Raw genomic sequence first — 54824 nt, forward strand, 5'->3', positions numbered from 1 at the left:
ATCGCGGCGCGCTGCTGGTGCAGCGACAGCACCTGGTTGTTCATCACGTTGTTGATGCTGTTGAAATGCTGGGCCATGGCGTCGGCCGAAGTGACGATCTGCTGGCGCAGCGGGGTCGAGGTCGGATCGACGGCGGCCGCATTCAGGGCCGTGAAAAAGCCGTCGATGCCGTTGCTGATGCTGGACTTTTCATCGCCCATCACGCGTTCGAGCTGGGTCAGGTAAGGCTGGGCCTGCGAGCGCAAGCCCTGGTCCGACGCGGCGCGCCACATCTGCTGGCTTTTGTAGGCGTCGCTGAAACGCATCAGGGCGCCCACTTCCACGCCGTTGCCGGCCGACCGCACGCCAGCGCCGGAAGAGAGCGATGTCAGCAGCACGCCCTGGCGCGTATAGCCCGGGGTCTGCAGGTTGGCGATATTCTGGCTGGCTGCACCAAGCGCCGCTTGCGCGGCGATGCTGCCCGACAGGGCATTGCTGATCATGCTCATGGCATTTCTTTCGTGATAAGGGGCGATGTCGCTACCTCAACTACAGGCGACACTTTATGTTGACTTATTAAGTCCGGCTGCAACTTTGTCCGATGTGACATCGATCCTCGGGGCTGGCGCCGCTGCGGCCGGCAGCAGCTGGCGCAAGATGGCGTCGGCGATGCCGAACGCGCGCTGGCCGGCCATCTTGTCGGCCACCAGGTTGTCGGCCAGCTCCTGCATGTCGCTGTTGACGGGGTCCTTGTAGACGCTGTCTTCGCCGGCCATCTCGCGCGTGCCCGAGCGCATCTGGCGCAGCATGTGCGAGATGAAGAAGGCTTCGAACTTGACCGCCGCCTCGGTGGCCTTGGCCGCATAGCGCGGATCGGTGGGCGCCGCCGCGGCGGGCGACTGGTCGTCCAGCGCCGAAGGCAGGGCGCCGCTGCTGTTGTCGATGGAGAAATTCATCAGATCACCACCAGTTCGCCTTCGATGGCGCCGGCCTGGTCCAGCGCCTGCAGGATCGCCATGATATCGTCGGGCGAGGCGCCCAGGCTGTTGACCACGTCGATGATGGCCTGCAGCTTGGCGCCTTCCGGCCATTTGAACATCTTGCCGTTGCCCTGGTCGACCGTCACCTTCGATTGCGGCGTGACGGTGGTCTGGCCGGCACCGAACGGCGCCGGCTGGCTGACCGCCGAACTCTCGGAAATGACCACTTTCAGCGAACCGTGGGTGACGGCCGCCGCTTTCACGCGCAGGCCTTCGGCGATGACCACCGTGCCGGTACGCGAATTGAAGACCACCTTGGGCATGTCGGTGCCGACGTCGACGCTGAGCGCCTGCAGCTTGGCCATGAAGGCCACGCGCTGGGTCGGGTTTTCGGGGGCGATCACTTCCACGCTGGTGGCGTCGCTGGTGGTGGCGACGGCGCCGAAACGGCGGTTGACGGCTTCGACGATATTGGTCGCCGTCTCGAAATGGGGATGGCGCAAATTGAGCGTGACGGTCGGCTTGGTGGAAAAGTCGCTGAGGATCTCGCGTTCGATATTGGCGCCGTTCGGGATGCGTCCCGAGGTCGGCGTATTGACCGTGACCGACGAGCCGCTCTGGCCGCTGGCGCTCAGGCCGCCGACCACCACGTTGCCTTGCGCCAGGGCGTAGGTTTCGTTGTCGGCCGCGCGCAGCTGCGTCAGCAGCAAGGTGCCGCCACGCAGGCTTTTCGCGTCGCCCAGCGAGGACACCGTGACGTCGATCGCCTGGCCGCGGCGGTAGCCGGGCGGAAACACGGCGCTGACCATCACGGTGGCGACGTTCTTGCTTTTCGATTCGGCGCCGTCGGGCAGCTTGACGCCGAACTGCTTGAGCATGTTGACCACCGACTGGCTGGAAAACTTCACCTGGGTGGTGTCGCCGCTGCCGTTCAGGCCGACCACCAGGCCGTAACCGACCAGCGGATTGTCACGCACGCCTTCGATGCTGACCAGGTTGCGCAGTACTTGCGCCGCCGTGGCGGGCAGCGACATGCTGCAAAAGGCGGCCAGCAGCAAGGTGGCGGGCAGGGCGGAACGAAATCTCATGATGTGACCTTAAAACGGCATCCATGGACCGACGAAAAAGCGCGTCAGCCAGCCCGGGGTATTGGCTTCGGCCAGGGTGCCCTGGCCGGAATAGGCGATACGCGCATTGGCGATGCGCAAGGACGATACCTGGTTGTTCGAATCGATGTCGGCCGCGCGCAGGTAGCCGCGCAGGCGCACGAATTCCTCGCCCTGGTTCAGGGTCAGGGTCTTTTCGCCCTGCACCCGCAGCAGCCCGTTCGGCAGCACTTCCTGCACGATCACGGTGATCGCGCCCGACAGCGCATTTTGCTGCGTGCTGGTCGAGTCGCCGGCGAAATTGCGGTCGGCCGACAGGTCGATGCCGGTCTTGGGGAAGGTCTTGCCCAGGATGTTGGCCGCCTGCACGCCCACCGAGGAACCCTTGTTGAAGGAGGTGCCGGCCTTCTTGCTGGCCTGGGTGGTTTCCTGCAGCGCCACGGTGACCACGTCGCCGACGCGGAAGGCGCGGCTGTCGGAGGTCAGCGACATGCCGGCATCGGGGTTGAACACGCCGCCGGCCACGCCGCCGCGGCCACTGCCGCGCTGCGCCACCAGCGGCTCTTCCGAAAACGTCGGCGCCACCGGCGCGGCCGGACGGCTGGCGCAGCCGGCCAGCAGCACAGCCGCCAGCAGCACCGCGATGGCTTGCCTGGTCGCTTGCATCAGCGTGCCGCTTGCGCCAGGTATTGCAGCATATTGTCGGCCGCCGACAGCACCTTGGTGTTCATTTCATAGGTACGCTGGGCCGCGATCATGTCGACCATTTCTTCGACCACCTGCACATTCGAGCCTTCCAGCGCGAATTGCTTGAGCTTGCCCAGGGCGCCTTCGCCGGGATTGCCTTCGGTCGGCGCGCCGCTGGCGGCGGTTTCCTGGAACAGGTTTTCGCCCAGGGCCAGCAGGCCGGTCGGGTTGATGAAGCTGCTCAGGGTCAGCTGGCCCAGCTGGGTGCCGGCCACATTGCCGGGCACCGTCGCCGAGACCATGCCGTTTTCACCGATGGTGATGCCGGTGGCGTTGTTGGGCACGGTGATCTGCGGCACCAGCGGCAAGCCCTGGGCGTTGACCATCACGCCATTTTCATTGATGCCCAGCTGGCCGGCGCGCGTGTAGGCCGCTTCGCCGTTCGGGCGCAGCACCTGCAAAAAGCCGTTGCCGGTGATGGCGACGTCGAATTCGCGGCTGGTGGTTTGCAGGCTGCCGGTGGTAAACACCTTTTGCGTGCCGACCATGTGGGTACCGTTGCCGAGCTGTACGCCCGACGGCGACAGGGTATTGTCGGCACGCTGCGCGCCCGGCTGCTGGTCGACCTGGTAGAACAGGTCTTCGAACACTACGCGGTCGCGCTTGAAACCGACCGTGTTGACGTTGGCCAGGTTGTTGGCGATGGCTTGCAGCTTGGCGTCTTGCGCCTGCACACCGGTCTTGCTGATCCACATTGCTGGATTCATGATTTACTCCTTGAATTTGGTTGGCGTGCGGGCTCAGGCGCCAAGCAGGCGGTTGCCCGATTCAGTCATGGAATCGCTGGCCTTGAATATTTTCATCTGCACTTCAAAACTGCGGTTCAGGCTCATGGTGGCGATCATTTCCTCGACCGCCGACACGTTGCTGCCTTCGATATGGCGGCCGCGCACCTGCACGTTCGGATCGGCCTGCAGGTTGGCGCCGCCACGCGTGACGATCAGCCCGGCTTCGTTCTTGGTCAGCTCGCCCGTTTCGGAGTTGACCAGCTTGAGCTTGTCGACCACCTGCATCTGCGCCGTGCCCGGGACCTGGATCGAAATCGAACCGTCGACGCCGATCGAGACGCTGGTGTGCTCGGGCAGGGTGATCGGGCCACCTTCGCCCAGCACCGGCCGGCCGTTGATGGTTAGCGCGCCCGTTTCATCGAGGTTCATGGCGCCGGCGCGCGTGTAGGCTTCGCCGTTTTGCCATTGCACCGTCAGAAAGCCGTTGCCGGTGATCGCCACGTCGAGATCGCGGCCGGTTTCCTTGACGGTGCCGGTGCGCGTGTTGATGGCGCTCGACTGCGTCTGCGCCATGTGGCGATCGTCGTAGCCGTAGCCGTTTTGCAGCGGCTGCGCGGTCGACACCTCCAGGTTGGCACGAAAGCCGCCCGTTTCGATGTTGGCCAGGTTGTTGGCGTGTACCTGTTGTGCCCGCAGGGCACGGTCGGCGCCGCTCATGGCGGTGTAAATCAGCGCATCCATGGTTGTTTACCTTTGCGTGTCAAAGATTACAACGCTTGCATCAGCGATTGCAGCATGGCGTTCTCGGTCGACAGCACTTTCGAGTTGGCCTGGTAGTTGCGCTGCGAGGTCATCAGGCCCACCAGTTCGGTGGTGATGTCGACGTTCGACTGTTCCAGCGAGCTGGTGGCCAGCTTGCCGGCCATGCCCACGCCAGGACGCTCGTACAGCGGCGCGCCGGAAGCGGTCGAGGCGGTCCAGCTGGTGTTGTCGGCGGCGGTCAGGGCGCCTTCGTCGGCAAAGTTGGCCAGCGCGATGGTGCCGACATTCTTGGTTTCGCCATTGGTATATTTCGCCATGATCGAGCCGTCCGACGCCAGCTCCACGCCGGTGTAGGTGCCCGAGGCGTAGCCGTCCGACTTGTTGGTCGAGGTGGTCGTTTCGCCGGCGTACAGGGTGGTGTCCGAGTAGTTCAGGTTGAACGCCAGCGCGGCCGCGCCGGAGTTGGCGATCGGGTCGCCCATCTTGACCGCGTCGAAAGTCGGTTTCCAGTCGGCGCCCCTCACTGCCGGTGCCACCGGTTCATTGTTCGGCGCGGCGCCGTTGACTTTCGCCAGCTGGCCATCGGTGCCGAACAGCAACGTACTTACCATTTCTTTCGCTGGCGTCGCCAGTGGCTGCTGCATCATAGGCTTGTCGTCGAGCGTGTAGTGCACTTCGACCGTGCTGGCATCGGTCTTGACGAAATACTGGCTCAGCGTGTGCTTGGCGCCCAGCGAATCGTACAGCACCGATACCTTGGCGCTGTTGTAGGTCTGGATGTCGGTCTTGTCGAACTTGGTGCCGTCCTTGATGGTCCACTCGGACGACAGGTTGGCGACGTAGGACAGGTTTTCGGTCGCCTGCGCGGGGATCTGGCCGGTCGGGATTTTCATGTCGCCCATCGGACCTAGCGTGGTGCTGCCTTTGGCGGCAGGCGCGTAGCCCTGCACCATCTTGCCGTTCGAATCGGTCAGGTAGCCGCTGCTCGAGGCGCTGAAAATGCCGACGCGGCTGTAGCTCAGGGTGTTTTGCGCATCGCGGCTGACAAAGTAGCCACGGCCATCGATGGCGGCGTCCAGGGTGCGGCCGGTGTTCAGCACGCCGCCGTTGACGCTCATGCTTTGCGTGGTTGAACCGATTTCGACACCGGTGGCGCGGTCGCCTGCGTACATCGACGAGAAGTTGGCGCGGCTGCTGCGGAAACCGTAGGTGCCGGCGTTGGCGATATTGTTACTCGAGGCGGTCAGTTGCTCGTTGATGGCCTGGATGCCGGACAGTGCGATGTCGAAACTCATGGTGAACTTCCTTTAGTGAAGGACGGGATTATTGGGCAAAAAGCAAATGGGCGCTACGGGCGGATCAGGAGGTCTTGCCGTTGAAGCCGGTGATCGCGCCAGGGCTGACTTCACCGAGGTTGGCGACGTTGAGGATCATGCTGCCGGTGGCCGACAGGCGAACACTGCTCAGCTTGCCGGCGATATCGACCGACGGCTTCTCGCCGCTGCTGGTGGTCACCGCCATCGTATAGGTGCCGGCTGGCAGGCCCAGCTTTTCCGGGTCGATGGTAAACGGCACGTTACCGGCCGATTTGGCGCCCAGTTCGATCGTGTATTCCTTGTCGAACGCATCTTTCAAGGTCAGGGTGGTCTTGCTGCTGTTGGACGACAGGGCGATGCTGCCGCTGACCTTGCCGCTTTCGAGCTGTACCGTGCTGCTGTTGACCATGACTTCCGAGCCCACCTGAGCGCCCAGGGCCAGCACCTGCATGCTCTGCAGTACGCTGGCGTTGGCGCTGGTCAGGGTCGACAGGTTTTGCATCGCTTCGGTCTGCGCCTGCTGCGTCAACTGGTTGACGAACTGGCTGGGGTCGGTTGGCGCCAGTGGGTCCTGGTTGCGGATCTGCGCCACCAGCAGCTTGGTGAACATGTCCTGCGTGGCGTTGTTTTGCGAGGCGACGGCGTTGCTGGTCGTGCCACCGCTGGTGCTGTTTGTAAAGAGGCTCGTTTCCATGGATTACGCTTCACCTAATTTGAGGAGGGATTGTTGCATCGACTTGATGCGGCCCAGGACTTCCACATTGGTTTCAAAGGCGCGCGAGGCCGACATCATGTCGGTCATCTCGGCCACCTGGTTGACATTCGGGTAGAACACCATGCCGTCGGCATTGGCCATCGGGTGGCCCGGTTCGTACACCTTGCGCAACGGTTCGTCGCTTTGCACCACGTCCATCACTTGCACGCGGCCACCGGCGCCGCCATCCATCACCGCCGTAAACACCGGTTTGCGCGCGCGGTAGGTCTCGCCTTCGGAACCGGCCACGGAATCGGCATTGGCCAGGTTGCTGGCGATGGTATTCAAGCGCACGGTCTGCGCCGCCATCGCCGAACCGGCGATCTTGGAAATATCCTGGAAGCTCATGCTTGTCCTCGTTGCTTATTGTCCCGAGATGGCCTTGGCCAGCCCTTTGAGTTTCATGTTGACGAAGGTCAGGCTGGTCTGGAAGTCGGTGGCGTTCTGCGAGAAGGCGGCCTGTTCCACGCCGATCTCGACGGTGTTGCCATCGCGGCTGGGGTGGTAGGGCACGCGGTACAGCGAACTGGCGTCGTCGTCGGTCGACAGCAGGCCGGCCTCGTTGTCTTGCAGTTGCTGCAAGGCGCTGCCGAAATCCATGTCCCTGGCCTGGAAGCCCGGCGTGTTTTCGTTGGCGATATTGGCCGCCAGCACACGCGTGCGGTCGGCACGCAAGGCCAGCACATCGGCGTGCACACCCAGTGCGTCCTTGAAATTAATCCCCATGGTCATCCTTTGTGTTGAATTTGATCGTACTGCTGCGGTTTGGGCTGGAAATCTGGATGCAGGAGTAAAATGCCTGCCTGGTCATGTTGACGCATGGTAAGGTCATGCTGCTTCAAGATTCTTGATTAGGATTAGCAAATAAGGTTAGTAATGATTTATTCGGACCATCATGTCGCGGCACCGCACAAGGCAGGAGCATTTCGCACGCTGCTCCCCGGCCTGTTTTTAATGACCAGCCTCTATAGTAGTGCAGGACGGGCCGAATTGCCAGCCGACAATATATTTTTGCAAGTGCAGCAATTGGCCCAGGAGCAGCTGGCGCAGCAGGCCGCCTCTGCCGGGCTGCTGGAACCGCTGTTCCAGGTGACTGTTGTAAAAACCACGCGTGTCATGCCCGCGTGCCCGGTGCGGGTCGCGCTCGAGGCCCTCGACAGCCGTTCGCCGCAGCGCATGCGCTTTGTCGCCAGCTGCCCGGGAGCGGCGGGCTGGCGCTATGAAATACTGGCGCGCGCCAGCATCAGCGCCAAGGTCGCGGTGACCGGCGTGCCGGTCACCGCCAACACGCCGCTGCAGGCCGGCGACGTGGCCCTGGAGCGGCGCGACGTGACGATGGTGGCCGACAGCATCGCTTCGCTGCCGGCGGTGGTGGGACAGTCGAGCCGGCGCAGCCTGCGCGCCGGCGAGGTGTTGCGGGAAAGCCAGCTGGCGTCGCCGGTGCTGGTGCGGCGCGGCAGTACCGTCAACATCGTTGCGCGAAAGGAACAGGTACAGGTCAGTACGGCGGGAGTGGCGATGGATCCGGGCGCGCAGGGCGAGATCATCCGCGTGCGCAACGCCGCCAGCGGCACCGTGATCCGCGCCGTGGTGACGGAGGCGGGCACGGTGGCGCCGGCGGACTTGCTGGGACGCTGATCAGTCGATCAGTCGGCTGCGGCAGTGCGTTGCAGGCGCGCTGCCAGCTGGCTCAGCTTGGCCGCGTAGTTGGGGTCGGTGGCATAGCCGCCGCGCGCCAGGCCTTGCGCAAACGCGCTGGCGTCGGCGCCCGTATTGAGCGCGGCGCGGTAGCGCGGGTTGTCGAGCAGCACTTGCGCATAATCGCGAAAGGCGCTGGCCTGGTCCGGATAGCTGCGAAAGCGCTCGGTCTTTTTCAGCGCCGTGCCGCTGTCGCCCGCGTATTCGGTGGTCAGGGCGTTGGTCACTTCCCCCTGCCATTTGGCGCCGGCCTTGATGCCGAACAGATTGTGCGTATCGGCCGTGCCCTGGCGCAGCGGACGCTGGCCCCAGCCCGATTCCAGCGCGGCGTGGGCGGCGACGATTTCCGGCGCCACGCCCAGGCGCGCGCCGGTTTCCTCGGTCCACGGCTTGATCGACGATAAAAACTGCTGCTGCACTTCGCCGATCTCGCCCCCTTGGCTGATCGCACCGAGCACATTGGCTGGCGCGCTGTTGGCCGACCAGGCCCTGCCCTCGGGACTGAGCATGCTGGCGTTGCCGCCACCGTGCTCGATAAATGTCGCCACTTCGCCCTGCACCTGCTGGAACACGCTGCTGAAGCTGGCGGTGGAGGCGGTGGCGCGCACATTGCTCTGGATGGCGGTGGTGGCGCTGGTCGGCAAGGTGGCCGCCAAGGGGCGGGCATTGCTTGCAAAAAAATCAGCTTGGCGCATAGATATGTTCCTCGCCATGCAGCACGCGCTGCATGGTCGTGTATTGTTCCGTTAACAGCTGGCTGTTGCGGGTGTTCAAGCGCTTGCATTCAAGCACCATCTGTTCCAGTTCTTCCCAGTTGGCGACGGCTTTGCCACGCGCGTCCGCCTGCAGCAGCGCAAACAGCTGTGTCATGTCGGCCTTGGGGCCGAGCAGGGCGGTGACCAGGCTCATGCGCTGGCGGCGGCGGCCATCGAGCGGCTCGACCGCGGCGACGATCTGTTCGGCCAATACTTTCAATTGCCCGGTCTGGTGGCGCAGGGTGGCCTGGAATTGTTCTTCCAGCAAAGCCAGCAGTTCGGCATAACCGTGGCGGTCATCGGTGATGCCCTGCAGTACCCGCTGCACGGCTTCCTGGCGCGTGAGGCCCTTGCGTGGCGCGGTCATGCGTCGCTGCCGTGAAAGCGCTGGATCAGGCCGGCAATCTTGGACGGGTCGAACGGCAGCTCGCCCCTGGCCAGCGCATCGCGCAACATGGCCACTTTTTCATGGTCGACATCGGGCATGGCGCGCAGCGCCGCCATGGCCGGCTGCAACACGGCCGACTGCAGTTCCGCGCCGGCCGACGAACCGCCGGCGGCCGCCGCGGCGCCGGCATTCTCGGCGATCGCCTCGGCGGGCGCCACGGCGGAGTTGCGCAGCGTGGCGCCGGCGGCTCCCGAGGAGATTTTCATACGTTGTCCCTTGCCTTTAATTTGCATGTTCGGCCTGTTCTTTCTTCGCGGGCAAACCCAGCTTGTCACGCAGGCGTTGCAGCGTGGCCGAATCGGGCGCGCCCACTTCCAGTTCCTGGCCCTGCGACCCCTGGCCCGCCATGCCGAACATGGAGGCGATGCTGTCGGCCTGGCCACGCGTCAATATTAACAGCTCGATGCGGCGGTTGATGCCTGCGCCGGCATTTTTCGTGTCCAGCGGCGCGCGGTCGGCCATGCCGACCACCTGCAACACGCTTTCCGGGTTCATGCTGCCGGCCAGCAGTTGCGCGCGCGCCGACATGGCGCGGTTGGCCGACAGGGTCCAGTTGGAATAGCCATCATAGCCGGTATTGGCGTATTGCATCGAATCGGTATGGCCGACGATCAGCATCTGGTTTTCCATCTGCGCAAAGATCGGCCCCATTTCGCGCAGCAGCTTGCGGAACCGGTCGGTCGGCACGGCGCTGCCGCGCACAAACATGCCTTGCTTGTCGGTGTCGTGCAGCATCACGCGCAAGCCGTGCGGCGTGACCACCGACTGCAGGTTGCTCTTCAGGCCGGCTTCGTCGCTGAGCTTGTCGAGTGCGCGCGACAGCGCCATCAGGTCTTCCGGCGTCTGGTAGCTCATCTTCGGCTTGGCGTCGGCGGACTCCAGCTTGCCGTCTTTCTGCTTGCTGCCTTCCGTGCGGGTGTCGCCCATGCCGTCGCGCGGCATCGGGAAACGGTCGATCAGGCTGCCGCGCGGGCCGCCTTTCTGCTCCGGCATCACGCCTTGCCCTTCGCCTTGCCGGCTGCCCGCCAGCGCGTCCATCATGATTTCCTTCATCGCCTGCTGTTCGCGCGCGGCGATCAGCCACAGCACCAGGAACAGCGACAGCAAGGCCAGGCAGAAGTCGGCGAACGCGACTTTCCAGGCGCCGCCGTGGCCATCGTCATCGTGCTTTTTCCCGGCACGCTTGATGATGGCCTGGTCATGTTTCTCATGCGGCTTTAGCACGGCGGCCTCCCCGGCCTTGGCCTTGCTCAGGTTCTTCGCCGCCACTTTCCAGCGCATTGATCCAGCTTTCCAGCTGGGCAAAGCTCGGCTTGATATTGAGCTGCACCAGGCGCCGGCCCGAGTCGATCGCCAGCAGTGGCGGCTTGCCCGCGACGTGGGTCACCAGCACCACTTTCACGCATTCCATGGTCGAACCTTCTTCGCCGACCAGTTGCTTCATCATGTTGCACATCGGATCGAGCACGCCGTAGCAGAAGAAAATGCCGATAAAGGTACCGACCATGGCGGCGCCCACTTTCGACGAGATTTCCGCCGCATCGGCGCCGTCGGCCACCGAATTCATGGCCATCACGATACCGAGCACGGCTGCCAGGATGCCGAAGCCGGGCATGGCTTCGGCAATCTTGTGCAGGGACTTCGAGGGCTGCAGCAATTCATCGTGGATCGCTTCGAGTTCCTGCTCCAGCACGCCTTCGAGTTCATGCGCGTTGATCTTGCCCATTGCCATCAGACGGAAGTTATCGACGATAAAGGCCAGCAGTTTCGGCTCTTCCAGCACCAGTGGATAGCGCTGGAACAGCGGGCTTTCGCGCGGCGCTTCGACGTGGGCGTCGAGCGCCTTCAGGCCTCCGGCCGCCGTTTGCAGCAATTCATACATCAGCAGCAGCAATTGGCGCTGGAATTCCGAGCCCTGTTTCTTGTGCGTGACGACCTTGCGCATCTGGTGCAGCATTTCACCGAGCACATGCTTGGGATTGCCCAGCACCAGGGCGCCGACGGCGGCGCCGATAATGATGACCAACTCGACCGGATGCCAGATCGCTTGGACGGTACCGCCCATCAGGGCAAAGCCTCCGAATACGCATCCCATCACGATTAAGATACCGATAATTACCATGTCAACTGCCTTTCTGCTTGTGCTGCATCAATTTATGGGTGGAGCTCGATCTTACTTATCCTGCAGCATGGCTTTCATTTTGCCCAGTGCCATCTTGTTCAACTGGCATACGCGCGCGTCGCTCAGGTCCAGCACGGCGGCGATTTCCTTGTAGCTCAGTTCGAACTCGTAATACATCTGCACCACGCGCTGTTCACGCTCGTCGAGCGCGCGCAGGGCCTGCTCCAGGCTGCGCCGCACCATCAATTGCTCTTCCGGGCTCGGTGCGCTGTCGGCCTGGCCCAGGCTTTCCTGCAAAATATCGTCAAAGCTGGCGATCAGCTCGGCGTTTTCGGCCAGCTGGTATTCCTGGTACGCTTGCGGCGTCAGCTTCAGCGCCGCCATGATTTCCGCTTCCTGCGGCTCGCGGCCCAGGCGCCGGGTCAGTGCGCGCACACTGTCGCGCAGGCGGTGGCTTTCCTGGCGCACCGCGCGCGGGCGCCAGTCCTGGCGCCGCAGCTCATCGAGGATGGCGCCGCGGATGCGCAGGCTGGCGTAGCTGCCGAAGGACTGGTCCGGCACGCCGTAGCGGCGCAGCGCTTCGAGCAGGCCCATCAGGCCGATCTGCTCCATGTCGTCGCGGTCGATGGCGCCCGATACCTGCGAATTGAGCTGGCGTACGATGCGCTTGACCAGCGGCGCGTAAGCGACCAGGTGGCGCTGTTCCTCCTCCACGCTGAGCACGGCCGCGGCAGCGCCGGCGGCGGCATATTCGCCGGCGCCGTAGGCTTCCTGGTATTGCTCGGCATAAGCCACGGTATCTCCCATCAGTCGTACTGGCCTGCTGGCGTCGGCTTATTCAATGATCAGCTTGCCTACCATGACTTCACTGAACGGCTTTTCCATCTGCTCGCGTTCATAGCTGACAGTGAAAGCCTTGTTGATCTGCTCGGCGTACTGCTCCACCGTCATGGCTTGCGCCTTGTCCATCGAAAAGCTGGACAGGGTGCTGACGGCGATCGAGCGCATCAGCGGCAAATGGGATTTCGCCAGCTTTTCATTCTCTTCGGTGGTGGCGATCACCAGGTCGGCCGACAGATAATGCGTATCGGTTTCGCCGGGACCGTGGCGCAGCATCACGATGACCTTGTCGAGCGTGAGGAATTTGCGCGCCTTCTTGCCGGTCGCCGGCGGCGGCGCCGGCTTGGCGTCGGCAACCTCGCCGTGACCGGCCACCGGCTTGGCCAGGTACCACATGGCGCCGCCCGCGGCACCGGCGGCCAGCAGGGCCACCAGCACGAAGCCGCCGATCAGTTTTACTTTTGTATTCATCAGTTGTATTCCCGCTCATGCATGGCAAAGGTTGAGCCGTATCGTGTATCGGCAGGCGTGCCGTCGGACAGCGCGCGTCCCGGTTCGGCCTCGTCCTGCTGGCGTCCTGGCTGACGCTGGCCACGGCCATCGCCCTCGGCAAACGCCTGCGCGGCCGGGCTGCGCGGCGCGGCGCTGATAGTCACGGCCACCTCGGTGTACTGGCGCTGCGCCAGGTCGGTACGCATGGTTTCGCCGATGCCTTGCAACTGGCGCAACACTTCCGTGTTCGAGGCGGACAGGTTCACCTGCAGCGTGCCGGCCGTGTGGCGGATCGAAATGTCGATCCGGCCCAGCATCGGCGGATCGAGGCGGATCACCGCATGCTCGCTGTTGCGGCCGATCTGCGTCTGCAGGCGCTCGCCCAGCGCCTCGCGCAGCGGCTCCTGCCATTGCTGGGCAGGGCCGTTGAGCTTGATCGTGTCGGCGCCTGGCGTCGGCAGCGTACTGGCCGCAGCCGGCGCCGTCAGGCCCAGGCCTGCGGCAGGCGTCACTGCGGCTGTGGTGGAGGCAACGTTGCGTTCGGCGTCCAGGCTGCCGGCAACGGGGGCGGCAAACGATGGGCCGACCGTGCCTGCCTTTGCCGGCATGGCGGCAGTGTCGACCGGACCGGGATGCGGACGAAGCGCCGGCCGGACATCGACGGTGGTGTCGGCGGCAATGGTATTGCTGGCAGGGATATTGCTCACAGGCATGGATGGCAACACGGCAGCGGCTGGCGTGCCTGGCGCGGCGGCGGTGGCGGGTTCGAATGCCGCAGCAGTTCCATCGGACCTGGCCGACTGGACACGTGGCACAAGGCCTGGAACAGCCGGTGCCACGGCAGGGGGAGCGGGCAGGATGGCGCTTGCGGCCAGGTCGTCCGTGCCAGTGGCGGGCGCCGCTGGCACGCTGCCAGGCGCAAACGTTGCAATGGCAGCCGGCGTGATGGCCGGAATGAATGTTGCCGCAACAGCAGGCTGCACGGCAGCAACCGGCGCTGGCGCTTCCGCGGCGGCCGGCATGGCTTTGCCGCGCACGGCAGGCGCTGCGGTTTTTGTTTCGCCAGGCGGCACAGGCATGGCCGCCGCCAGTGGCTCGCCCAGCCGGGGCGCTGGCACCAGGGTGCCCAGTTGCGCATTGAATTGCATGGCGACCGGCCGCACCGCCAGCTGCGTGGTGGTGATCGCGGCCATGTCGCGCGGTGCGCCGGCAATCGCGGCGCGCGCGGTTTCCGGTGTCGCCGCCGCCGGGGCGGCGAGAGGCGTTGCCGTGCCGGGCGCCGTGGGCGCCGTGGGTGCCGTTGGCGCCGCTGCCACAGCTGGAGCAGCAGGAATTGATATCGCAACGGTGGCCGGCGTGGCGCTGACTGGCGTGATGGTGACAGGTGTGGCTGCAACCGGCACTGTGCCGGCTTCGGTCGCGATGACAGGGGCGGGTGCCGCCATGTCGTTGCCGCGGCTGCCGTCCATGTCGTGCCGCGGCGGTATCGCTGGTGGTGCCGCCGTCACCTGCGCAGACAGCCATGGCGCGGCCATGGACGGCAACGGGGTTGCTTGCGGCAACGCCGGCACGTCATCGGCTGGCGGTTGTTCGGGCTCGTCCGTCTTCGCGGGTGCCTCGGCGACCGGCCTGGCGGCATGCACGGCGTCGCCGAGGGCGTCCGCAAACAGCGGCATGGCAGGGGCGGGACGAATGCCGGCCAGCACAGGCGGTTGCGCTGTCACGGCCACACTTGCATCAATGGCGGCAGTGCCGCCAGTCGTGGGGGGGCTGCCGACAGTCACCGCTGCCATCGTGCCGAACAAATCGGCTGCGTTAAAACTCGCAGCCTTGAAATTGACTAAAGTATTCATGCTTGATTTCCATCTTGATACATGTCGCTTTCCAGCGCGTAGGCGACCCAGCCTTCCTGCTTGGAATGGATCTCGCCCAAGTGCAGGCCCAGCCTGTGCTTTTCATCGGAGCACAATTGAAACGCGCTTGCATGCGCCGCGCGCAGCGTGCGCAGCGCCACCTGCTCGTTCGCGCTCACGCCGCCCCGTTCGGACAGCAGCGCAAGCTGGCGCGCCAGGCGCTGGTCCAGCACATCGAGCGAGGCCCAATCCCGCTTGCCGGCAGCGGCCTGGATCTCGCGCGCGAACTGCAGCAGCAAGGCGCTGTTATCCATGCTTGGCCTGGACACCCAGCCAACCCTGCTTGATGGTGGTGAGCAAAGTCGTCACTTCGTCGATCAGCGCGGGGTCCAGGTTGATGCCGGCCAGGTAAAGGCGGCCAGTGCAATACTCATACAGACGGCCCAGGTTGGCGACCACCTCGCCACCTTGTTCGAAATCGAGCGAGCTCGACAGTCCGTTGATGATCTCCGTACATTTGTTCAGGCTGACAGCCTTTTGTTCGTAGCGTTTGCCGACGATATGTGCGCGCGCGCGCGCCAGTTCTTCCAGCAAGCCGTCGGTGAGCAGCAAGACCAGTTCGACTGGCGTGGCGCGCGAGGTTTGCGCATCCAGGTTGACGGCGTGGTAATCACTGTAGGCATCGTGGTTCATCATTTTCTTTCACTATAAAATGCTGAGACTGGCAACGGGCGCCAGCCTCTATTTTGTCTTGTCGTTGCCGAACAGGGCATCGAACATGTTGGTGGTTTGGGCCATTCGTTCCTGCAAGATTTGCAGTTCGGTAAATTGCGCCTTGTAGCGGTTGTACATGGTCGTGTAATCGGTTTCGAACTTGGCCTGCCGTTCTGTCAGCGTTTTTTGCAGCTTGGCCACCGAGGTTTCGCGCTGCGCCAGCTGGCCGTTGCTTGATGTCCATATTTCAACAAACTTGTCGAGCTTGCCGGCAATGCCGCTCGGGGCACTTGCCGAATTGTTGCCAATAGCCTTGTCGAGACCGGTCGGATTGGCTTTGACTGCCGCTGCCAGCTTGGTCGTGTCGAGGGCCAGGGTACCGTTGCGCTGCGCCGTGATGCCAAACGTGGCCAGCGCGCCGCTGGCTGTTTCGCGCAGGGTACGCACCAGCTGGTCGCGCAGGACGCGCACGCCGCTGTCGGTGGAAAACGCGCCGGCGGCCTTGCTGGAGGCCGGATCGCCGGGATCGGTCAGCCCATCGAGTACGGCTTTCAGTTTGTTGTAGGCGTCGACAAAGCTTTGCGCATTGGTGGCGGTGGCCGAGGTGTCGAGCGCCACCGTCAGCGTGATCGGCGCGTCGCCATCGGCCTGCGCTTTGGTAAATGTCATCTTCACGCCATCGATATTGCTGAAGGTGTTCGACGACTGCTTGACACGGTTGCTGGTGTCGCTCGGATCGGCAGGCTTGCCGCCAACCCAGATAATGGCGTCCTCGGCCTTGACCAGTTGCTTGGGCGTTGCGGCCAGCGAGTTTTTCAGATCGCCATCGGCCATCGCGCTCGCATCGATCGACAAGGCACCTTCTTCGCCACTGACATTCGACGTCAGCACCAGCTGGGCGATGCCGCCGATGGTGATCACGGACGCGGTGACGCGCGAATTGTTCTTCGGTTCGGCATTGATGGCGGCGGCGATTTCCTTGGCCGACAAGGTCGGGTCGATATCGGTATTGGCCTGGCTCAGGTCGACCGTGAAATCTGTATTATTCGCCAGCTTGATCTTCAGGGTGCCATCGCCGCTTGCAGGTACGGCACTACCGCCGATGCCGCCCAGCGAAATCTGGTTGCTGGTGGCCACTTTTTCCACGAACAGCGAATACGTGCCGGCCGCGGCTGACGCTGTGGCGGTGGCGCTGCCGACCGTGGTATTGCTGAAGGTGGCGCCCTGCGCGACCATGGTCTTGCTGCCAGTCAGCGACAACAGGCTAGACGTGAAGCTGGTCAAGGCCATCTTCATATTGGTCAGGCCAGCCGAGGTGGCTGTTGCGGCCTTGGTCTGCGCCGTGATGCGCGCTTGCAGGTCGGCCGTGTATTTGTCGGTCAGCGCCTGCGCCGATGCGGTCGGATCGTAGGTATTCGATGCGTTGGTGGAAATGGCCATGTCAGACTCCTAAAATTAGCATGCAGGATGTACACAATGACAAGGCGACCAAATATCGTCTTTTCCGAAATTATTTCTGCAAAACATTATTTTACCTGTCCACGGAACCAGAATTGGGTCGCCAGCTCATCCTGTCGTTTTGCATCCATCCGCTGTTGTTCCGTTGCAACGATGCGTTGTTTTTGCGTCAGTACCTGATCCAGCACTTCGCGCTTGGCCCAGGCCGTGTTCAGGGCGCGCTGCGATACCGCCATATTGGCCTCGTGCAGATGCAGGTCGGTGCGGTGCTGCTGCGCCATCTCCATCACCGACTGCTTGAAGTTGCCGCAGTTGACCGACAGCGCCAGGTGCAGGGCGCCGCTGGGGCCGCTGTCGGTGTACAGGCTGGTCAGGCGTTCGAGGTTCTTCTGGTAGCGCTCGCGCACGGCGGTTTGCGCCGCCATTTCGGTTTGCAGGCGCTCCACTTCGGTGCTGCGCAGGCCGACCAGGGTAGTCAGGTTGCGGATGGTATGCGAGTTGCTCATCAATGTGCCTAGGACATGATTTGTTCAAGTTGAGTAATGCAGGGTCCCATCGGCGCTTCTTCCTTGGTCCCCTGGCACAGGAACGCTTCGATCTGCGGATGCAGCTGCACCGCGCGGTCGGTGATCGGATCGGCGCCCGGCACATACGCGCCCAGCGGGATCAGGTCGCGCACGCGCGCATGGCGCGCCATCGCTGCCTTGAGGCCGCGCGCCGCCTGCATGTGGCCCGGTGCTATCACTTGCGCCATGCAGCGGCTGATGGAGGCGGCCACGTCGATGGCAGGGTAGTGGCCCCGTTCGGCCAGTTCGCGCGTCAGCACGATATGGCCGTCGAGAATCGCGCGCGCCGTGTCGACCACCGGATCCTGCTGGTCGTCGCCTTCGGCCAGCACGGTGTAGATGGCGCTCATGCTGCCATTTTCGTGGGCACCGTTGCCGGCGCTTTCCACCAGTTGCGGCAGATTCGAAAATACCGACGGCGGATAGCCGCGCGTGGCCGGCGGCTCGCCCAGGGCCAGCGCCACTTCGCGCAAGGCCATGGCATAGCGCGTGAGCGAATCGACCAGCAGCAGCACGTGCTGGCCCTGGTCGCGGAAATGCGCGGCGATCGAGTGGCACAGCTCGGTGGCCATGATGCGCATCAAGGGTGATTCGTCGGCCGGCGCGATCACCAGCACGGCCTTTTTCAAGCCTTCCGCGCCGAGCGACTTTTCGACGAACTCGCGCACCTCGCGGCCGCGCTCGCCGATCAGGCCGACCACCACCACGTCGGCCACGGTCTGGCGCGTGATCAGGCCCAGCAGCACGCTTTTCCCCACCCCGGAGCCGGCCATCAGGCCCACGCGCTGGCCCTTGCCCAGGGTCAGCATGCTGTTGATGGCGCGCACGCCGACGTCGAGCGGTTCGACCACCGGCTGCTTCTTCAGGGGATTGATCTTCGGCGGCGAGACGTCGAGGATATGCTCGCCGCCAAGGCGGCCCAGGTCGTCGATCGGCTCGCCCAAGCCGTTGATCATGCGGCCCAGCCAGGACGGCCCGATCTGCAGGCTGGCCTTGTCGGGCAGCGGCAGCACGCGCGCGCCGGTGGTGAGCCCGGCGGCCTTCTTGAACGGCATCAGGTAGGAGATTTTTTCGCGAAAGCCGACCACTTGCGCGTCCAGCCATTCACCGCTGACAGTTTCGATCTGGCAGCGCTGGCCCGTGTGCAGCTTGCAGCCGGCGCTTTCCAGCAGCAGGCCGGAAGCGCCCACCAGGCGGCCGGTGGGCGTGGCCACCGGGATATCGCCGATCTCGAAACTGCGCAGCGTGTCGGCGATCATGCAGGCGCGCCCTGGTCGGCGTGTTCGGCGGCCAGCGCCAGGTGGCTGCTGACCTGGTCCATGCAGGCGGCCAGGCGCTGATGGCAGCCGGCGTCGACTTCATTGTCGCCAGCCTTGATGCGGCATTCGCCGGCGTCAAGGCGCGCATCGGCGATCAGGTTCCAGCGCTTGGCGCGCTTCGGATCGAGTTCGCTGATGCGTTTCAATTCTTCGGGATTGAGGTAGACGTCGATTTCCTCGCGCGTCGGCGGCATCGAGGCCAGGGTCTCGTCGACCAGGGCCAGCAACTGCACCGGCTGCAGCGCCAGTTCGGCGCGGATCACCTGGCGCGCCACCTTGGCCACCAGGTCGACCACTTCCTTGCGCTGGGCCGCGCGGTAGTCGGCCCGTACTTTCTTCAGGTCGCGCAGGATCGCGTCGACCGGGCGCGCCAGCTTGTCGAGCGCCACCAGGGTTTCATTGCGGCCTTCTTCGCGGCCCTGGACCACGCCGTCGTTGCGGCCCGAGTCGTAGCCATCCTGCTGGCCGCGCACCAGGCCCACTTCATAGCCGTCGCGCTGGCCTTGCTCGAAGCCTTCCGAGACGGACGCCTGCCACTGGCCGTCGGTATCTTCGGAGCTCGAACGCTGGCCGGCGGCGATGAATTGCGACAGCGGCGGAAACCGGTAGGTGCGGAAAGGCTTCATTCGATCACCGCCTCGGCAAACAGTTGAACTTCGATTTCGCCGGCGTCGGCCAGTCCCTTGACGGTGGCCATGATTTCCTGGCGCGTCTGTTCGATGCGCGACATCGGCACCGGGCCGGAGCGGCGCATCATGTCCTCGAAGCTTTGCGCCTGGCGGCGCGGCATGGTTTTCAGCACCGCGTCGCGGATAGCCGGCTCGGCGCCCTTGAGGGCGATGGCCCACTGTTCCATCGGCACGTCTTCCAGGATGCGCGTGAGCGTGACATCGCTTTGCGTGGCCAGGATCAGGAAGTCGTACATGCTCAGTTCGATTTCCGAGACCACTTCCGGATCGTGCGCGCGCAGCAATTCGACCAGCGCGGCGCGGTTGCCCGGCATGCGGTTGAGGATTTCAGCGGTCTGGCGGATGCCTTCCACGCTGGTGCTCTGCGTATCGAGCGTGCCCAGGCAGCGGCCCACCAGTTCGTCCAGTTCGACCAGCAGGTCGCGGTCGATCTCGTCCAGGCGCGCCAGGTTCAGCAGCACCAGGTCGCGCCCTTCCATCGGCAGGGCGTCGAGGATCTGGCCGGCCAGCGCCGGCGGCAAAAAGGCCAGGAACACGGCCTGCATCTGCACGTGTTCGTTGACGATGTATTCGGCCAGCCACTTCGGCGAGGCCCACTGCAGGCGCGCCATTTTCGGCCGGATCGCGTCGCCGTAGATATTGTTCAGCACGCTATTCGCGATATCGCTGCCCAGCGCCAGGTCGAGCGAACGCTTGAGGTAGCTGCGCGAGGCGCCATGCACGCCGCTTTGCTGGCGGTAGTCGTCGAAAAAGGTCTGCATGGCGGTCTTCACGGCTTCGACCTTGATGCCGCTCATGCGCGACATCACCTGCGTCACCTCCAGCAGCTCTTCGCGCGACAGGCAGCGCAGCACGGCCGCCGCCTGTTCTTCGCCTATGCTCAGCAGCACGATGGCCGCCTGCTCGACCGGCGTCAGGCGGGTGTTTTCATCGTCCTGTTCGTCAGGGAAATTATTGTTGTTGAGTTCGGCCATTTTTCTGCATCCATTGTTTGACGACTTCGGCGACACGTTCCGGTTCTTTTTCCGCCAGCACTTTCAAGTGGTCGACCATCACGTCGACGGCCGAACCGGGCGGTGGCAGGTTGTAGTTTTCCAGCAGCGGCACCACCGGCATGTTGCCGCCGGCAGCCGCCGCGCCTTCGAGTGCCGGCGCGCCGGGTGCGGCGCCCAGCGCCGGCACGGCCGCTGCGCTGCCCGCCGTGCCGGTAGCGGCGGCGGTCAGGCCGTTGCCGGGCAGCGCCAGGGCGGGATCGAGCTGCTTCAGTTCCGGTGGCGCCAGGCGGCTGGTAAGCAGGCGCAGCAGCGGCCGCAGGACCAGGAAATAACCGAGCACGGCGCCCAGTGCGTACAGCAGCCAGCTGCTGAAGTCGACCACAGTATCGCGTTCTTCCCACCATTGCGCCACTGGCTGTTTGGCAGGGAAGGGCAGGGTGGTCAGGCTCAGGCTGTCGCCGCGCTGGGCATTGATGCCCAGGCCGCTGCGCAGCATTTTTTCGATATTCGCCAGTTCGGCCGGCGTCCAGCCGGCCTTGGCGTCGGGCGCGGCGGCGCTGTTGAGTACGACGGCCACGCTGAGTTTTTCCAGTCGGCCACGGCTGCGCTTGATCTGCGTGATGCTGCGGTCATAGGCGTACTGGCGGGTGGTCGCATTCTTGCGGGCGGTGCCGTCGTCGGCCGGTTTCGGTGCGCCGCCATCGGCGCCCGCTTCACCGGCCGGGGCCGGCACTGCGGCGGCCGGCGGCCGGTTCGACAGGCTGCCCGGAATGCCGGCCACGGTGCGGTTGCGCTCCTGCTCCTCGCGCATCGCCTCGCTGGTCACTTTCGGCGCTTCGCCGTATTTTTCCAGGGTTTCCTCGACCCGGTCATTGTCGACCGCGGCCGTCACGCTGAGCTTGAAATTGTCTTCGCCGAGGACCGGGCCGAGCAGGCCGGTGATATTGCGGCGGATTTCATCCTGGTAGCGCTTGGCGCCTTCGTTGCCGGCGGCCGAGGCGTCGAAGCCGTCGGCCAGGTCGATATGCGAGGACAGCAGGTTGCCGCCCTGGTCGACCAGGCTGACGCGGGTCGGCGCCAGGCTGGCCACGCTGCCGGCCACCATGTTGATCACGGCGGCGATCTGTTCCGGCGCCAGGGTGCGGCCCGGTTTCACCGCCACCACGATCGAGGCCGACGACTTGTCGCCATCGCTGGCGACGAACGAGGTCGACTTGGCGATCGACAGGTGCACGCGCGCCGAGGCGATCGCATCCATGGTCATGATGCTTTGCGCCAGCTCGCCTTCCAGGCCGCGCCGGAAGCGCACGTCCTGCACGAATTGCGACACGCCCAGCGGGTCGTTCTTGTCCATCAGCTCCAGGCCGGCCGGCAGTTGCGCCGTCACGCCTTTCGAGGCCAGCAGCATGCGCACCTTGCCCAGCATGGCGTCGGGCACCAGCACCTGGCCGCTATCCGGATGCAGGCGGTACGGAATGTGTTCGGCGTCCAGGGTCGCCATCATGTCGGTGACCGCCACTTTTTCGCGCGCGCCGAACACCGGCTTGTAGTTGGCCTGGTCGCGCCAGAAATACATCATCACCATGGCGGTAATGCCGATGGCCAGGACAACGATGGGAACCAGGTTTTTCAGCAGGGCGGGTGGAACGGCGGGCTGGGCGCCAAGGCGCCAGCGCGCAAATGCGGACTTCATGGGGGTAATCACGTGGAATGACTTTCGCTTGGAGGCTGGGCGTGGGGGTAAGCGTATTACAGAGGCAGTTTGATCAATTCATCGACGGCGCCCATGACCTTGTTGCGTACCTGCATCAACATGGAAAAGGACAGGCTCGCTTCCTGGCTGGCCAGCATGGCGCCGACCAGGTCGTCGCTCTTGCCGCTGTCGACATCGCTGACCTTTTGCGCGGCCATGCGTTCATCGGTGTTGATCTTGCTGAAGGCATCCTGCATGCTTTGCGCAAAGGAAAAGCCTGACGGTTCCTGCGCGCCAAAGTTGGCGGCCGGCGCGATGCTGGCTCCCAGCGCGCGCGCATCGTTGCCCAGTGCTGCCAGGTCGGCCTTGATCAGACCTGCGAGTTCATTGCTCATCTTGCCCTCTACTTTCAAAATGCGGTGCGGTATCAATCAGAATTACTGGTGTTGCCATGTCGCCTGGCCCGGTGTTATCGGACCCATCAGTTTTATCAGTTGCCACGCCACGCACTGCGAGAACGATTTTCAAGCAAACTCACACTGTCGTATGCAATATGTCTGCAGGCCATGACAATAATAGTCAGCCGATAAAAACGGCATTTGACGGCAATATCAAACAAAATCAAATTGTCATCAAAGCGGAAATCGGCGAGGTGGAATGGCGTGCTGCAAAGCGATATTTTATGGTCGCAAGCTTACCTCGCGGCAACTATAAAGTAAAGGACGGATTGCCCTCGCCAATATTGACTCATGGCAATATGTATCGATTTACTGTATTGTTCAGCACCGTGGAGAACTAAGATAATCCGAAAGGCGCAATCGTTTGCTCGTGCATTGCGTTGCAGCATAGCGAGCGCTTGCCTTTTCTGTTCCGATTCCGCCGGTAATGGCGAGTGACGCTGTATATCCGCTGTATGCAAGACCGGACGATCCCGTATAATTTGTTCTGCCATCGCAATACCGACATGACCCACATGATAACTACCAAGACAGATCAAACTTTGCGCCATCAAGTCCTCGATTCCTGTCTGCTTGGGCGTCCTGTCCACTTGTTGCACGTCTTCGGCGCCCAGTTGCGTGACGACCTGGCAAGCGGACTGCGCCTGCCGATGAGCCGCCGCTACTGGGGTAATTTCCAGATCGACGACGTCAGCCTGTCGCGCGTGGACAACGAAGACAACAGCAACCGCTGGCTCGCCTTTGCCTCGCCGGCCGGCCAGGCCGGCTTTTCGCTGGACCGCCAGATCCTATTGCACGTACTGAATTATCGCTACGGCCGCGCCGGCACGAAGAGCGTGGCGGCCGATCCGGCCACCGTGCGCGTGACGGCCACCGAAGAGCGCCTGGCTGTGGTGCTGGGACAACAATTGATCGCCAGCCTGTTTGCGCGCATCCACAATAATCTGCAGGCGGTCGGCAAGGCGAGCAGCATCGATCCGGCGGCAGTGCTGGCGGTGCAGCCCGGCGTGCGCCCCGCGCGCGGCAGCTGGATCGTCACCATTTCGCTCAGCGATGCCGAAGCCGGCCTGGCCGGACAAATCTGGTTTTCTCTCGACAAGCCATTGATGGCCGACGTGTTGCGTGGCCTGCTGCCCGAACGCGCGCAGGCGAAAAAGGCGCTGCGCAGCGTGCGCCCGCTCGCTTCGCGCTTGCAGGTGACGCTGGAAGGGCGCCTGGTCAGCAAGCAGGTGCAACTGGGCGCCTTGTTCGACCTGCGGGTGGGCGACGTGATTCCCGTCAGCCTCAGCCGCACCGATGTGATGCTCGACGATTCACGGCTGTTTACGGCCGCCGTTTCCGAACACAAGGGCAAGCTCTGTCTAACCTCATTTGAAGATGTTGAATAATATGAATATTACCGATACCAACCAGAGCGAAACCTTGCTGGAAGACCTGGGCGATGACATGATCATCGACCAGGGCGATGTGAACGGCGTGAGCGACGTGACCAGCACGCGCGCGCGGCGCGACATTCCGCAGATGATGCGCAAGATTCCCGTCACCCTGACCCTGGAAGTGGGCTCGGCCCGCATCTCGCTCGAAGAGCTGATGGCGATCGGCCCGGACAGTGTGATCGAACTCGACATGCTGGCCGGCGAACCGCTGGTGATCAAGGTCAACGGCACGCCGATCGGCCGTGCCGAGGTGGTGGTGGCCGGTGAAAACTACGGCCTGAAGGTAATCGATCTCGATGGCCTCAATCTCGACCTGATGACAGCATGAAGCTGGCGGTAACCGGCTGGCGCCGCCACCGCGGCGCGCTGGCCGCGGCGGCCGCCGTGCCCTTGCTGATGCTGGCGTGCGCCAGCGCCGGCGCACAGGATCTGCTGGCCGGCGTGGTGCCTGGCGCAAAGACCGACCTGTCGGTCAAGATGCAGATCCTGGTCATCATGACCTTGCTGGGCCTGTTGCCCTTGATGGTCATGATGATGACCAGTTTCACCCGTTTCGTGATCGTGCTGTCCCTGCTGCGCCAGGCCCTGGGCCTGCAGCAGGGCTTGCCCAACCGTATCGTCACCGGCATCGCCCTGATCTTGACCCTGCTGGTGATGCGCCCGATCGGCGAACAGGTGTGGAAAGAGGCGTTCGTGCCGTACGACCGCGACCAGATCGGCCTGCAGCAGGCCCTGAAAACGGCCGAAGTGCCGATCACCCGCTTCATGCTGGCGCAGACGAGCAAGGCGGCGCTGGCGCAGATCGCCCACCTGGCCGGCGAGCCGTCGACCATGCGCCCGCAGGATCACAGTTTTACCGTCAAGCTGGCCGCCTTCGTGCTGTCGGAATTGAAGACCGCCTTCCAGATCGGCTGCATGCTGTTCATTCCCTTCCTGATCATCGATCTGGTGGTGGCCTCGGTGCTGATGGCGATGGGCATGATGATGCTCTCGCCGCTGGTCATCTCGTTGCCGTTCAAGCTGCTGCTGTTCGTGCTGGTCGATGGCTGGACCCTGACTGTCAACACGCTGGTCACCAGCATACAGGCCTATTAAATGCTGACGCCGGAAGTTGCCGTTGACCTGGTCATCGAAGCGCTGCACATTGTCATGCTGCTGGTCGTGGTGCTGGTCGTCCCCGGTTTGCTGATGGGGCTGGTCGTGGCCTTGGTGCAGGCCGCCACGCAGATCAATGAGCAGACGCTGAGCTTTTTGCCCAGGCTGCTGGTCACCCTGCTGGCGCTGATCCTGGCCGGGCGCTGGATGTCGGGCTATCTGATGGATTATTGCGTGTCGATTTTTCAGCGCGCCGCCACCCTGGTCGGCTAGCGGGCGGGCGCATGAACGAGATTTTCAACCAGGTGCTGCCGTTCCTGCTGGCTGTATGGTGGCCGTTCTGCCGCATCCTGGCCATGCTCAGCGCCTCGCCCGTGATCGGCGACGTCACCGTGCCGGTCACCGTGCGCATCCTGTTGTCGCTGATCCTGGCGATCCTGATGCTGCCGGTGATGCAGGCCTCGGGCGCGTCGCGTGAACTCTTGAGCATCGATCCGTTTTCGCTGTACGCCATCGTCGCCACCCTGGAGCAGGCCGTGATCGGCTTTATCCTGGGCCTGGCGTTTCACTTCGCCATGTCGGTGATGTCGGTGCTGGGTTTCCTGGTGTCGAGCCAGGTGGGTTTTTCGATGGCCGTCATGAACGACCCGCTCAACGGCACCTCGTCGGACGTGATTTCGGGGCTGCTCACCATCATGTGCATGATCGTGTTTTTCGCCATCGACGGCCACCTGGTGCTGACCGGCGTGATCGGCGCCAGCTTCAAGGCCTGGCCGGTGGGGCAGGGCTATGGACCGATGCTGCTGCAGACGGTGGCCTACAACGTCTCGTGGATCTTTGCCGCCGCCATGCTGCTGGCCCTGCCGATCGTGTTTTCCACCATGGTGGTACAACTGGGTTTCGGTTTCCTGAACCGCGTGGCGCCGTCGCTGAACCTGTTTTCGCTGGGCTTTTCCATGATTACCGTGTTTGGCCTGCTGATGCTGGCGCAGATCGTGAAATTCATTCCCGAGCACTATATCGCCATGACCAACCGCGTGCTCGACATGATTCAACAACAGATGCGGGTGGCCCATGGCGGATAGCAGCACCGGCGACAAGACCGAAAAGGCGTCACAGCAGAAGCTGAAGAAGTCGCGCCAGGAAGGGCAGGTGGTGCGCTCGCGCGATCTGTCGACGGCGCTCGGCATCCTGATCAGCATGAAGCTGTTCGTGTACCTGCTGCCGGGCTACCTGGAAAGCTTTCGCGAGCTGTTCGCGATGTCCTTCATGCCGCTCGACAGTACGGGCGCGCTCGACAATGCCATGTCGACCGCGTTCACCACCTCGGTCGGCCTGTTGATCAAGATGATCCTGCCGCTGTTCTGCGTGCCGTTTTTTGTCGTGCTGGGCTCCCTGGTCCCGGGCGGCTGGGTGATCAGCACCAAGAACTGGATGCCGAAAATGGAGCGCCTGAGTCCGGCGAAAAACCTGGGACGGCTGGTGAGCCCCAAGCATGGCTTCGAGTTCGGCATCTCGATCGCCAAGGCCGTGGTGCTGGGCATGGTGCTGGTGCATGTCAGCCGCTCCAGCCTGGCGCAATACGTGGACCTGCAGCACCGGCCATTGCAGCAGGCCATGCTCGACGGCTCGGCGCTGATGCTCGACGGCCTGATGGCGCTCATTTCCGTGTTTATCCTGTTCGCCATCATCGACGTGCCGGCGCAGGCGTTCTTCTTTGCCAAGAATCAGCGCATGAGCAAGCAGGATGTGAAGGAAGAGCACAAGAGCAGCGAAGGGCGGCCCGAAGTGCGTCAGCGCATCCGCCAGTTGCAGCAGCAGCTGGGCCGGCGCAGCGTGCGCAAGACGGTGCCCGACGCCGACGTGGTGATCGTCAATCCGGAGCATTATGCGGTGGCCCTCAAGTACGACCAGGACCGTGCCGAGGCGCCGTTCGTGGTGGCCAAGGGCGTCGATGAAATGGCGCTGTATATCCGGCAAGTGGCAAAAGAGCACAATATTGAAACACTCGAGCTGCCGCCGCTGGCGCGCGCCATCTATAACACCAGCCAGGTGCAGCAGCAGATTCCCGTGCAGCTGTACCAGGCCGTATCGCAGGTGCTGAACTACATCCTGCAACTGAAAGCATTCCGGTCGGGGCAGCGCGCTGCCCAGCCCCTGTTACCCACCGAGATGGCAGTGCCATCGAATCTGAGCGAGGTTGTACCGTCATGAATTTCCTGAACCGACTGGTTGCCGAGATGCGCCGCCACAAGTTCGCCACACCGATGTTCCTGTTGGTGATCCTGGCAATGATCATCTTGCCGCTGCCGCCGGTGCTGCTCGATATCCTGTTCACCTTCAATATCGTGCTGGCCCTGATCGTCATCCTGGTCAGCGTCTCGGCCAAGCGGCCGCTCGATTTCTCGGTCTTCCCGACGGTGATCCTGGCCACCACCATGCTGAGGCTGACCCTGAACGTGGCCTCGACGCGGGTGGTGCTGCTGCATGGCCATACGGGCGCGGACGCGGCCGGTAAAGTGATCGAAGCGTTCGGTAACGTGGTGATCGGCGGCAACTTCGTGGTCGGTATCGTGGTCTTCGTGATTTTGATGATCATCAACTTCGCGGTGGTGACCAAGGGCGCGGAGCGGATTTCCGAAGTGTCGGCGCGCTTTACGCTGGACGCCTTGCCGGGCAAGCAGATGGCGATCGACGCCGACCTGAACGCCGGCCTGATCAACCAGGAAAAAGCCCAGATCCGCCGCAAGGACGTGGCCGCCGAAGCGGACTTCTATGGCGCCATGGACGGCGCCTCGAAATTCGTGCGCGGCGACGCCGTCGCCAGTATCTTGATTCTGATCATCAACATGGTCGGCGGCGTGGCGATCGGCTCGCTGATGCACGACCTGTCGTTCGGCGACGCTTTCCGCCAGTACGCCTTGCTGACCATCGGCGATGGCCTGGTGGCGCAGATCCCGGCGCTGCTGCTGTCGGCCGCGGCCGCCATTCTGGTCACCCGCATCAGTGATTCGGGCGACTTCGAGCAGCAGGTGGCGGGCCAGGTGCTGACCTCGCCAACGGTACTGTTCAGCGCGTCGGGCATGATGGTGGCGCTGGCCCTGATCCCGGGCATGCCGTGGTTCATGTTCATGACGTTTGCGGCGGTGCTGGCGTTTGTTGCCTGGCGCCTCACGCAGCAGCGCATCAAGGCACCCGATAACTCCGGCATGGCGGCCATCGAAGCGGCCTTGCTCGGCGACAAGCCAGCCGAGCTGGAATGGCAACAGTTGCCGGCCGTACAGCCGCTGATGGTGATGCTCGGCTACAAGCTGGTGGGCATGGTCGACAAGACCCAGGGCGAGCCACTGAACAAGCGCGTCAAGGGCGTGCGCCAGAGCCTGTCCGAAGCGATGGGATTGTTGTTGCCGCCGATCGGCGTGCGCGACGACCTGGCCCTCAAACCCTCGCAATACACCATCATGCTGTCGGGCACGGTGGTGGCACAGGCCGAGGTGCAGGCCGACCGCCTGATGGCGATTCCGTCGCCGAACGTGTACGGCCAGCTCGATGGCATTCCCGGCATCGAGCCGGCCTACGGCATGCCCGTCACCTGGATCGAGCCAGGCGCGAAGTCGCATGCGCTGGGCATGGGCTACCAGGTGATCGAGGCGCCCAGCGTGATCGCCACCCATTTGTCGAAAATGATCCGCGAATACCTGCCGGAACTGTTCCGCCACGAAGATGTGTCGCACATGATGGAACGGCTGACGGCGCTGTCGCCGAAGCTGGCCGACGCGCTGGGCAAGGCGCTGACGCACACCCAGCTGCTGCGGGTATTTCGCGTGCTGCTGGCCGAGAATGTGTCCTTGAAGGATATTGTGCCGATCGCCACCACCTTGCTCGACAGTTCGGAGACGACCAAGGATCCGATCCTGCTGGCGGCCGAAGTGCGCTGCGCGCTGCGGCGCCAGATCGTCGGCGGCCTGTTCGGCCAGAAGATGGAAATGCAGGCGTTCAACCTGGGCGGCGAGCTGGAAAACATGCTGCTGGGTTCCTTGAACCAGGCGCGCCAGTCCGGCAAGGTGACACTGGACAACTACCCGATCGACCCGCATCTGCTGTCGCAGCTGCAGGTGAACATGCCGGTCGCGCGCGAACAGATGAAGCAGCAGGCCACGCCGCCGCTGCTGCTGGTGCTGCCGCAGATCCGTCCGCTGCTGGCGCGCTATGCGCGCCTGTTCGCGCCGGGCCTGCACGTGCTGTCGTATAACGAGATCCCGGAAAACCGCGAAGTGAGCATCATCGGCACCGTAGGATAAGTCAATCCTGCTCGTCGATGGGCGTGAGTAGTGCCGGTTCCGGCGCATCGGCCGGCAGCACGATTTCTTCCAGCGTGGCGTCGCCCCAGTAGTCCTTCGGCGCCGCCACTTCCTTTGACATGATCACCGGCTCTTCTGGCACCGCCGGCGCAGCTTCCGGCCCGGCCGGATCCTGCGCCACTTCCGCTGGCGGGCGCGTCAGCAGCAACGCCACCCCGGCCATCGCCTGGAACAGCGGCTGCGACAGCGCCGCAGCGGCCGCCTGCATCGGATAGCCGGCGTGCGCCGGCTGCGCATGCAGCACGCGGTTCAAGCGGCAGCGCAGCAGCCGCAGGCCGGCCTGGCGCACGCAATCGGCGATCTCGGCCAGCATGCGGCGCAAGTGCGCCAGGACCAGTTCGTCATCGGACGCCAGTTCCAGCAGCACGCCATCGTTGGCCGGCTCCATCTGGATCACCACCCGCCCCACGCCATCGATCAGCAGTTCGACCCGCAGCGCCACCTTGCCGTTGCGCTTGCGCGGCGCGGCATCTTCCTCGCCGCCAGGCAGCACGCGCAGCAGCAGGCGCTGCCCGCTCCAGCCGTAGACGACAAAGCGCCACGCTTCCGTGTCAAGCGGCAGGGACGGGCGCAGCACCGGCTGCTGTTCGGCCATGAACAGGTTGCCGGGCAGGTGCTGGCCGCGCGCGTGTTCCTGCAGCGCGGCATATTGCTCGCCATAGGTTTTCACCATCACGCGCCAGGAGGCGGCCAGCTGCGCCGCGTCGGGCGGCTGCCACACCAGCTGGCGCGTAAAGAATAATTGATTGACCTGCATCGCGCTGCTGTCGCGCGCGGTGGCGCCCAGGCCCGGGTCGCCCGCGCTCGGCTTGACCAGCGCCGCCAGCGCGTCTTGCGCCTGGCCCAGCTGCGCCGGCAGGGTGCCGGCGTCGGGCGCCGGCGCCATGAAGGGGCCGACAGGCACCAGCGGCATCACCACCCCGGGCGTCAGCGGCGTGGCCGGGCTGACGTCGAGGCGCTGCGTAATCAGGGGCAGGGCATTGCCTGCGGAGATGCGGTCTATCGCCATTGCTGTTCCTCCCGCCTGGGATGAAAAAAAAGCCAACTGCTTGCGCAGTTGGCTCTGGTCTGCCTGACCTGAGCCAGGTCAGGAGAATAATACTATTATTGCAGCAGGGACATGACCATCGACGACATGCTGTTGCTTTGTTTCAGCATGGCGGTACCAGCTTGCAGCAGCATTTGCGACGCGGTCATGTTCGAGCTTTCGGTCGCGAAGTCGGTATCCATGATACGGCCGGCTGCACCTTGCGTGTTGGTGCTGACGTTGGCCAGGTTGGTGGCTACGTGGTCCAGACGGTTACCCGCCGCGCCCAGTGCCGAACGTGCCGTGCCGACCGAATCGATTGCTGTTTGCAGTTTGTCGATGGCTGCCGATGCGCCGCCAGCGGCGGTCAGTTCGGTGCCAACGGTGCTGGCTGCCGCGCCGAAGGTGTTGAAGTTGGCGGTGGATCCCTTGATCGCGACCTGCATCGCACCCAGTTGCGACGACAGGTCAAAGCTCATCGTTTCGGTGGTCGACGCGCCGATCTGGAACTGCAGGTTGGCGGCAAACTTGCCGTCGCCCGTACCTGGAGCTGCTGCAGCGCTTTTCTCTGCTAATGCGTGATACGCAGTCGAGGCAGCTGATTTGGCGACTGCCACAGCGTTGGCTTTGTTGGCATCAGCACTGCTTTTTGCCGCAGTTGTCAACGCAGTCGCGAGCGCGTCTGTTGGCCCGGCATCGTAATTGCTTTGTGCTGTGGCCAAGGCGGAGGTTGCGGTATTTGCCTTGTTCAAAGTGCCGGTGCCGGTGCTGCTACCTACAGCGGTTGCATCTACGGATTTTGCCAACAAGGCAGCCGAGACATCGCTTGCGTTAGCCTGTTTCGACATCAGCTTGGCGCCAGCAAACGAAGTGTTGCCCAGAACATTGCTGAGTTCATTCGTCAGCGTATCGAATTCAGCTTGCATTGCGGCACGGTCATCGGCTGTCGACGAACCGTCGGCAGCTTGCGTAGCCAGATCTTTCATGCGGACCAGGATGTTGACGCTTTCGCCCAGCGCGCCGTCAGCGGTCTGGATCATCGAGGTAGCGTTTTGTGTGTTGCGCATGGCCATGGCCATACCGCTGGTCTGGGCTTTCAGGCGGGTTGCAATTTGCAGGCCTGCAGCGTCGTCCATTGCCGAATTGATGCGGTAGCCGGTAGAGAGGCGCGTCATCGAGGTCGACAGCGATTGTTGGGTTTTCGAGATCGACGATTGGGCGGACAGGGCCGCTGCATTGGTGTGAAGGCTCAGCATGAAGGTGCTCCAGTTAGGTGGTTACGGTGCGGAGCAGCAGTTTTTTGCGCTCTCACAAGTACAAGACGACCGTTCTTTCTGGAAAATTAAATTCTTTTGAGAAATTTTTGAAATTTTCTTCATTTGCTTGCATGAGTTATCGAATACCTATCGCCGGTGCCACTTATTATTCCGAGTTCCCAAGCCGAAGACGCGGGGCCTATCCACTCAGACGGAGATGGTTGCATGCGCCTCGGTAAGCAGATTGGCCTGCCGCTCACTGGCCGCCGCTTCTTCAATCCGGCCGAGCGCCCGCAATACATGTGCAAGGTCGCGATGCAATTGCACATCGTCTGGAACGAGGGCGAGCGCGGCATCGTAGCTGGTGGCGGCTTCCTGAAAATTGCCGAGAGCGGCCAGCACGTTGCCAAGATTGGCATGCGCCAGCGCGTTCATCGGATCGATCAGCGCCGCATGTCGCAGGCTCTCAGTGGCTGCGGCGGCATCGCCCATGGCGTGCTGGGCGCTGCCCAGGTTGCTGTAAGCCTGGGCAAGGGCGGGGTCAAGTTCAATCGCGCGCAAATAGCAATCGATGGCGCGCGTATAGTCCTGCTTGCCTTGCCAGGCATTGCCCAAGTTTTCGTGCGCCTGCGCATCGTCTGGCGCCAGTTGCACGGCGTATTGCAAGGCCGGCAGCGCATCCTTGCCCTGTACCTGCAAAGCGCTGCCCAGGACGCTCCAGGCAAAAGCGGACCTGGGATAACGCACCGCCAGCGTTTGCGCGGCGTGTTCCATTTCCACATGGTGGCCGGCCTCGTACAAATCGACAATGTGGTCCGCTTCCGCCTGCGTGGGGGCGGGGACATCGCCGGCCGCCTCGGAGCGGGCCCGCAGCAATATGGCTTGCAATGGCGTGGCAGGCAGGCCCCGATCGATCGCGTTTGCAAGAATCTCGATGGCCGCTTGCCCTCGCCCTGTCTGCAACAATGTCTGCGCGTAAGAAAGGATAAACTGGACTTCATCAGGGGCGGCCTGCATTGCCGCATGCAAGTGTGGCAGTGCCCTGTCATGATAGCCAATTTGCCCGGCCAGCAAACCCATATTATGATTGGCGATCGCATGGTCTGGCTGGCGATGAATGATGGCCAGATACAGTGTTTCCGCTTCGACCAGTCGGCCGGCCTGATGATGTTCAATCGCCAGAATGATGGCGGCATCGGCATTGACAGTGTGCAGCGCCTTGCTGCTTGTTGCGCGCTGGCTCAACGAGCTTTGCGTCGCATCCGCATTCAGCGTGACTGGCGCCAGCCGCGCACACCAGCGGCGCCAGATGGTGCGCAGTGCGCTGTCGAGCCCTGCGGCAATCAAGGCAGGCTGGCCCATTGCCGACTCGGCAAAGCGCGCACGTAGTTTGCCACGTAAATTAATCACTTGGCTGATATCGGCGGAGAGCGCCACGCCTTTGCGCACAAAATCAGTCTCATCATGCGCAATGTATTCATGCAGGTCCATGTGCCCGGCAATCGCCGCTCCTCCCCTGCTGAGCAGGGTCGAGCCAGTCATTGTCAAGGTCGGCACCCCCATCCACAGAGCATTATAAGTGGTGGTGCCACCTGGATAGGGTGCTGTGTCCAGGCAGACGTCGACCAGGCGGTGCATGTCCATGTAGGCACGTGCGCCGGTTCGCTGATGAAAGCTCAGCCGCTCCGGCACGATGCCTTCGTTGGTAAACCAGTCGCGGATCATCGTGATGGTCTTTTCATCCGGCATGGCGGCCATCACCATCTTGGCATCCGGCAATGCACGTAGCAGGGCTGCCCAGCGTGCCAATAAGCCGGGGTTCAACTTGTTGGACCGGTTGAAACTGCCGAAGGTGATGTAGCCGTTCACGCTGGCCGGTGCCGGCGCTACCGGCGGCACATCTTGCGCCGGCAGGTAAGCGATACATGCGGGGAGGTTCAGCAATTTTTCAGTAAATTGATCATCCAGCAATCCAGGTGGCGACCAAAAAACGTCACTCACATAGTAGTCCATGGCCTGCAGCCCAGTGGTCATAGGGTAACCTATCCAAGAAAGCTGCAGCGGCGCGGGCTTGCGCGCAAAAACAGGCAGACGGTTGTGGGCAGAGTGGCCGGACAGGTCGATCAGGATGTCGATACCGTCCTCTGTTATGCGTTGCGAAAACTGGTCATCGGACAATTGCTGTATATCTTGCCAATTATTGATCAATTTGCGCAGGTGCGCCGTGATGTGATCATTCACCCGGTTGTTGCAATAGATGTATAGTTCAAGGCCAGTTGCATCGACTAGGTTTTCCAGCACGGGCGTAATGAAGTTGGCCATCGCATGGTTAAACAAGTCGGCCGAGACAAATGCAACGCGCAGCACCCGTTCAGGATTGCGCTTGTTGGGATGTTTTGGGCGCTTGGCAAGCCACGGCACTTCAAATTGATTCCCGTAGCGTTGATGCTCCTTGAATAATTCCGTGGCGCCGATGCCTGCACTATGCGACAAGAGAAACAGCAGATTGCTGTGCATGACGCTCCACTTTGGATTAATCTTGATGGCGTGGCGACACACCTCAATCGCATCAGCGGTACGCCCCAACTCGATTAAGCTTGCAAGGAAGTTGCTATGGGCCAAGTCTAGTTTTGGATCAATTTTGATGCTGCTAGCGAACCATGGTAAGCACTCCTCCGGCCGCCCCATATTTAACAAGCAAGTACCGAGGTTGCAATGGGCAAAGGCAAAGTCCGGCGCTATTTCCAGCGCCCATCGATATTGCTCTATGGCCGCTTCAAAATGCTCTTGTGTTTGCAATATCGAACCAATATTGTTGTAGACGACGTGGTCGCCAGGTACAAGATGCAGCAACTCGCGATAGGCCGCAAGCGCTTCATCGAGCCTGCCTGCCGCTTGTAGCAGCATACCCAACTCATTGTGCGCCGTGGCGTTTTGCGGTTCGAGACGCAATACAGCATGATAGGCTGCGATTGCTTCCTCGTCGCGTTGGCAAATTTTCATCAATATTGCTAACTGCGATAATGCCGCCGTCGATAATGGAGCCAGTTCGATGGCGCTTCGATACGCTAACTCGGCTTCTTCCATCTTTCCCAACGCTAGCAATGCATTGCCAATATTGACTTGGATAGCGGCATTTTGCGGAAGCGCTGACTGAGTCGCTTGGCAACTTGCCAGCGCCGCTGTAATTGCTTCCTGCGTCTTGCGCTTCGTGATCGCGGGCTTTGAATGAGGGCTTGCTATTAAATGTGAGGCGACGTTCGAGCGCATAATGATAGTAACGAATGAGAAGGTGAGCGGTATGCCAAAGTAGATCTGCTAGATTGCAACTTGATAATGCCAGCATGCTTCTCAAGTATGACTGCTGTCCGCAGTGGGCGGGGGCGTTGAAGATTCGCACAGCAGAAAAATACTTGAGCATAAATCCGGATATTGTTGCCCTAGTTGGTAGCAACCGTCGAGGTATGCGGATGAGATGATGTCAGTCTGCAATAGCCTGTCCCACTGAAAATTGGCCAGCGCCTTGAAAAATATGCCGGAGCGATAGGTGACTTTCAGACTCGCACGTACAGCCTCACGTTCCAGCGTATCAAGGGAGTAGGTGTTGCGATGGCCATGCGCCGCTTCTGCTGGAGTTACCGCCGCATTGTGGCTGATGATGCCCATCTTGACGGCGATCTGACGTGATGGCGCATTTGCATTGGGGCAGACGAGGAACAATCGCCCGCCCTCAGCCAACCACTCGTGGTTGATGCGTTTCAGAACGGCAACCGGATCATCGAGGTGTTCAAGCACATGTGTCAATACGATGTTGTCATAACGTCTGGGTAGCGTTGCCGTTTCAAACATGGAATGAATGAACTCTACCTGATCGCCCAATCGGTGGCGGGCCTCCGCCAAAGCGTCACCAGAAGCTTCGACGCAAGTGATATCGCTGAAGTAAGGCAGGAAACGCTTGGTGAAGTCACCTTTGAAGCTGCCCAGTTCAAGCAGGCTGCCGGGCTTGAAAAAGGGCTCGAAAGAGCGAATCATATAGGGATGCATGACATCGAAGTCAAAGCCGTACGAATACTTTTCATGCGCCTTGTTGCTGGCGTCATCGAGTTCCTGGTTGTAGTTTCTGGTGTTGTTCATGATGGATTTTTCCTGGAGTCCGGGACCGCAAGTTGTGGCGTGCCGGCGTTGTCATCAAGCAGGCGTGCCAGGCCAAATCCCGCGCGGCCGAATTCATTGCCGTTATAGAGCATGTAGATAGTGCCGTCAAACTCGAAAGTGTGTGGATAGCACTGCATCTGCGAGTCCCATCCTTCGCTCGAGACATCGATGCCAGCCATGCTGTCGTCGCGCTGCCATTGGATCAGGTCATCCGACCAGGCATAGCCGATGCGATAGGCGCTGTTGCTGTCACTCCTGAAACCATGTGCCTGCCGGTAGCAAAAATACATATGATAGCGGCCATTTCGCGCAAAAATCGTCGGCAAGGCCTGGCATTCGTTCTGGTTCAGCCGGTCAGCGATGATCGGCTTGCTGTCACGCTGCCAGTCGATGCCGTCGCGGGAAGTGGCGTGGGCGATCTTGTAGACACGGTCGGCCGCCTCGTCGGGGTGGAATTTTTTCCATGCGGTGCCAAAAATGTACCACATGTGATATGTGTCGCCAAACTTCGCGACGTAGGCGTCGGCGACCAGGAAGGGCTCGTGCAAGCTCGCCGACATGACCGGCCCCGTGCCATATTTTTCAAACGTCTGGCCATCGTCATGGCTGATGGCCAGCCCGATGCTGGCATCGACCGAGACGGAAACCTTGCGATTCCAGCCCGTGGTATAGGCGAGCACGCGATTGCCGTCACGCAGCACATTGACAGGGAAGATGCCGTGTTCGTCGAAACAGCCAAGACCGCCAAGGGCGATGACCGGACCGGTGGATACGCCGATGATGTGGCGCAGCGCGCGGTCAACATCGACGTAGGTCACGTGGCTGAGAAATTTTCCGCTCTGGTCGCGCTCCCGGCTGGAAAAATAGATGCGGACGCGATCATCGAGCAGCAGTGTTTGCGGCGATTGTGCAAAGCCGAAACAATTATTTGGCAGCACATGGTCCGCAGGATCGAACAGTTTGCCCAGTTTTTCCCACTTCATTGCTTGCTCCAGTCTTGCGGTCCTTGCAGCCTGGCCAGGCCGATGCCAGCGCGGCCCATCTCGTTGCCTTGATAAATCATGTAGGTTACCTCGTCGACCACGAACACATGCGGATAGTTGACCATTTCCGCATCCCAGCCGCTTGCCGATACATGCATGCCGGCCAGATCGTCCTGGCGTTCCCAATGCAGCAGATCGGATGAGCTGGCGTAGCCGATGCGGTAGCCGCCCTGGCGGCTCTTGTAGTTATGGATGTCGCGATATGAAAAAAACATGTGATACAGACCGTCGCGGAAGATGACATCGGGACAGGCCTGGCATTCATGCTCGCCCAGCTTGTCCGCGATCAGGTCACGGCCATGCTTGATCCAGTCGATGCCATTGTCGGAGGTCGCCATGCGGATCTTGTAAATCGGTTCGGGCAGTCCATCGGTTTTACGCCATTCCTTGCCGGCGACATACCACATCAGCCATTGCTGGCCATAGCGGCGCACGCGAGGGCTTCCCAACAGAAATGGTTCGTCGTGGCTATAGCCGAGTACCGGGCCCGGTCCCAGTCGGCGGAAGGTGTCGCCGTTGTCGTCGCTCACGGCAATGCCGATCGCTGCATTGAAACGCACCGATTCGCAGCGTGTCCAGCCGCCGTAGTACACGCGCACTTGCTCGCCGTCGCGAATGACCGTCAGCGGATTGACGCCAAATTCGTCGAACGTGCCATAGCTGCCGAGGGCCATGGGCGGCGCGGCGCAAACGTTCTTGATCTTCATCAGATCGTCACGTTCCAGGTCGATGAAGGACATGTAGCTGACATACTGGCCGTCGGCCGGTGCCGGCCGCGAGCAAAAATACACGCGGACCCGGTCGTCGTCGACCAGCACTGTCGGCGACTGGGCAAAATCATGCATCCAGTTGCCATCATTCCGGTCCTTGGGGTCGAACAGCTTCCCCATCTTTTCCCATTTAAACATAGCTTGATCCTTTGCCAAATGCAGCACTTGAGCGTGCCGCCTTTCAATCGTGCAGGCGCCTGAGCACCCTGGAGCCCGTCTTCAGGCCGCCATAATAATAGTCATTGAAACCGGCCGCCTGCATCAGGTCGAACACAGGCTGCATGTCGTAGGCCACACGGTGCAGTGTAAAGCGGCCTGCATCATACAGCGCAAAAGCGGCCCGCGGATCACCGTCCCGGGGTTGTCCGACCGAGCCCGGATTGCAATAAGTCTTGCCCTCGAAGATATCGAGCCTTTGCACATGCGTATGGCCTGAAACGAAAGCGCTGCCCTCGACTTGCGTGAAATATTCTGCGCTGGGCTTGAGGTATTCGTCGATCGGATCGCCCCAGCCACCGTGCACGACGCGCACCTCGCCTGCCTGCAACTGTACCGGCAAGGTTTTCAGCCAGGCCAGATTGTCCGCACGGATGACCTTGCGCTGATAGGCCAGGCAATCGTTGACGCTGCGTGAGCGCGGGCAGAAGCCACCGCCGGCCATGTACCAGTCGTGGTTTCCCATGACACAGGCAATCTGGCGTTGGCGCAGAATGTCACAGCATTCATTGACCTGTGAATAATAGCCAACCACGTCGCCCGCGCAATAAATCGCGCTGGCCCCTAGGCGGTCTATCTCCGCCAGCACGGCTTTGAGCGCTTCAAAATTGCCATGAATATCAGAGATGAATGCTATCGTCATAAAAAATATGCTCCTCTATATAGCGCACCGCGTGGCCGCGCCGGATGGCAGGTGGGGCCGGCGGCTTTTGCGACAGGAAAAAATCGACGGACATCGCGCTTTCGTTGTAGCCGAACGCCGTCCGTATCGAGGTTGACGAGGAAATTCTGGGATTGATTTCCAGCAGCTTGACGCCTTCGGTACAGGTCCGGAATTGAAAATTGGTCGGGCCAACCGGAGAAAAGCGCTGGCACAGCGCTGACAGGGTGGCGTTGAACGGTGTACTCGAAACGACTTCCGCCTTTTCCGTGAAACCATCTTTCGACAGTTTGCGCCGCAGCGTCAAGTCGGCATGGTAGCCGCCCTTGCCGTCGCAAAACGCGGAGGTGGTAAATTCATGTTCGTTGTCGCCAATGATGGGCTGGGCCATCAAGACAGGCCCGATTGCATGCCGATGCTGTTCGAACGTCTCGGCGCTATCCACCCGGACAATACCCTTGGAGCCGAAACCGCGTCGCGGCTTGAGCAGGAAGGGCAGGCCGTATGCCGCTACCAGCGTCTCGAACGAATTGTCCAGGCTGCTGTCGATCGCGCATGGCATGCCGGCTGCCTGCAAGGACTGGTAAAAGGCCCATTTGTCTTTGCACAGCCTGACCAGTTCGGGCCGGTTCATGACGGCACGGGCACCGTGCCGCTCGATCTCCGGAAGGTGGTCTATCCACTTGTACAGGTCGATTTCGATGCCAGGAATGACGAGATCGATCTGGTGCTTGCTGATGGTCGCGCACAGCCATTCCATATAACCGGCGTCGTTGGTGGGCGGCGCCAGTGCAAAAATGTCGCAGAAGCCTTGGGCTACCGAGTCGTGGTAGATCGAACTGCCGATCAGTTGCAGGTTCTGCGCTGACTTTCGCAGCGAACGCAAGATGCCATAGCCGACGATGCCGCTGGCGCCAGAGACGAGTATTTTCTTCATGTGAGGCTCTTTCGGTAAGCTGCTTCCTTTTCCATGCCGATCTCGATCGGGATTTCCGGATAGCTGTCCAGCAGGCGAAACAGCGTGTCGTCTACCGCGCAAATATTGTCTGGAATATCCGGCTTGTCACGCATGAAGACCATCTGGCTGCGGCTGTCGAATGCGCTGGCGGCCGCCTTGATGATGTCCGAATAACGTACGGCGTGCAGCTGCGTGCAAGCGTAATTGCCGGTCAGTCCATGTTCGATCGCACGCGCTGTCAGTCGTGCCACGTCCTCGACGTGGATGAAGTTACGCTGTGCATCGTGGCTGCCGTAGATGCTCACGTCCTGATTATTGGCGACCTGGTCGATCAGCGCATACAGGAAAGGCTGATGCTTGCGATAGGCGGGGCCGGCGCCATAGAACTGCGACGGCCGGATGATGGTCAGGGCAATGCCCGCCTTGTCGCAATACAGCTGCGCCAGTTCGTCGGCATGGCGCTTGGACAGTGCATACGCGCTGTAGAAGGGTGAATTGGCCGGCAAGGTGGTGAAAATGCTGGAGATCTGCACCATGTGCGGGATGGCGGCGGCAGAACATAACTGGCAGAGCTCAAGCGTGCCGAGGGCATTGATCCGTTCGATGGCGGCGATGTCTGCGGGGTCGCTGCTGGCAAAGCTGGCCGCTGCATTGACCAGCACATCGATTTGCGGCAATCGCGCTACGGCGTCCAGCGGTGCGGCCAGGTCGAGCTGGATGTCGCAGTTGCTGCGCCCCGCCGTCAGCACCTCGGCAAAGCGCGACAGCGCAGGGATCAGCGCGCGCGCCAGCGATGAAGTAGCACCAACCATTAATATGCGCATGCAGGTCTTTCTGTTTCCATTGCCATGTCAGGCGGCGCCATTTTCACGTCCATCGGCATTGCTCAAACCAGATCATAATTGTGTGCGATAGCAGAGCGTACCACCGGCACGGCGTTGAACATCAGCACATCGATGATCGAGAGCCAGGGTACGCAAGGCTGGCCGAATTGCTGATATTCAAAGGGGCGCGCCTGCAGGAATCGCAGCACGATGCCTTGTTCCTGGAATGCCGTTTTCGAATAAAGGGCCTGACCACCGGCAGCGTTGACATAAGTACTGGCACCAAGCTCCTTGCACAGGGCGAGTACCTTGTCCTGGCTTGTCAGGGCGTGATCGATCGCAATCTCCGAGGAAATTCTGATCTGCGTTGCAATACCCAAGTGTGCTGCAATGCACGCCAGGCTGTGATGCAAAAAGCTGAACAGGTTTTTCCGATCACGCAGCAAGATCGTTTCGACCAGTAGCATGGTTTGCTCGAAATGTGGCGCTTTCTGGTAGGCGCCACGCAGTTGCGCCAGCAGCTTTTGAGGCTTGAAATCGGCCGCCAGCTCTCGCTCACGCACGTCGAGGCCATCCCGGTCCTTTTTGAGTGGCAGCGAAAACACGCTGTCATGGCCGTTCAGCAGGACCCGATTACGGTTGATCCAGCCCTTTTTTGTATATTGAATATTGTCATACAGCACAAACACATCGACCGCCGCCAGCAGCTGGAAATAGCCGATGTAAGGAAAGAAATACGGCTGCATGATGGCAAGCTTCATTTGTTGCAGGCAGCAGTCGTCAAGAGAGGGCCAAGGTGGGCAGCCTGCGCGATGAAGCCAGTGATCATGTCGATCTGTTCGAACGTCAGCGCCGGATATTGCGGCAGGCAAATGATCTGGTCGGCCACCTGGCGCGCCACCGGCAGGTTCGACGGTGCGGACGAGGCCAGGCCGCGGTACATGGGAAAGTCGCTGATCAGTGGATAGAAATAGCGCCGTGCATAAATATTGTTGTCACGCAAATACTGGAAAAGCTGGTCGCGGGTGGCCGGAAAATCGGCTTTCACCAAAATTGGAAAATAGGCGTGATTCGTGATGTCGTCCGATGGCGTATGGCATTCGATCCCTTGGACTGTCGCCAGCTTCTCGCGGTAGTAGGCGTCGACTTCCTGGCGCCGTTGCAAAGCGTGATCGATACCCTTCAATTGCAGCAAGCCAAATGCGGCATTGATCTCGCTCATCTTGCCATTGATGCCAGGTGCTACAACAGAGGTTTCACCGACAATGCCGAAGTTTTTCAGGTGGTCGATGCGCTGCTTGGTCTTGGCATCGGGGCAGACGATGGCACCGCCTTCGAACGTGGTAAATACCTTGGTGGCGTGAAAACTCAATACCGACAGGTCGCCATGATTGAGCACGCTGGTGCCATTGTGCCGGACCCCAAAGGCGTGCGCCGCATCGTAAATGATCTTGAGGCCATAATTGTCGGCGATGCGCTGTATGCTTTCGACATCGCATGGTCTTCCATAGCAATGCACCGGCATGATCGCCGTGGTTTGCGGCGTGATGGCCGCTTCGATCTTGTCGGCATCCATGTTGAATGTCAGCGGATCGATATCGACGAACACGGGGCGTATGCCATTCCACACGAGAGAATGGGCGGTGGCGACAAAGGAATAGGGGGTGGTGATAACCTCGCCGGTAATGCGCAATGCCTGTAATGCCGTAATCAACGCCAGTGTGCCATTGGTAAACAGGCAGATATGCTTTACGCCGAGGTAATCGCACAAGGCCTGTTCCAGTTCGTGATGAAAGGGGCCGGTATTGGTTAGTATCTTGTTATCCCATATCTTTTCAAGATATGGGATAAACTCTTCGAGAGGCGGAAGCAGTGGCTGAGTTACATAGACTGCATTGGCCGGTTTGGCAGGCAGCGTCGGTGCCGACATGGTTGTACCTATTAAAGTATTGTTTCTTAGTGTTCGCGGCACCGATATCGACTAAATTTCCGTATGCATACAAGGTACCGTAATGCAGAGAACTTTCAGCAAATTTATATCTAAGCAGTGACCCAATGTAAGTTCGATTCAAAGTGCAGCTCGTGCCGATAGTGATTGTAACCGCTGGCAACTGAGGTCACTATGTTTCCTTCGGGAATTTTTACTTTTCCTGTAGATTTGAAATTTCCCCAGTGTTCTCACTCCATTCCTGTGTGCCATATCGACGGCTATCCAATGCATTGTTTGATGATAAAAATCTGGCGATAGGTGCTGGATTGCCAGTTGCCAAGAATCGTATTCCAAGCTGTCGCGCTTTGCCGCAGCATCGTGGGTTTCGAGAAAATGCCTTCGCAGACGACATGCGCAGGCTTTCCAGCAAGGAATTTACTCAATGAATTCTATGAGTAAACCTTTATTCATCTTCAGGACACGATGATCGATTAGATCATAACCTTTCGATATTGCCGGCGTTCTCACGCTGAAAGCTTGTACAAGGCAGCCAGCACACCGGTTGCGCCAAATGGCACGCATGGCATTTCCGTATCGTCGGCGAGTATGACGGCAGCACTCTTGGCATGGTGTATGGTCGTTTGATTAGCTCTCAGATATTTCATCAATGACTGTCGTTCCATCGATCAATAGCGCAATGGTTGGCAAGTTTGCGCACCAGCGTTGCCAAATGTGACGCAATGCAATTTCAAACCCTTGCGCTATCAACGCAGGTTGACCATTGGCCGCCGCCTTCATGCGTACGCGCATTTCAAGCCTCAGATTGGCAAAACTATTGATATCGTTGGCAAAGTCTATTCCCTTCTGCAAAAACTCCGCTTCATCGTATGTAATAAAATTCGCGAGTTCTGCATGAGAAAGGATGGCAGCCGTCGTGTAACCAGGTAACGTCGGTCCAACCATCGTCAGTGTCGGTACGCCCATCCACAAGGCATGGAAGCCGGTTGTTCCGCTGGTGTATGGGTAGGTATCGAGGCAGATGTCGACTTGGCTGTGCAGTGCCAGATAGTCGTCCATATTCGTATACCCGTGAAAAGTCAGGCGATCTGCAGTGATGTTTTCGCTCGCAAACCAGGAGCGCAACTTGTCACTGGTCTGCGCGTTGGGCATGGCCGCGAGCAGCATTCTTGAATTGGGAACCATGCGCAACAACTTGGACCAGCGCATGACGACTTCACGATTTAATTTCCCGGCCCGGTTGAAACTACCAAACGTGATGAAGCCGTTTTCAATCGCTGGCATAGGGCTTATCGGCGGAGCGTTTGGATAGGGCAGAAATGGCGTAGTGGCTGGCAGGCGCAGCAGTTTTTCCGTAAACTGACCCTCCAGTGCGCCAAATGGCGATAAATGGCGATCCGTGATGTAGAAATCCATCGCCTGCAAGCCGGAGGTGCCAGGATAGCCGATCCACGTGAGCTGCAGCGGTGCCGGCTTGCGTGCAAAAGTTGGCAAGCGGTTGAAGCCGGTATGGCCGGACAGGTCGATCAGAATGTCGATCTTGTCGCTGATGATTAACTGTGCCAGCTCATCATGGGTCAATTTTTCGACTTGGCGCCAGATGCTGAACAGACTGTGCAAATGCCGGCTGACTATATCATCATGGAAGCTATTGGCGTATGCCAGCATTTCCAGACATGGCGAATGGGCAAGATGTTCCAGCATGGGTGTAATGAAACTGGCCACGGCGTGGTTGTACAGGTCTGCCGAAACGATGCCAACCCGAAGGCGCCGCTCGGGGTCCCGCACATTGCTGTGTTGCGGCCAGGATGCGCGCAGCGGAGCTTCGAATTGCTCAGCATAGCGCAAGTGTTCAGCAAACAGGTCGGCGGCCTTCACGTTCGGGCTATGTGTGAGGTTGAACAGCAGGTTGCTGTGTTGTTCATGCCAGTCCGGATGAACCTTGAGCACAGTGCGGATGTGACTGATTGCGTCGTCGATGCGACCCAGTCTGACCAGGGTGGAGCCGATGTTGACATGCGCCCGGCGGTTGTCCGGCTCCAGCTTGACCACCGTTTCAAAGCTCCCCAGGGCCTCACTCAAGCGCCCCGCTTCCATCAGGCAGGTGGCCAGGTTGAAATGTGTGGAAGACACTTTGGGACCCAGTTTCACGGCGCGCCGCGAGCTTGCCAAAGCGGCCTCCGGCTGGCCCATGGCATTCAGGATGGCAGCGATATTATTATGGCTGATCGGATTCTCGGGCGCGATGGCCAGCACTTGCTGAAACGAAGCCAGCGCCTGATCCAGTTGGCCGTCTTCCTGCAACGCCATGCCCAAATTGTTTATCGTATCGATATTGCCGGGCTCCAGCAACAGCGCCGCCCGGTAGACGGCAATCGCTACTTCTTTGCGGCGGGTTTCGCGCAGCAGATCGGCGAAGTGCAGCATCGGCGCGGCAACCGTTGGGTCCATTTCGATGGCGTGCCGGTATGCCGCTTCAGCCGCTTCGGTCTGGCCCAGCGCATGCAGGCTGCGAGCCAGCCCGTGGTGATGCACAGCAATTGCCGTGGCGTGTCCGGTAGCGGCGCGATAGCTGGCTTCCGCCTGCTGGTGGCGGCCTAGCCTGAATAACACATTGCCCAGCCCACCGTGTGCCATGGCATTGGCAGGGTCAGCCAGCAACGCCGCGCCATAACGTTCGATGGCTTGCTCGGGCCGGTTCAGTTCCACGCTGACGTCGGCCAGCTTGCGGTGCAGCTCGGAAGCATCTGGTGCCAGCGCCAAGGCTTCCCGGTAACTCGCCTCTGCAAGCTGGAATTGCCGCTGCGCGTAGTGGATATCACCCTTGCCAAAATACGCCACGGCCAGCTTTGGTTCCATCTCCAGCGCACCGCGATAGCACTCCCCGGCTTCCTTCAAATGGCCCTGCGCCTGCAGCACATCGCCCAAGCGGCTCAATGCCTCGGCAAAGCCGGGCGCAATCTCCAGCGCGCGCATGAAGCTGGCCAGCGCCAGGTCAAGCTGGCCGCTGGCCAGATAGGCATTGCCCAGATGCAGCTGTGATTCGGCATCGTCCGGCGCCAGTTCGACGGTTTTCAGCAGGGCGGGCAGGGGGTCCTGACCTTGCGCTTGCAAAGCCACCGCCAGCACGCTCCAGGCGAAGGCCGACGCCGGATGGCGATCGAGCAGCGCGCGCGTGGCGCTTTCCAGTTGTACCGCATCGCCGCGCTCGTACAGCGCCACGAGTTGATCGAGGTCCTGTTGCGAGGGTTGTTGCTCGGCACTGAATGGGACTGCGGCAATATCGTTGGCGTGCATGACTGGGCGATGGAATGGGGCGAGTGTCAATTGTAACTGTTGGCAGTGCAATCGAGAAACTGTTCTGCAGAAGTCTGATCACGGGCCACAACGAAAAATGGCGTGGAGACCATCAGGTGTCCACGCCATGTTACCGCAGCTTGCTGCGACAGTGCTTACATATTCGGATAATTCGGCCCGCCGCCGCCCTCCGGCGTGACCCAGACGATATTTTGCGTCGGATCCTTGATGTCGCAGGTTTTACAGTGCACGCAGTTCTGTGCATTGATCTGCAGGCGTTCGGCGCCGTCGTCGTTTTTGACGAATTCGTAGACCCCGGCCGGACAGTAGCGCGCCTCCGGACCCGCATACGTGGCCAGGTTGACGTCGACCGGCACGCTGGCGTTTTTCAGGGTCAGGTGGATAGGCTGGTCTTCCGCGTGGTTGGTGTTCGAGATGAACACCGACGACATCTTGTCGAAGGTCAGCTTGCCGTCCGGTTTCGGATACACGATCTTTTTCGACTGTGCCGCCGGTTTCAGGCATTCGTGGTCGCCATGCGTGTGGTGCAGGGTCCACGGCGCCTTGCCGCGGAAGATGATCTGGTCGATGCCCGTCATCAGGCTGCCCAGGTACAGGCCTTTCGACAGCCATGGCTTGACGTTGCGCGCCACGTGCAGCTCTTCATGCAGCCAGGATTGTTCAAACGCGACCGGATAGCTGGCCAGTTCGTCGTGCTGGCGCTGCTCGCCCAGTGCGCCAAACGCCGCTTCGGCCGCCAGCATGCCGCTCTTGATGGCGGCGTGGCTGCCCTTGATGCGGCTCATGTTCAGGAAGCCCGCATCGCAGCCGATCAGCGCGCCGCCGGCAAACACCAGTTTCGGCAGCGACTGCAGGCCGCCGGCCGTGATCGCGCGCGCGCCGTACGAGATGCGCTTGCCGCCTTCGAAGAACTTGCGGATTTCCGGATGGGTTTTATAGCGCTGGAATTCCTCGTATGGCGACAAATACGGGTTTTCGTAGTTCAGGCCGACCACATAGCCGACCATCACCTGGTTGTTTTCCAGGTGATACAGGAAGGAGCCGCCGTAGGTTTTCGCATCCAGCGGCCAGCCGGTCGAGTGGATCACCAGGCCCGGCTGGTGCTGGGCGGGGTCGATTTCCCACAGTTCCTTGATGCCGATGCCGTACGATTGCGGGTCCTTGCCGGCGTTCAGGTTATACCTGGCCATCAGCTGCTTGCCCAGGTGGCCGCGCGCGCCTTCGGCGAACAGGGTGTACTTGGCGTGCAATTCCATGCCCAGCTGGAAGTCGGGGCCAGGTTCACCGTCGCGCTTGACGCCCATGTTGCCGGTCGCCACGCCTTTGACGGAACCGTCTTCATTGTACAAAATCTCGGCGGCCGGGAAGCCCGGGAAGATTTCCACTCCCAGGTTTTCCGCCTGCTGGCCCAGCCAGCGCACCACATTGCCCAGCGAGACGATGTAGTTGCCGTGGTTCTCGAAGCAGGCCGGCACGGCGAAGTTCGGCGTCTTGATGGCCTTGGTTTCGGTCAGGAACAGGATGCGGTCTTCGGTCACGGCCGTGTTCAATGGCGCGCCCAGTTCCTTCCAGTTCGGGATCAGTTCGGTCAGGGCCTTCGGATCCATGATGGCGCCCGACAGGATATGGGCGCCCAGTTCGCCGCCTTTTTCCAGCACGCAGACCGACACTTCCTGGCTTTTTTCGGCGGCCAGCTGTTTCAGGCGGATGGCGGCGGCCAGGCCGGCCGGGCCACCGCCGACGATCACCACGTCATACTCCATGGCCTCGCGCGGTCCGTACTGTTCGATTAAATTATTTGGCTGTGTCATGGTCTCGTTTTATGGTTACTGAATTCGGTGAGCGGGAATCGCGGATAAATTTAAGCACGAGTGTGCTTGTTTTTGGCGCGGATTGCAACTTTGGCGCCATTTTGCGTGACAATGCCCCTCGCCGCAATCTAAATCCGGGCATTTTGTGTAATGATGGCGTTTACTTTAGCCCAGCCGTGGCCGGCAGGAACTTGTCCGGTTGACCATGCCAGCGATAAAGTGTTATTCAAAACAAAACAGGAGTAGCCCGTGGGCATAGAAGTCAATTTCGAGGGCAAGATCGCCCTGATTACCGGCGCCTCCAGCGGCCTCGGTGCGCGCTTTGCGAAAGTGCTGGCGCAGGCCGGCGCCCAGGTCGTGCTGGCCTCGCGCCGCACCGAGCGCCTGAAGGAACTGCGCGCCGAGATCGAGGCCGACGGCGGCGCCGCCCACGTGGTGGCGCTCGACGTGACCGACTTTGCCAGCATCAAGTCGGCCATCGCCCACGCGGAAACGGAGGCGGGGCCGATCGATATCCTGGTCAACAATTCCGGCGTGTCGACCACCCAGCGCCTGGTCGACGTCACGCCGGAAGATTACTCGTTCGTGATGGACACCAATTTGCGCGGTTCCTTCTTCGTGGCCCAGCAAACGGCCAAGCGCATGATCGCGCGCGCCAAGGGCGACCCGAAGAAACAGCACCGCATCATCAATATCGCCTCGATGGCGGGCCTGCAGGTGCTGCCGCAGATCGGCGTGTATTGCATGAGCAAGGCCGGCATGGTGCACATGACGCGCGCCATGGCGGCGGAATGGGGCAAGTATGGCATCAACACCAACGCCATTTGCCCGGGCTATATTTCTACCGAGATCAACGAGGATTATTTTGCCACCGAGCAGGGCCAGAAGCTGATCCAGATGCTGCCCAATAAACGGCCGGGCAAGCCGGAAGATCTCGATGGCTTGCTGTTATTGCTCGCTGGCGAGGATTCGCACTTCATCAATGGCGCGATCATCTCGGCCGACGGCGGCATGACGGCTTTTTAAGGTTGCCAGCGCAGTCCCACCAGCTTGTGCACCAGTTCCGATGAGGTCGAGGCGGCAAACTTGCGCATCAGCTTGGCGCGGTGCATTTCCACCGTGCGCGGGCTGAGATCGATCTGGCGGGCGATCAGCTTGCTGGTCTTGCCCTCCACCAGCAGCGCGGCGATTTCACGCTCGCGCGGCGTCAGCTGCGCCGTTACGGGGCGTTGTTCGCTGACATCCTCGAAGGTCCAGATGCCGGCCCCCAGCGGCTGGCCCGGCAGCATGGCGTGGCCCGTCACATGGCACCAGAACAGTTCGTCATCGTTGCGGCGCATGATGCGCTCGTCCGAGTAGCGCCCTTTGGCGTTCATGATGGGAATGATGCGCTCACCGGTGCGCAGGAATTCATCGTGGGTAGGGTAGAGTACTTCGAAGGACTGGCCATCGAGCTGGGCGCGCGTGTAGCCGAACATGGCCGCCAGCGCTTCGTTGCAGCTGCGCATGATGCGGTTCTCCGACATGCACATGCCGACCGGCGCGTGCAGGAAGATGCTTTCGTAGTCGACGGCGGGCGCGGCATTCATCTGACGGGGATCACTCTCACAGGGGGAAGCATGGCACGGCGCCGGTAGTTCTACGGTATTGTACTTTCGACCGGCGTATTTTATGCTGAGTCGCTGCAGGCGTCACAGACGCATGCCAAGATGCGGCAAAGAATTTCACAAAAAACTCAAACACACCAGAGGGACACCCATGAACAAAGTTTATCCTGACGCCGCTGCGGCGTTGGCAGGCATCGTCCAGGACGGCCAGACCATTGCCGTCGGCGGCTTCGGCCTGTGCGGCATACCCGAAGCCCTGATCGAAGCCCTGCGCGATTCCGGCGTGACCGGCTTGACCGCCATTTCCAACAATGCCGGCGTCGACGGCTTCGGCCTGGGCCAGCTGCTCACCACGCGCCAGATCAAGAAGATGATCGCCTCCTACGTGGGCGAAAACAAGGAATTCGCGCGCCAGTACCTGGCCGGCGAACTGGAACTGGAATTCACGCCGCAGGGTACCCTGGCGGAAAAACTGCGCGCCGGCGGCGCCGGCATCCCGGCCTTCTTCACCAAGACCGGCGTCGGCACCATCGTCGCCGACGGCAAGGAACTGCGTGAATTCGACGGCGAGCAATACGTGATGGAGCGCAGCCTGGTGGCCGATGTGTCGCTGGTGAAAGCCTACATGGCCGACCGCGCCGGCAACCTGGTGTACCGCAAGACGGCGCGCAACTTCAACCCGAACGTGGCGATGGCCGGCAAGATCACCATCGTCGAAGTGGAAAAACTGGTCGAAGTGGGCGAGATCGATCCGGACGACGTGCATACGCCGAGCATCTTCGTGCACCGCATCGTCGTCAACGCCACGCCGGAAAAACGCATCGAGCAGCGCACCGTGCGCACCGAAGCATAAAAAAGACAACGGAGATAGACATGGCTTGGACTCGTGATGAAATGGCGGCGCGTGCCGCGAAAGAATTGCAGGATGGTTTTTATGTGAACCTGGGCATCGGCTTGCCGACCCTGGTGGCCAATTATGTGCCTGAGAATATCGAAGTGTTCCTGCAGTCGGAAAACGGCTTGCTGGGCATCGGCCCGTTTCCCACCGACGAGGAGGTCGATGCCGACCTGATCAACGCCGGCAAGCAGACCGTCACGGCCTTGCCGGGCGCGGCCTACTTCAGCTCGGCCGATTCCTTCGGCATGATCCGTGGCGGCAAGATCAACCTGGCCATCCTCGGCGCCATGCAGGTGTCGGAAAAAGGCGACCTGGCGAACTGGATGATTCCAGGCAAGATGGTCAAGGGCATGGGCGGCGCGATGGACCTGGTGGCCGGCGTCAAGCGCGTGGTGGTGCTGATGGAACACGTGGCCACCGCCAAGGATGGCACGACGTCGCACAAGCTGCTGAAACAGTGCGACCTGCCGCTGACGGGCGTGGGCGTGGTCGACGTCATCATCAGCGACCTGGGCGTGATCGACGTGACGGAAAACGGCCTGAAACTGGTCGAGCTGGCGCCCGGCGTGACCAAGGAGCAAATCCAGGCCGCCACCGGTGCGGAACTGGACGTGTCGGCTGTGTAATACCCCGCTTCATGTAAAAAAATAGCGGCGGACAGCGATGTCCGCCGTTTGCTTTTGGGCGCCCCTGGCTTGCAGTCAGCGGGGATTTGCTCGATAATGAGAATGCTTCTCATTTATTATAGACTCGCCCCCAGGCAGTCCGCTCTCATGCCTGCCAGCAAGCCTTTCCCAGACACCGATGTCCAGCACGGCGACGCCGTGGGGCGGCTGTATGGCGAACATCATGGCTGGCTGCTGTCGTGGCTGCGCCACAAACTCGGTTCCAGCCACCTGGCGGCCGACCTGGCGCATGACACTTTCTTGCGCGTGCTGGCGGGCCGCGCCGGCCTGACCCTGCTGCAGCCGCGCGCTTATCTGCGCACCATCGCGCACGGCCTGGCCGTCAATCACTGGCGCCGCCTCGATATCGAACGCGCCTACCTGGACGCGCTGGCCGGCCTGCCCGAGGCCCTGGCGCCATCACCGGAAGAGCGCCTGCTGGTGCTCGAAGCGCTGCAGCAGCTCGACGCCATGCTGGCGCGCTTGCCGCACAAGGCGCGCCGCGCCTTCCTCCTGCATCAGCTCGACGGCAACAGCTATGCCGAGATCGCCCTTGAACTGGGCGTCTCCGAACGCATGGTGCGCAAATACATGGCGCAAGCCATGTTGCAGTGCCTGTGCCTGCAGCAGGAGGCCTGATGCACGCCGCCACGCCCCCGCGCGACCATTACATCATCTTGCAACAGGCGGCCGAATGGTTTGCCCTGCTCGAGTCCAGCGAGGCGGGCGAGGCCGAGCGCGCCAAATGGCAGCGCTGGCTGGACGCCGATCCGCGCAATGCCGACACCTGGCGCCAGGTGCAGGCGATCAGCGGGCAGTTTCGCGGCCTGCCGCCGCTGTCGGCGCATGGCGCCCGCGCCGCGCTTGCCGGCAGTCCGGCACAGGGCCGGCGCGCCTTTGCCGCCATGCTGGTCGCGGCCGTGGGCGGCCTGGCGCTGTGGTGGCGCGACGATGAGCAGCCGGGCGGCGTACTGGCAGGCACCGGCAGCCATGCCAGCGGTATCGGCCAGCTACGCCGGCTGCGCTTGCCTGACGGCGGCGAGTTGCAGCTCGATACGGATACCGTGGTCGACATCGATTACGGCGCCAGCGCGCGCCGCATCGTGCTGCGCCAGGGGCGCATCGAGCTCAGCACCGCCGCCGATACCGTGCAGCCGGCGCGCCCGTTGCTGGTGCGCACGGCGCAGGGCAGCCTGCGCGCGCTGGGCACGCGTTTCGAGGTGCGGCAGGCCGCCGGGCGCACCTGGCTGGCCGTGCAGCAGGGCGCGGTGGAAATCACGCCGCGCCATGGCCGGCCCGTCGTGATACCGGCCGGCCAGTTGACCCAATTTGACGCCAACCGGGTTGCCGCGCCGGCAGCCGAGGGCGTGGCGGCGCCGGCCTGGACGCGCCGCATGCTGCTGGCCGATAACATGCGCCTGGCGGACTTCGTGCAGGAATTGGCGCGCTACCGGCACGGCCACCTGGGCTGCGATCCGCAAGTGGCTGGCTTGCGGCTGGTGGGCGCTTATCCGCTCGATGACCAGGACGCCATCCTGGCCATGCTCGAAGCGAGCCTGCCGGTGCGCGTGCAGCGCACGATGCCGTGGTGGGTGACGATTGCGGCCCGCGACGCGCCGCCCTGAAAATATTTTTGCAAAGGGAGTTCCGCTTTTCAGCGCTCGATTGGCAAACAGGAGAAAGCTGATCTCAACTGAAAGGACCCCATGTCATCCCGTATCGCTCCACGCCGCCAATTGGCCCTGACCATCCATCTTGCCCTGCTGGCGCTGCCAGCCGTTGCCGTGCAACCGTCTGCCACCTTGCAGGTGGCCGATGCTGGCCTTGTGCGCCAGTACAACTTGCCCGCCGGCCCACTGAGCACCGTCCTGAGCCGTTTTGCCGGCGAGGCGGGGATCGCCTTGTCGGCCAATGCCAGCCTGACCGACGGCAAGCACGCGCCGGCATTGAGCGGCAGCCATACGCCGGCGCAAGGCTTGCAGCTGCTGCTGGCCGGCAGCGGCCTGGAAGCGATGCTGCGCGCGCCGGGCAGTTATGTATTGCGCGTCCAGGCCGCACCATCGCGCGAGCAGGCCATGGCGGTCATCACCGTGGTCGGCAACTGGCTGGCCCGGCCCGATGCGCACTCCAGCTTTGAACATGGCGGCGCGCGCGACGTGGTGGGGCGCGACCAGATCGTGCGCCTGGGCGCGACCGATGCGCGTGACGTGCTCAACCGCATACCAGGCGTCTCGGCGCCCGCCAACAATGGCACCGGCAGCCACGACATGGCCTTGAATTTCGGCGTGCGCGGCCTCAATCCGCGCCTGGCGGCCCGCTCGACCGTCCTGATGGACGGCATCCCGGTGCCGTTCGCGCCCTATGGCCAGCCACAGCTGTCGTTCGCACCGGTTTCGATGGGCAATATGGATGCGGTCGACGTGGTGCGCGGCGGCGGCGCCGTGCGCTATGGCCCGCAAAACGTGGGCGGCATCGTCAACTTCGTCACGCGCGCGATTCCGGAAACAGCCGGCGCCGAGGTCAGCGTGCAGGCCGAGCAAAGCCCCTCGTCGTCCAGCGACAGCATCAAGACCCACACCAGCGCAATGCTCGGGGGTACTTTGGACAATGGCCTGGGCGGCGCGATTTTGTACAGCGGCGTGCGCGGCAGCGACTGGCGCGAACACAGCGACACCAAAATCGACGACCTGATCCTGAAAGGGCGCTACCGGATCGATGGCGCCAGCAGCGTCACCGCCATGCTGCAGCGCTATGACGGCGAAGCCGAGATGCCGGGCGGCTTGACGACGGCCGCCTTCGCGCGCGACCCGTATCAATCAACGCGCCCGTACGACAATTTCTGGGGCCGCCGCAACCTGGCCAGCCTGAGCTACGAATACAAGCCCGACCGCCAACGCCAGTTCACGATGCAGGCGTTCTATACGGATACCTTGCGCAGCGGCTACCTGGACCAGGGCCGCAACCTGACCCTGTCGCCGCGCAATTACACGGTGCGCGGCGTGGAAACGCGCTACGCGCAAGCGTTTCGCGCGGGCCAGGTGCGCCATGAAATCGGCGTCGGCCACCGCTTTGTCGACGAGTCCAGCCACGAACTGCGTTACTGGCGCCTGAAGACGGGCGGCGTTCTGCCGACCGAAAGCAGCCCGGTTGACCGCGACACCTCGGGCAGCACGCGCGCCCATGCGCTGTTCATCGACGACCGTATCGATATCGGCAACTGGACCGTCACGCCGGGCCTGCGCAACGAGCGCATCCGGTCGTACCAGGACAACAACCTGACGGCCAAGCGCGATGGCGGCAACTACAATGTGCTGCTGCCGGCGCTGAGCGCCATCTACCATGTCAGCGATGCGTGGAATGTGTATGCCAGCGGCGACAGTTCATTTGGCACGGTGCAGTACAGCAAAATGGCCAATGCCGTGAGCAGTGGCGGCGCCGAGCCGGAAAAGGCCCGCTCATGGGAAGTGGGCACGCGCTACCAGCAAGGCGGCCTGCGTGTTGACGCCAATCTGTTCCTGATCCGTTTCAGCAACCAGTACGAAAGCAACCAGCAGAACAATAGCGTGTCTGCGCGCGGCAAGACACGTCACCGCGGCCTGGAAAGCAGCGTGCAGTACGAGCTGGGCGGCGGCGTGAATGTCTACGCCAGCTATGCCCTGGTCGACGCCGCCATCAAGGAAGACGGCCCCAACTTCGGCAAGCAGGTGCCGTTCTCGCCGCGCCACAAGGGGACGGCAGGCATCGGCTACCAGGCCGGCAAGTGGAGCGCCAGCGTCGACGGCATGTTCGAAGGCGGGCAATACGCGGACAGCGCCAATACCGTGATGGAAAACGCGGCCGGCAACAATGGCCGCATCCCCGGCTATGGCGTGTGGGCCGCGCGCGGCAGCGTCGACATCGCCAGCCTGCCGGCCGCGTTTCACCTGAGCCTGGGCGTGAAAAACCTGTTCGACCACCGCTACTACACGCGCTCGTTCGACGACAACAACCTTGGCAAATACGTGGCCCAGCCGCGTACGGTGTATGTGCAGCTGAGCAGCCGTTTCTGATGTCGTGCAAGCTGCCCGGTCGATCAGCGGATCGGGTAGCTTGATGAGAATCTCAATTTGAGATATTCTGGAATCATCAAGACACTTGAGTGGTTCCGCGATGCGCGTCGTTACCAACAAGGCACTGGTGGATTTTTCTGAAAGTCATCCCTTGGCGTCGGAGCCGCTGCAGGTATGGCGAAAAATTATCGAGTCCAGGACATTTGCTGGTTTTGCTGATCTGAAGTCTGCATGCAATGCGACCGATCGGGTTG

The 54824-nt window shown here is 61.7% G+C and carries 57 protein-coding genes (2 of these 57 cut by a window edge); 16 read left to right on the forward strand and 41 right to left on the reverse strand.

Annotated elements, in window-relative coordinates; all coding sequences use genetic code 11:
• The 10 genes from flgK to flgB form a co-directional block, all read right to left on the reverse strand.
• Positions 1-488 carry the 5' end (the start) of a flagellar hook-associated protein FlgK gene (gene flgK, locus ACP7B7_RS09930; RefSeq protein WP_426076573.1) on the reverse strand. The gene continues 877 nt to the left of window position 1, outside the view, so only the first 488 of its 1365 coding nucleotides appear in the window; it begins with the start codon at positions 486-488; its stop codon lies off the left edge, out of view.
• 54 nt (positions 489-542) lie between these two features.
• Positions 543-935, reverse strand: a complete 393-nt coding sequence (locus ACP7B7_RS09935; RefSeq protein ID WP_308920372.1) for a rod-binding protein — start codon at positions 933-935, stop codon at positions 543-545.
• Positions 935-2047, reverse strand: a complete 1113-nt coding sequence (locus ACP7B7_RS09940) for a flagellar basal body P-ring protein FlgI (protein WP_308920373.1) — start codon at positions 2045-2047, stop codon at positions 935-937. The genes ACP7B7_RS09935 and ACP7B7_RS09940 overlap by 1 nt, the downstream gene beginning before the upstream one ends.
• Before the next feature lie 9 nt (positions 2048-2056).
• Positions 2057-2731 (reverse strand): flagellar basal body L-ring protein FlgH, encoded by a 675-nt coding sequence (gene flgH, locus ACP7B7_RS09945; protein WP_308920374.1) that lies wholly within the window; start codon positions 2729-2731, stop codon positions 2057-2059.
• A complete protein-coding gene (flgG, locus tag ACP7B7_RS09950; RefSeq protein ID WP_308920375.1) occupies positions 2731-3519 on the reverse strand; it encodes a flagellar basal-body rod protein FlgG in 789 nt (262 codons plus the stop codon). Before flgG ends, flgH begins: the two co-directional genes overlap by 1 nt.
• 33 nt (positions 3520-3552) lie before the next feature.
• The gene (locus ACP7B7_RS09955) at positions 3553-4281 is read right to left on the reverse strand and encodes a flagellar basal body rod protein FlgF (protein WP_308920376.1); all 729 of its coding nucleotides are present in this window, start codon (positions 4279-4281) and stop codon (positions 3553-3555) included.
• Between the two features lie 26 nt (positions 4282-4307).
• The gene (locus ACP7B7_RS09960) at positions 4308-5597 is read right to left on the reverse strand and encodes a flagellar hook protein FlgE (RefSeq protein WP_308920377.1); all 1290 of its coding nucleotides are present in this window, start codon (positions 5595-5597) and stop codon (positions 4308-4310) included.
• 64 nt (positions 5598-5661) lie between these two features.
• On the reverse strand, positions 5662-6312 hold the full coding sequence (locus tag ACP7B7_RS09965) for a flagellar hook capping FlgD N-terminal domain-containing protein (RefSeq protein WP_308920378.1): 651 nt from the start codon (positions 6310-6312) through the stop codon (positions 5662-5664).
• Positions 6313-6315: 3 nt separating this feature from the next.
• Positions 6316-6720 carry a flagellar basal body rod protein FlgC gene (gene flgC, locus ACP7B7_RS09970; RefSeq protein ID WP_308920379.1) on the reverse strand — a complete coding sequence of 135 codons (405 nt, stop codon included), beginning with the start codon at positions 6718-6720 and terminating at the stop codon, positions 6316-6318.
• A 15-nt stretch (positions 6721-6735) separates the two neighbouring features.
• Positions 6736-7098 (reverse strand): flagellar basal body rod protein FlgB, encoded by a 363-nt coding sequence (gene flgB / locus ACP7B7_RS09975; protein ID WP_308920380.1) that lies wholly within the window; start codon positions 7096-7098, stop codon positions 6736-6738.
• 228 nt (positions 7099-7326) lie between these two features.
• Between flgB and flgA the strand changes: the two genes are divergently transcribed.
• A complete protein-coding gene (gene flgA / locus ACP7B7_RS09980; protein ID WP_308920381.1) occupies positions 7327-8010 on the forward strand; it encodes a flagellar basal body P-ring formation chaperone FlgA in 684 nt (227 codons plus the stop codon).
• Positions 8011-8018: 8 nt separating this feature from the next.
• Here the strand turns inward: flgA and ACP7B7_RS09985 are convergent, their stop codons facing one another.
• The 17 genes from ACP7B7_RS09985 to ACP7B7_RS10065 form a co-directional block, all read right to left on the reverse strand.
• Positions 8019-8765 carry a glycoside hydrolase family 73 protein gene (locus ACP7B7_RS09985; RefSeq protein ID WP_308920382.1) on the reverse strand — a complete coding sequence of 249 codons (747 nt, stop codon included), beginning with the start codon at positions 8763-8765 and terminating at the stop codon, positions 8019-8021.
• Entirely contained in the window at positions 8752-9192 is a 441-nt protein-coding gene (flgN, locus tag ACP7B7_RS09990) for a flagellar export chaperone FlgN (RefSeq protein ID WP_308920383.1), read from the reverse strand. Before flgN ends, ACP7B7_RS09985 begins: the two co-directional genes overlap by 14 nt.
• The gene (flgM, locus tag ACP7B7_RS09995; protein WP_308920384.1) at positions 9189-9479 is read right to left on the reverse strand and encodes a flagellar biosynthesis anti-sigma factor FlgM; all 291 of its coding nucleotides are present in this window, start codon (positions 9477-9479) and stop codon (positions 9189-9191) included. Before flgM ends, flgN begins: the two co-directional genes overlap by 4 nt.
• A gap of 16 nt (positions 9480-9495) precedes the next feature.
• Positions 9496-10554, reverse strand: coding sequence for a flagellar motor protein MotB (locus tag ACP7B7_RS10000; RefSeq protein WP_308920385.1), 1059 nt, complete (start codon positions 10552-10554; stop codon positions 9496-9498).
• Complete coding sequence (gene motA, locus ACP7B7_RS10005) at positions 10481-11395, reverse strand: flagellar motor stator protein MotA (protein WP_308920386.1); 915 nt, start codon at positions 11393-11395, stop codon at positions 10481-10483. The genes ACP7B7_RS10000 and motA overlap by 74 nt, the downstream gene beginning before the upstream one ends.
• A gap of 51 nt (positions 11396-11446) precedes the next feature.
• Positions 11447-12202 carry a FliA/WhiG family RNA polymerase sigma factor gene (locus ACP7B7_RS10010; protein ID WP_426076574.1) on the reverse strand — a complete coding sequence of 252 codons (756 nt, stop codon included), beginning with the start codon at positions 12200-12202 and terminating at the stop codon, positions 11447-11449.
• A gap of 27 nt (positions 12203-12229) precedes the next feature.
• Positions 12230-12706, reverse strand: coding sequence for a flagellar basal body-associated FliL family protein (locus ACP7B7_RS10015; protein WP_308920388.1), 477 nt, complete (start codon positions 12704-12706; stop codon positions 12230-12232).
• A complete protein-coding gene (locus ACP7B7_RS10020) occupies positions 12706-14580 on the reverse strand; it encodes a flagellar hook-length control protein FliK (RefSeq protein ID WP_308920389.1) in 1875 nt (624 codons plus the stop codon). Before ACP7B7_RS10020 ends, ACP7B7_RS10015 begins: the two co-directional genes overlap by 1 nt.
• Positions 14577-14894, reverse strand: coding sequence for a hypothetical protein (locus tag ACP7B7_RS10025; RefSeq protein WP_426076575.1), 318 nt, complete (start codon positions 14892-14894; stop codon positions 14577-14579). The genes ACP7B7_RS10020 and ACP7B7_RS10025 overlap by 4 nt, the downstream gene beginning before the upstream one ends.
• Positions 14887-15276, reverse strand: a complete 390-nt coding sequence (gene fliS, locus ACP7B7_RS10030; protein ID WP_426076576.1) for a flagellar export chaperone FliS — start codon at positions 15274-15276, stop codon at positions 14887-14889. Before fliS ends, ACP7B7_RS10025 begins: the two co-directional genes overlap by 8 nt.
• A 45-nt stretch (positions 15277-15321) precedes the next feature.
• Positions 15322-16734, reverse strand: coding sequence for a flagellar filament capping protein FliD (fliD, locus tag ACP7B7_RS10035; RefSeq protein WP_426076577.1), 1413 nt, complete (start codon positions 16732-16734; stop codon positions 15322-15324).
• A gap of 86 nt (positions 16735-16820) precedes the next feature.
• Positions 16821-17258 (reverse strand): flagellar export protein FliJ, encoded by a 438-nt coding sequence (locus tag ACP7B7_RS10040; RefSeq protein WP_312439583.1) that lies wholly within the window; start codon positions 17256-17258, stop codon positions 16821-16823.
• Positions 17259-17266: 8 nt separating this feature from the next.
• Complete coding sequence (gene fliI, locus ACP7B7_RS10045; protein ID WP_426076578.1) at positions 17267-18577, reverse strand: flagellar protein export ATPase FliI; 1311 nt, start codon at positions 18575-18577, stop codon at positions 17267-17269.
• A complete protein-coding gene (fliH, locus tag ACP7B7_RS10050; RefSeq protein ID WP_308920395.1) occupies positions 18574-19263 on the reverse strand; it encodes a flagellar assembly protein FliH in 690 nt (229 codons plus the stop codon). The genes fliI and fliH overlap by 4 nt, the downstream gene beginning before the upstream one ends.
• The gene (locus ACP7B7_RS10055) at positions 19260-20300 is read right to left on the reverse strand and encodes a flagellar motor switch protein FliG (protein WP_426076579.1); all 1041 of its coding nucleotides are present in this window, start codon (positions 20298-20300) and stop codon (positions 19260-19262) included. The genes fliH and ACP7B7_RS10055 overlap by 4 nt, the downstream gene beginning before the upstream one ends.
• A complete protein-coding gene (gene fliF, locus ACP7B7_RS10060; RefSeq protein WP_426076580.1) occupies positions 20278-22014 on the reverse strand; it encodes a flagellar basal-body MS-ring/collar protein FliF in 1737 nt (578 codons plus the stop codon). Before fliF ends, ACP7B7_RS10055 begins: the two co-directional genes overlap by 23 nt.
• Before the next feature lie 56 nt (positions 22015-22070).
• Entirely contained in the window at positions 22071-22409 is a 339-nt protein-coding gene (locus ACP7B7_RS10065; protein ID WP_308920398.1) for a flagellar hook-basal body complex protein FliE, read from the reverse strand.
• Between the two features lie 56 nt (positions 22410-22465).
• On the opposite strand from ACP7B7_RS10065, the gene ACP7B7_RS10070 reads away from it, so the two are divergent.
• From ACP7B7_RS10070 to ACP7B7_RS10105, 8 genes are all read left to right on the forward strand, one after another.
• Positions 22466-22813, forward strand: a complete 348-nt coding sequence (locus ACP7B7_RS10070) for a hypothetical protein (RefSeq protein ID WP_308920399.1) — start codon at positions 22466-22468, stop codon at positions 22811-22813.
• Positions 22814-23062: 249 nt separating this feature from the next.
• A complete protein-coding gene (locus ACP7B7_RS10075) occupies positions 23063-23860 on the forward strand; it encodes a FliM/FliN family flagellar motor switch protein (RefSeq protein ID WP_308920400.1) in 798 nt (265 codons plus the stop codon).
• A 1-nt stretch (position 23861) separates the two neighbouring features.
• The gene (locus ACP7B7_RS10080) at positions 23862-24236 is read left to right on the forward strand and encodes a FliM/FliN family flagellar motor switch protein (RefSeq protein ID WP_308920401.1); all 375 of its coding nucleotides are present in this window, start codon (positions 23862-23864) and stop codon (positions 24234-24236) included.
• On the forward strand, positions 24233-25003 hold the full coding sequence (gene fliP, locus ACP7B7_RS10085; protein ID WP_308920402.1) for a flagellar type III secretion system pore protein FliP: 771 nt from the start codon (positions 24233-24235) through the stop codon (positions 25001-25003). The genes ACP7B7_RS10080 and fliP overlap by 4 nt, the downstream gene beginning before the upstream one ends.
• The gene (locus tag ACP7B7_RS10090) at positions 25004-25276 is read left to right on the forward strand and encodes a flagellar biosynthetic protein FliQ (protein ID WP_094440865.1); all 273 of its coding nucleotides are present in this window, start codon (positions 25004-25006) and stop codon (positions 25274-25276) included.
• 11 nt (positions 25277-25287) lie between these two features.
• Positions 25288-26088, forward strand: coding sequence for a flagellar biosynthetic protein FliR (locus ACP7B7_RS10095; protein ID WP_308920403.1), 801 nt, complete (start codon positions 25288-25290; stop codon positions 26086-26088).
• Entirely contained in the window at positions 26078-27217 is a 1140-nt protein-coding gene (locus tag ACP7B7_RS10100; protein ID WP_308920404.1) for an EscU/YscU/HrcU family type III secretion system export apparatus switch protein, read from the forward strand. The genes ACP7B7_RS10095 and ACP7B7_RS10100 overlap by 11 nt, the downstream gene beginning before the upstream one ends.
• Positions 27214-29304: a flagellar biosynthesis protein FlhA gene (locus tag ACP7B7_RS10105; protein WP_426076581.1), complete on the forward strand. Its 2091-nt coding sequence runs from the start codon at positions 27214-27216 to the stop codon at positions 29302-29304. Before ACP7B7_RS10100 ends, ACP7B7_RS10105 begins: the two co-directional genes overlap by 4 nt.
• A 1-nt stretch (position 29305) precedes the next feature.
• Here ACP7B7_RS10105 and ACP7B7_RS10110 read toward each other — a convergent pair whose 3' ends face one another.
• The 13 genes from ACP7B7_RS10110 to ACP7B7_RS10170 all read right to left on the reverse strand — a co-directional run bounded on the left by ACP7B7_RS10110 (position 29306) and on the right by ACP7B7_RS10170 (position 47351).
• Positions 29306-30373 carry a hypothetical protein gene (locus ACP7B7_RS10110; protein WP_426076582.1) on the reverse strand — a complete coding sequence of 356 codons (1068 nt, stop codon included), beginning with the start codon at positions 30371-30373 and terminating at the stop codon, positions 29306-29308.
• Between the two features lie 95 nt (positions 30374-30468).
• Complete coding sequence (locus tag ACP7B7_RS10115) at positions 30469-31647, reverse strand: flagellin (protein ID WP_426076583.1); 1179 nt, start codon at positions 31645-31647, stop codon at positions 30469-30471.
• A gap of 207 nt (positions 31648-31854) precedes the next feature.
• Positions 31855-34917: a tetratricopeptide repeat protein gene (locus tag ACP7B7_RS10120; RefSeq protein WP_426076584.1), complete on the reverse strand. Its 3063-nt coding sequence runs from the start codon at positions 34915-34917 to the stop codon at positions 31855-31857.
• Between the two features lie 81 nt (positions 34918-34998).
• Positions 34999-35781 (reverse strand): class I SAM-dependent methyltransferase, encoded by a 783-nt coding sequence (locus tag ACP7B7_RS10125; RefSeq protein ID WP_426076585.1) that lies wholly within the window; start codon positions 35779-35781, stop codon positions 34999-35001.
• On the reverse strand, positions 35778-36785 hold the full coding sequence (locus ACP7B7_RS10130) for a hypothetical protein (protein WP_426076586.1): 1008 nt from the start codon (positions 36783-36785) through the stop codon (positions 35778-35780). The genes ACP7B7_RS10125 and ACP7B7_RS10130 overlap by 4 nt, the downstream gene beginning before the upstream one ends.
• Positions 36782-37753 carry a hypothetical protein gene (locus ACP7B7_RS10135; protein ID WP_426076587.1) on the reverse strand — a complete coding sequence of 324 codons (972 nt, stop codon included), beginning with the start codon at positions 37751-37753 and terminating at the stop codon, positions 36782-36784. The genes ACP7B7_RS10130 and ACP7B7_RS10135 overlap by 4 nt, the downstream gene beginning before the upstream one ends.
• Positions 37754-37796: 43 nt before the next feature.
• Entirely contained in the window at positions 37797-38474 is a 678-nt protein-coding gene (locus ACP7B7_RS10140) for a metallophosphoesterase family protein (RefSeq protein WP_426076588.1), read from the reverse strand.
• Positions 38452-39429 carry an ATP-grasp domain-containing protein gene (locus tag ACP7B7_RS10145; RefSeq protein WP_426076589.1) on the reverse strand — a complete coding sequence of 326 codons (978 nt, stop codon included), beginning with the start codon at positions 39427-39429 and terminating at the stop codon, positions 38452-38454. The genes ACP7B7_RS10140 and ACP7B7_RS10145 overlap by 23 nt, the downstream gene beginning before the upstream one ends.
• Positions 39426-40274 carry an NAD-dependent epimerase/dehydratase family protein gene (locus ACP7B7_RS10150; protein WP_426076590.1) on the reverse strand — a complete coding sequence of 283 codons (849 nt, stop codon included), beginning with the start codon at positions 40272-40274 and terminating at the stop codon, positions 39426-39428. Before ACP7B7_RS10150 ends, ACP7B7_RS10145 begins: the two co-directional genes overlap by 4 nt.
• A gap of 62 nt (positions 40275-40336) precedes the next feature.
• On the reverse strand, positions 40337-41035 hold the full coding sequence (locus ACP7B7_RS10155; protein WP_426076591.1) for a WbqC family protein: 699 nt from the start codon (positions 41033-41035) through the stop codon (positions 40337-40339).
• Positions 41032-42204: a DegT/DnrJ/EryC1/StrS family aminotransferase gene (locus tag ACP7B7_RS10160; RefSeq protein ID WP_426076666.1), complete on the reverse strand. Its 1173-nt coding sequence runs from the start codon at positions 42202-42204 to the stop codon at positions 41032-41034. The genes ACP7B7_RS10155 and ACP7B7_RS10160 overlap by 4 nt, the downstream gene beginning before the upstream one ends.
• Positions 42205-42849: 645 nt before the next feature.
• Positions 42850-45519: a tetratricopeptide repeat protein gene (locus tag ACP7B7_RS10165; protein WP_426076592.1), complete on the reverse strand. Its 2670-nt coding sequence runs from the start codon at positions 45517-45519 to the stop codon at positions 42850-42852.
• A gap of 155 nt (positions 45520-45674) precedes the next feature.
• A complete protein-coding gene (locus ACP7B7_RS10170) occupies positions 45675-47351 on the reverse strand; it encodes an electron transfer flavoprotein-ubiquinone oxidoreductase (RefSeq protein WP_308920414.1) in 1677 nt (558 codons plus the stop codon).
• Between the two features lie 249 nt (positions 47352-47600).
• Between ACP7B7_RS10170 and ACP7B7_RS10175 the strand changes: the two genes are divergently transcribed.
• Positions 47601-48377, forward strand: a complete 777-nt coding sequence (locus tag ACP7B7_RS10175) for an SDR family oxidoreductase (protein ID WP_308920415.1) — start codon at positions 47601-47603, stop codon at positions 48375-48377.
• Here ACP7B7_RS10175 and ACP7B7_RS10180 read toward each other — a convergent pair.
• On the reverse strand, positions 48374-48940 hold the full coding sequence (locus ACP7B7_RS10180; RefSeq protein ID WP_308920416.1) for a LuxR C-terminal-related transcriptional regulator: 567 nt from the start codon (positions 48938-48940) through the stop codon (positions 48374-48376). The two genes, ACP7B7_RS10175 and ACP7B7_RS10180, sit on opposite strands and share 4 nt — an antisense overlap.
• Positions 48941-49109: 169 nt before the next feature.
• Between ACP7B7_RS10180 and ACP7B7_RS10185 the strand changes: the two genes are divergently transcribed.
• The 6 genes from ACP7B7_RS10185 to ACP7B7_RS10210 form a co-directional block, all read left to right on the forward strand.
• A complete protein-coding gene (locus ACP7B7_RS10185) occupies positions 49110-49811 on the forward strand; it encodes a CoA transferase subunit A (protein WP_308920417.1) in 702 nt (233 codons plus the stop codon).
• Between the two features lie 20 nt (positions 49812-49831).
• Positions 49832-50482: a CoA transferase subunit B gene (locus ACP7B7_RS10190; RefSeq protein WP_308920418.1), complete on the forward strand. Its 651-nt coding sequence runs from the start codon at positions 49832-49834 to the stop codon at positions 50480-50482.
• A gap of 147 nt (positions 50483-50629) precedes the next feature.
• A complete protein-coding gene (locus ACP7B7_RS10195) occupies positions 50630-51160 on the forward strand; it encodes a sigma-70 family RNA polymerase sigma factor (protein ID WP_308920419.1) in 531 nt (176 codons plus the stop codon).
• Complete coding sequence (locus ACP7B7_RS10200; protein ID WP_308920420.1) at positions 51160-52146, forward strand: FecR family protein; 987 nt, start codon at positions 51160-51162, stop codon at positions 52144-52146. The genes ACP7B7_RS10195 and ACP7B7_RS10200 overlap by 1 nt, the downstream gene beginning before the upstream one ends.
• Positions 52147-52227: 81 nt before the next feature.
• Positions 52228-54570, forward strand: a complete 2343-nt coding sequence (fecA, locus tag ACP7B7_RS10205; protein ID WP_426076593.1) for a TonB-dependent Fe(3+) dicitrate receptor FecA — start codon at positions 52228-52230, stop codon at positions 54568-54570.
• 100 nt (positions 54571-54670) lie between these two features.
• Positions 54671-54824, forward strand: the 5' portion of a protein-coding gene (locus tag ACP7B7_RS10210) for a type II toxin-antitoxin system HigB family toxin (RefSeq protein ID WP_308920422.1). It continues 128 nt past the right edge of the window; only the first 154 of its 282 coding nucleotides appear in the window; its start codon is at positions 54671-54673; its stop codon lies off the right edge, out of view.

Source organism: Janthinobacterium sp. PSPC3-1 (assembly GCF_049896105.1).
Classification (GTDB): domain Bacteria; phylum Pseudomonadota; class Gammaproteobacteria; order Burkholderiales; family Burkholderiaceae_D; genus Janthinobacterium.

Excerpts from the sequence above, each read along its gene's own strand:
- ACP7B7_RS09985 (WP_308920382.1), bottom strand. The coding sequence starts at position 8,765 with ATGCGCCAAGCTGATTTTTTTGCAAGCAATGCCCGCCCCTTGGCGGCC.
- ACP7B7_RS10140 (WP_426076588.1), bottom strand. The coding sequence starts at position 38,474 with ATGACGATAGCATTCATCTCTGATATTCATGGCAATTTTGAAGCGCTC.
- ACP7B7_RS10180 (WP_308920416.1), bottom strand. The coding sequence starts at position 48,940 with ATGAATGCCGCGCCCGCCGTCGACTACGAAAGCATCTTCCTGCACGCG.
- ACP7B7_RS10125 (WP_426076585.1), bottom strand. The coding sequence starts at position 35,781 with ATGAACAACACCAGAAACTACAACCAGGAACTCGATGACGCCAGCAAC.
- fecA (WP_426076593.1), top strand. The coding sequence starts at position 52,228 with ATGTCATCCCGTATCGCTCCACGCCGCCAATTGGCCCTGACCATCCAT.
- ACP7B7_RS10095 (WP_308920403.1), top strand. The coding sequence starts at position 25,288 with ATGAACGAGATTTTCAACCAGGTGCTGCCGTTCCTGCTGGCTGTATGG.
- ACP7B7_RS10145 (WP_426076589.1), bottom strand. The coding sequence starts at position 39,429 with ATGAAGAAAATACTCGTCTCTGGCGCCAGCGGCATCGTCGGCTATGGC.
- ACP7B7_RS10170 (WP_308920414.1), bottom strand. The coding sequence starts at position 47,351 with ATGACACAGCCAAATAATTTAATCGAACAGTACGGACCGCGCGAGGCC.
- ACP7B7_RS10040 (WP_312439583.1), bottom strand. The coding sequence starts at position 17,258 with ATGAGCAACTCGCATACCATCCGCAACCTGACTACCCTGGTCGGCCTG.
- flgM (WP_308920384.1), bottom strand. The coding sequence starts at position 9,479 with ATGAAAATCTCCTCGGGAGCCGCCGGCGCCACGCTGCGCAACTCCGCC.
- ACP7B7_RS10120 (WP_426076584.1), bottom strand. The coding sequence starts at position 34,917 with ATGCGCTCGAACGTCGCCTCACATTTAATAGCAAGCCCTCATTCAAAG.
- flgC (WP_308920379.1), bottom strand. The coding sequence starts at position 6,720 with ATGAGCTTCCAGGATATTTCCAAGATCGCCGGTTCGGCGATGGCGGCG.
- ACP7B7_RS10115 (WP_426076583.1), bottom strand. The coding sequence starts at position 31,647 with ATGCTGAGCCTTCACACCAATGCAGCGGCCCTGTCCGCCCAATCGTCG.
- fliD (WP_426076577.1), bottom strand. The coding sequence starts at position 16,734 with ATGGCCATTTCCACCAACGCATCGAATACCTACGATCCGACCGCATCG.
- flgH (WP_308920374.1), bottom strand. The coding sequence starts at position 2,731 with ATGCAAGCGACCAGGCAAGCCATCGCGGTGCTGCTGGCGGCTGTGCTG.
- fliH (WP_308920395.1), bottom strand. The coding sequence starts at position 19,263 with ATGAAGCCTTTCCGCACCTACCGGTTTCCGCCGCTGTCGCAATTCATC.
- ACP7B7_RS10080 (WP_308920401.1), top strand. The coding sequence starts at position 23,862 with ATGAATATTACCGATACCAACCAGAGCGAAACCTTGCTGGAAGACCTG.
- ACP7B7_RS10070 (WP_308920399.1), top strand. The coding sequence starts at position 22,466 with ATGTCGCCTGGCCCGGTGTTATCGGACCCATCAGTTTTATCAGTTGCC.
- ACP7B7_RS09955 (WP_308920376.1), bottom strand. The coding sequence starts at position 4,281 with ATGGATGCGCTGATTTACACCGCCATGAGCGGCGCCGACCGTGCCCTG.
- ACP7B7_RS09940 (WP_308920373.1), bottom strand. The coding sequence starts at position 2,047 with ATGAGATTTCGTTCCGCCCTGCCCGCCACCTTGCTGCTGGCCGCCTTT.
- ACP7B7_RS10185 (WP_308920417.1), top strand. The coding sequence starts at position 49,110 with ATGAACAAAGTTTATCCTGACGCCGCTGCGGCGTTGGCAGGCATCGTC.
- ACP7B7_RS10165 (WP_426076592.1), bottom strand. The coding sequence starts at position 45,519 with ATGCACGCCAACGATATTGCCGCAGTCCCATTCAGTGCCGAGCAACAA.
- ACP7B7_RS10130 (WP_426076586.1), bottom strand. The coding sequence starts at position 36,785 with ATGAAGTGGGAAAAACTGGGCAAACTGTTCGATCCTGCGGACCATGTG.
- fliF (WP_426076580.1), bottom strand. The coding sequence starts at position 22,014 with ATGAAGTCCGCATTTGCGCGCTGGCGCCTTGGCGCCCAGCCCGCCGTT.
- ACP7B7_RS10160 (WP_426076666.1), bottom strand. The coding sequence starts at position 42,204 with ATGTCGGCACCGACGCTGCCTGCCAAACCGGCCAATGCAGTCTATGTA.
- ACP7B7_RS10135 (WP_426076587.1), bottom strand. The coding sequence starts at position 37,753 with ATGTTTAAATGGGAAAAGATGGGGAAGCTGTTCGACCCCAAGGACCGG.
- ACP7B7_RS10195 (WP_308920419.1), top strand. The coding sequence starts at position 50,630 with ATGCCTGCCAGCAAGCCTTTCCCAGACACCGATGTCCAGCACGGCGAC.
- ACP7B7_RS10090 (WP_094440865.1), top strand. The coding sequence starts at position 25,004 with ATGCTGACGCCGGAAGTTGCCGTTGACCTGGTCATCGAAGCGCTGCAC.
- ACP7B7_RS10015 (WP_308920388.1), bottom strand. The coding sequence starts at position 12,706 with ATGAATACAAAAGTAAAACTGATCGGCGGCTTCGTGCTGGTGGCCCTG.
- flgB (WP_308920380.1), bottom strand. The coding sequence starts at position 7,098 with ATGGGGATTAATTTCAAGGACGCACTGGGTGTGCACGCCGATGTGCTG.
- ACP7B7_RS10105 (WP_426076581.1), top strand. The coding sequence starts at position 27,214 with ATGAATTTCCTGAACCGACTGGTTGCCGAGATGCGCCGCCACAAGTTC.
- ACP7B7_RS10065 (WP_308920398.1), bottom strand. The coding sequence starts at position 22,409 with ATGAGCAATGAACTCGCAGGTCTGATCAAGGCCGACCTGGCAGCACTG.
- flgG (WP_308920375.1), bottom strand. The coding sequence starts at position 3,519 with ATGAATCCAGCAATGTGGATCAGCAAGACCGGTGTGCAGGCGCAAGAC.
- motA (WP_308920386.1), bottom strand. The coding sequence starts at position 11,395 with ATGGTAATTATCGGTATCTTAATCGTGATGGGATGCGTATTCGGAGGC.
- fliI (WP_426076578.1), bottom strand. The coding sequence starts at position 18,577 with ATGATCGCCGACACGCTGCGCAGTTTCGAGATCGGCGATATCCCGGTG.
- ACP7B7_RS10150 (WP_426076590.1), bottom strand. The coding sequence starts at position 40,274 with ATGCGCATATTAATGGTTGGTGCTACTTCATCGCTGGCGCGCGCGCTG.
- ACP7B7_RS10025 (WP_426076575.1), bottom strand. The coding sequence starts at position 14,894 with ATGGATAACAGCGCCTTGCTGCTGCAGTTCGCGCGCGAGATCCAGGCC.
- ACP7B7_RS09960 (WP_308920377.1), bottom strand. The coding sequence starts at position 5,597 with ATGAGTTTCGACATCGCACTGTCCGGCATCCAGGCCATCAACGAGCAA.
- ACP7B7_RS10010 (WP_426076574.1), bottom strand. The coding sequence starts at position 12,202 with ATGGGAGATACCGTGGCTTATGCCGAGCAATACCAGGAAGCCTACGGC.
- ACP7B7_RS10110 (WP_426076582.1), bottom strand. The coding sequence starts at position 30,373 with ATGGCGATAGACCGCATCTCCGCAGGCAATGCCCTGCCCCTGATTACG.
- ACP7B7_RS10000 (WP_308920385.1), bottom strand. The coding sequence starts at position 10,554 with ATGCGCTGGAAAGTGGCGGCGAAGAACCTGAGCAAGGCCAAGGCCGGG.
- ACP7B7_RS10155 (WP_426076591.1), bottom strand. The coding sequence starts at position 41,035 with ATGAAGCTTGCCATCATGCAGCCGTATTTCTTTCCTTACATCGGCTAT.
- ACP7B7_RS10100 (WP_308920404.1), top strand. The coding sequence starts at position 26,078 with ATGGCGGATAGCAGCACCGGCGACAAGACCGAAAAGGCGTCACAGCAG.
- fliP (WP_308920402.1), top strand. The coding sequence starts at position 24,233 with ATGAAGCTGGCGGTAACCGGCTGGCGCCGCCACCGCGGCGCGCTGGCC.
- ACP7B7_RS10020 (WP_308920389.1), bottom strand. The coding sequence starts at position 14,580 with ATGAATACTTTAGTCAATTTCAAGGCTGCGAGTTTTAACGCAGCCGAT.
- ACP7B7_RS09965 (WP_308920378.1), bottom strand. The coding sequence starts at position 6,312 with ATGGAAACGAGCCTCTTTACAAACAGCACCAGCGGTGGCACGACCAGC.
- ACP7B7_RS10200 (WP_308920420.1), top strand. The coding sequence starts at position 51,160 with ATGCACGCCGCCACGCCCCCGCGCGACCATTACATCATCTTGCAACAG.
- ACP7B7_RS10055 (WP_426076579.1), bottom strand. The coding sequence starts at position 20,300 with ATGGCCGAACTCAACAACAATAATTTCCCTGACGAACAGGACGATGAA.
- flgA (WP_308920381.1), top strand. The coding sequence starts at position 7,327 with ATGACCAGCCTCTATAGTAGTGCAGGACGGGCCGAATTGCCAGCCGAC.
- ACP7B7_RS09935 (WP_308920372.1), bottom strand. The coding sequence starts at position 935 with ATGAATTTCTCCATCGACAACAGCAGCGGCGCCCTGCCTTCGGCGCTG.
- fliS (WP_426076576.1), bottom strand. The coding sequence starts at position 15,276 with ATGATGAACCACGATGCCTACAGTGATTACCACGCCGTCAACCTGGAT.
- flgN (WP_308920383.1), bottom strand. The coding sequence starts at position 9,192 with ATGACCGCGCCACGCAAGGGCCTCACGCGCCAGGAAGCCGTGCAGCGG.
- ACP7B7_RS10190 (WP_308920418.1), top strand. The coding sequence starts at position 49,832 with ATGGCTTGGACTCGTGATGAAATGGCGGCGCGTGCCGCGAAAGAATTG.